51 protein-coding genes and 2 pseudogenes (1 of these 53 cut by a window edge) are annotated in these 57119 nt (G+C 70.2%); 27 read left to right on the top strand and 26 right to left on the bottom strand.

What is annotated here, in order from left to right; genetic code table 11:
• Both BKA18_RS00735 and BKA18_RS00730 read right to left on the bottom strand, forming a co-directional pair.
• Nucleotides 1–76, bottom strand: partial view of a universal stress protein gene (locus BKA18_RS00735; protein ID WP_366043622.1) — the 5' end (the start) only. It extends 782 nt beyond the left edge of the window; the window shows 76 of its 858 coding nt (coding positions 1–76); it begins with the start codon at nucleotides 74–76; its stop codon lies beyond the left edge, outside the window.
• Between the two features lie 397 nt (nucleotides 77–473).
• The gene (locus BKA18_RS00730; RefSeq protein WP_366043621.1) at nucleotides 474–1361 is read right to left on the bottom strand and encodes a universal stress protein; all 888 of its coding nucleotides are present in this window, start codon (nucleotides 1359–1361) and stop codon (nucleotides 474–476) included.
• Between the two features lie 242 nt (nucleotides 1362–1603).
• On the opposite strand from BKA18_RS00730, the gene BKA18_RS00725 reads away from it, so the two are divergent.
• Nucleotides 1604–2056, top strand: a complete 453-nt coding sequence (locus BKA18_RS00725) for a universal stress protein (protein WP_366043620.1) — start codon at nucleotides 1604–1606, stop codon at nucleotides 2054–2056.
• Between the two features lie 256 nt (nucleotides 2057–2312).
• On the top strand, nucleotides 2313–2774 hold the full coding sequence (locus BKA18_RS00720) for a Crp/Fnr family transcriptional regulator (RefSeq protein WP_366043619.1): 462 nt from the start codon (nucleotides 2313–2315) through the stop codon (nucleotides 2772–2774).
• Between the two features lie 327 nt (nucleotides 2775–3101).
• Here BKA18_RS00720 and BKA18_RS00715 read toward each other — a convergent pair whose 3' ends face one another.
• A complete protein-coding gene (locus BKA18_RS00715) occupies nucleotides 3102–3812 on the bottom strand; it encodes a helix-turn-helix domain-containing protein (RefSeq protein WP_366043618.1) in 711 nt (236 codons plus the stop codon).
• 131 nt (nucleotides 3813–3943) lie between these two features.
• Complete coding sequence (locus BKA18_RS00710; protein ID WP_366043617.1) at nucleotides 3944–4636, bottom strand: CBS domain-containing protein; 693 nt, start codon at nucleotides 4634–4636, stop codon at nucleotides 3944–3946.
• 229 nt (nucleotides 4637–4865) lie between these two features.
• Here BKA18_RS00710 and BKA18_RS00705 point away from each other — a divergent pair, with 229 nt between their 5' ends.
• From BKA18_RS00705 to BKA18_RS00665, 9 genes are all read left to right on the top strand, one after another.
• Nucleotides 4866–5855: an Acg family FMN-binding oxidoreductase gene (locus tag BKA18_RS00705; protein WP_429638081.1), complete on the top strand. Its 990-nt coding sequence runs from the start codon at nucleotides 4866–4868 to the stop codon at nucleotides 5853–5855.
• A gap of 250 nt (nucleotides 5856–6105) precedes the next feature.
• Nucleotides 6106–7899, top strand: a complete 1794-nt coding sequence (gene acsA, locus BKA18_RS00700) for an acetate--CoA ligase (protein WP_366043616.1) — start codon at nucleotides 6106–6108, stop codon at nucleotides 7897–7899.
• Nucleotides 7896–8999: a pyruvate dehydrogenase (acetyl-transferring) E1 component subunit alpha gene (gene pdhA / locus BKA18_RS00695; RefSeq protein WP_366043615.1), complete on the top strand. Its 1104-nt coding sequence runs from the start codon at nucleotides 7896–7898 to the stop codon at nucleotides 8997–8999. The genes acsA and pdhA overlap by 4 nt, the downstream gene beginning before the upstream one ends.
• A gap of 2 nt (nucleotides 9000–9001) precedes the next feature.
• A complete protein-coding gene (locus tag BKA18_RS00690; protein ID WP_366043614.1) occupies nucleotides 9002–9997 on the top strand; it encodes an alpha-ketoacid dehydrogenase subunit beta in 996 nt (331 codons plus the stop codon).
• A 2-nt stretch (nucleotides 9998–9999) separates the two neighbouring features.
• Nucleotides 10000–11400, top strand: coding sequence for a dihydrolipoamide acetyltransferase family protein (locus tag BKA18_RS00685; protein WP_366043613.1), 1401 nt, complete (start codon nucleotides 10000–10002; stop codon nucleotides 11398–11400).
• Nucleotides 11397–11747, top strand: a complete 351-nt coding sequence (locus BKA18_RS00680) for an acyl carrier protein (RefSeq protein ID WP_366043612.1) — start codon at nucleotides 11397–11399, stop codon at nucleotides 11745–11747. The genes BKA18_RS00685 and BKA18_RS00680 overlap by 4 nt, the downstream gene beginning before the upstream one ends.
• A complete protein-coding gene (locus tag BKA18_RS00675) occupies nucleotides 11744–14587 on the top strand; it encodes a cation-translocating P-type ATPase (protein ID WP_366043610.1) in 2844 nt (947 codons plus the stop codon). Before BKA18_RS00680 ends, BKA18_RS00675 begins: the two co-directional genes overlap by 4 nt.
• A complete protein-coding gene (locus tag BKA18_RS00670) occupies nucleotides 14578–15237 on the top strand; it encodes a potassium channel family protein (RefSeq protein ID WP_366043608.1) in 660 nt (219 codons plus the stop codon). The genes BKA18_RS00675 and BKA18_RS00670 overlap by 10 nt, the downstream gene beginning before the upstream one ends.
• The gene (locus BKA18_RS00665; protein WP_366043606.1) at nucleotides 15234–15890 is read left to right on the top strand and encodes a potassium channel family protein; all 657 of its coding nucleotides are present in this window, start codon (nucleotides 15234–15236) and stop codon (nucleotides 15888–15890) included. Before BKA18_RS00670 ends, BKA18_RS00665 begins: the two co-directional genes overlap by 4 nt.
• 13 nt (nucleotides 15891–15903) lie before the next feature.
• Here the strand turns inward: BKA18_RS00665 and BKA18_RS00660 are convergent, their stop codons facing one another.
• The 10 genes from BKA18_RS00660 to BKA18_RS00615 form a co-directional block, all read right to left on the bottom strand.
• On the bottom strand, nucleotides 15904–16542 hold the full coding sequence (locus BKA18_RS00660) for a V-type ATP synthase subunit D (RefSeq protein ID WP_366043604.1): 639 nt from the start codon (nucleotides 16540–16542) through the stop codon (nucleotides 15904–15906).
• On the bottom strand, nucleotides 16539–17954 hold the full coding sequence (locus BKA18_RS00655) for a V-type ATP synthase subunit B (RefSeq protein ID WP_366043602.1): 1416 nt from the start codon (nucleotides 17952–17954) through the stop codon (nucleotides 16539–16541). Before BKA18_RS00655 ends, BKA18_RS00660 begins: the two co-directional genes overlap by 4 nt.
• A gap of 67 nt (nucleotides 17955–18021) precedes the next feature.
• Nucleotides 18022–19818, bottom strand: a complete 1797-nt coding sequence (locus BKA18_RS00650; RefSeq protein ID WP_366043601.1) for a V-type ATP synthase subunit A — start codon at nucleotides 19816–19818, stop codon at nucleotides 18022–18024.
• Nucleotides 19806–20333, bottom strand: a complete 528-nt coding sequence (locus BKA18_RS00645; protein WP_366043600.1) for a hypothetical protein — start codon at nucleotides 20331–20333, stop codon at nucleotides 19806–19808. Before BKA18_RS00645 ends, BKA18_RS00650 begins: the two co-directional genes overlap by 13 nt.
• Nucleotides 20330–20551 (bottom strand): V-type ATP synthase subunit F, encoded by a 222-nt coding sequence (locus BKA18_RS00640; protein ID WP_254068494.1) that lies wholly within the window; start codon nucleotides 20549–20551, stop codon nucleotides 20330–20332. Before BKA18_RS00640 ends, BKA18_RS00645 begins: the two co-directional genes overlap by 4 nt.
• Before the next feature lie 2 nt (nucleotides 20552–20553).
• Nucleotides 20554–20976 (bottom strand): ATP synthase subunit C, encoded by a 423-nt coding sequence (locus BKA18_RS00635; protein ID WP_366043599.1) that lies wholly within the window; start codon nucleotides 20974–20976, stop codon nucleotides 20554–20556.
• Entirely contained in the window at nucleotides 20973–22379 is a 1407-nt protein-coding gene (locus BKA18_RS00630; protein ID WP_366043598.1) for a V-type ATPase 116kDa subunit family protein, read from the bottom strand. The genes BKA18_RS00635 and BKA18_RS00630 overlap by 4 nt, the downstream gene beginning before the upstream one ends.
• On the bottom strand, nucleotides 22366–23217 hold the full coding sequence (locus BKA18_RS00625) for a serine/threonine-protein kinase (protein WP_366043597.1): 852 nt from the start codon (nucleotides 23215–23217) through the stop codon (nucleotides 22366–22368). The genes BKA18_RS00630 and BKA18_RS00625 overlap by 14 nt, the downstream gene beginning before the upstream one ends.
• Before the next feature lie 62 nt (nucleotides 23218–23279).
• Entirely contained in the window at nucleotides 23280–23786 is a 507-nt protein-coding gene (locus BKA18_RS00620; RefSeq protein ID WP_366043596.1) for a hypothetical protein, read from the bottom strand.
• Between the two features lie 198 nt (nucleotides 23787–23984).
• Nucleotides 23985–26636, bottom strand: coding sequence for a cation-translocating P-type ATPase (locus tag BKA18_RS00615; protein ID WP_366043595.1), 2652 nt, complete (start codon nucleotides 26634–26636; stop codon nucleotides 23985–23987).
• A 510-nt stretch (nucleotides 26637–27146) separates the two neighbouring features.
• On the opposite strand from BKA18_RS00615, the gene BKA18_RS00610 reads away from it, so the two are divergent.
• On the top strand, nucleotides 27147–28019 hold the full coding sequence (locus BKA18_RS00610) for a universal stress protein (protein WP_366043593.1): 873 nt from the start codon (nucleotides 27147–27149) through the stop codon (nucleotides 28017–28019).
• A gap of 291 nt (nucleotides 28020–28310) precedes the next feature.
• The gene (locus BKA18_RS00605) at nucleotides 28311–28838 is read left to right on the top strand and encodes a DUF2231 domain-containing protein (protein WP_366043592.1); all 528 of its coding nucleotides are present in this window, start codon (nucleotides 28311–28313) and stop codon (nucleotides 28836–28838) included.
• 238 nt (nucleotides 28839–29076) lie between these two features.
• On the opposite strand, the gene BKA18_RS00600 is transcribed toward BKA18_RS00605, so the two are convergent.
• Both BKA18_RS00600 and BKA18_RS00595 read right to left on the bottom strand, forming a co-directional pair.
• Nucleotides 29077–30675, bottom strand: coding sequence for an MFS transporter (locus BKA18_RS00600; RefSeq protein WP_366043591.1), 1599 nt, complete (start codon nucleotides 30673–30675; stop codon nucleotides 29077–29079).
• A gap of 322 nt (nucleotides 30676–30997) precedes the next feature.
• Nucleotides 30998–31900 (bottom strand): universal stress protein, encoded by a 903-nt coding sequence (locus tag BKA18_RS00595; protein ID WP_366043590.1) that lies wholly within the window; start codon nucleotides 31898–31900, stop codon nucleotides 30998–31000.
• Nucleotides 31901–32125: 225 nt separating this feature from the next.
• On the opposite strand from BKA18_RS00595, the gene BKA18_RS00590 reads away from it, so the two are divergent.
• The 3 genes from BKA18_RS00590 to BKA18_RS00580 all read left to right on the top strand — a co-directional run bounded on the left by BKA18_RS00590 (nucleotide 32126) and on the right by BKA18_RS00580 (nucleotide 34370).
• Entirely contained in the window at nucleotides 32126–32518 is a 393-nt protein-coding gene (locus BKA18_RS00590; RefSeq protein ID WP_429638078.1) for an OsmC family protein, read from the top strand.
• Between the two features lie 198 nt (nucleotides 32519–32716).
• Nucleotides 32717–33163 (top strand): CBS domain-containing protein, encoded by a 447-nt coding sequence (locus BKA18_RS00585; protein WP_366043588.1) that lies wholly within the window; start codon nucleotides 32717–32719, stop codon nucleotides 33161–33163.
• A gap of 439 nt (nucleotides 33164–33602) precedes the next feature.
• Nucleotides 33603–34370, top strand: coding sequence for a SpoIIAA family protein (locus tag BKA18_RS00580; protein WP_366043587.1), 768 nt, complete (start codon nucleotides 33603–33605; stop codon nucleotides 34368–34370).
• Between the two features lie 679 nt (nucleotides 34371–35049).
• Here the strand turns inward: BKA18_RS00580 and BKA18_RS00575 are convergent.
• The 4 genes and pseudogenes from BKA18_RS00575 to BKA18_RS00560 all read right to left on the bottom strand — a co-directional run.
• Nucleotides 35050–38055 (bottom strand): CHAT domain-containing protein, encoded by a 3006-nt coding sequence (locus tag BKA18_RS00575; RefSeq protein ID WP_366043585.1) that lies wholly within the window; start codon nucleotides 38053–38055, stop codon nucleotides 35050–35052.
• A 24-nt stretch (nucleotides 38056–38079) separates the two neighbouring features.
• Nucleotides 38080–38928 (bottom strand): hypothetical protein, encoded by an 849-nt coding sequence (locus tag BKA18_RS00570; protein ID WP_366043584.1) that lies wholly within the window; start codon nucleotides 38926–38928, stop codon nucleotides 38080–38082.
• The gene (locus BKA18_RS00565; protein ID WP_366043583.1) at nucleotides 38925–39266 is read right to left on the bottom strand and encodes a hypothetical protein; all 342 of its coding nucleotides are present in this window, start codon (nucleotides 39264–39266) and stop codon (nucleotides 38925–38927) included. The genes BKA18_RS00570 and BKA18_RS00565 overlap by 4 nt, the downstream gene beginning before the upstream one ends.
• 213 nt (nucleotides 39267–39479) lie before the next feature.
• Nucleotides 39480–39900: pseudogene (locus tag BKA18_RS00560) on the bottom strand (lipid II flippase MurJ); the annotation flags it as partial.
• Between the two features lie 8 nt (nucleotides 39901–39908).
• Between BKA18_RS00560 and BKA18_RS00555 the strand changes: the two are divergent.
• From BKA18_RS00555 to BKA18_RS00545, 3 genes and pseudogenes are all read left to right on the top strand, one after another.
• Nucleotides 39909–40450, top strand: a pseudogene (locus BKA18_RS00555) (RHS repeat domain-containing protein); the annotation flags it as partial.
• Between the two features lie 155 nt (nucleotides 40451–40605).
• A complete protein-coding gene (locus tag BKA18_RS00550) occupies nucleotides 40606–41142 on the top strand; it encodes an SMI1/KNR4 family protein (RefSeq protein ID WP_366043582.1) in 537 nt (178 codons plus the stop codon).
• A 155-nt stretch (nucleotides 41143–41297) separates the two neighbouring features.
• The gene (locus BKA18_RS00545; RefSeq protein ID WP_429638075.1) at nucleotides 41298–41420 is read left to right on the top strand and encodes a hypothetical protein; all 123 of its coding nucleotides are present in this window, start codon (nucleotides 41298–41300) and stop codon (nucleotides 41418–41420) included.
• Nucleotides 41421–41665: 245 nt separating this feature from the next.
• Here the strand turns inward: BKA18_RS00545 and BKA18_RS00540 are convergent, their stop codons facing one another.
• Nucleotides 41666–42640 (bottom strand): LysR family transcriptional regulator, encoded by a 975-nt coding sequence (locus BKA18_RS00540; protein ID WP_366043581.1) that lies wholly within the window; start codon nucleotides 42638–42640, stop codon nucleotides 41666–41668.
• A 163-nt stretch (nucleotides 42641–42803) separates the two neighbouring features.
• On the opposite strand from BKA18_RS00540, the gene BKA18_RS00535 reads away from it, so the two are divergent.
• Nucleotides 42804–43934 (top strand): M6 family metalloprotease domain-containing protein, encoded by a 1131-nt coding sequence (locus tag BKA18_RS00535; protein ID WP_366043885.1) that lies wholly within the window; start codon nucleotides 42804–42806, stop codon nucleotides 43932–43934.
• 58 nt (nucleotides 43935–43992) lie between these two features.
• On the opposite strand, the gene BKA18_RS00530 is transcribed toward BKA18_RS00535, so the two are convergent.
• From BKA18_RS00530 to BKA18_RS00510, 5 genes are read right to left on the bottom strand one after another with little or no spacing between them, the layout of a single operon-like run.
• On the bottom strand, nucleotides 43993–44973 hold the full coding sequence (locus BKA18_RS00530; RefSeq protein ID WP_366043580.1) for an ABC transporter ATP-binding protein: 981 nt from the start codon (nucleotides 44971–44973) through the stop codon (nucleotides 43993–43995).
• Entirely contained in the window at nucleotides 44970–45974 is a 1005-nt protein-coding gene (locus BKA18_RS00525) for an ABC transporter ATP-binding protein (protein ID WP_366043579.1), read from the bottom strand. The genes BKA18_RS00530 and BKA18_RS00525 overlap by 4 nt, the downstream gene beginning before the upstream one ends.
• On the bottom strand, nucleotides 45974–46960 hold the full coding sequence (locus BKA18_RS00520) for an ABC transporter permease (protein WP_006608094.1): 987 nt from the start codon (nucleotides 46958–46960) through the stop codon (nucleotides 45974–45976). The genes BKA18_RS00525 and BKA18_RS00520 overlap by 1 nt, the downstream gene beginning before the upstream one ends.
• A complete protein-coding gene (locus tag BKA18_RS00515) occupies nucleotides 46957–47889 on the bottom strand; it encodes an ABC transporter permease (protein WP_366043577.1) in 933 nt (310 codons plus the stop codon). The genes BKA18_RS00520 and BKA18_RS00515 overlap by 4 nt, the downstream gene beginning before the upstream one ends.
• 14 nt (nucleotides 47890–47903) lie before the next feature.
• On the bottom strand, nucleotides 47904–49643 hold the full coding sequence (locus BKA18_RS00510) for an ABC transporter substrate-binding protein (RefSeq protein ID WP_366043576.1): 1740 nt from the start codon (nucleotides 49641–49643) through the stop codon (nucleotides 47904–47906).
• A 209-nt stretch (nucleotides 49644–49852) separates the two neighbouring features.
• Here BKA18_RS00510 and BKA18_RS00505 point away from each other — a divergent pair, with 209 nt between their 5' ends.
• The 7 genes from BKA18_RS00505 (at nucleotide 49853) to BKA18_RS00475 (ending at nucleotide 56958) form a co-directional block, all read left to right on the top strand.
• Nucleotides 49853–51007, top strand: a complete 1155-nt coding sequence (locus tag BKA18_RS00505; RefSeq protein WP_366043574.1) for an NAD(P)/FAD-dependent oxidoreductase — start codon at nucleotides 49853–49855, stop codon at nucleotides 51005–51007.
• 27 nt (nucleotides 51008–51034) lie between these two features.
• Nucleotides 51035–51349: a (2Fe-2S)-binding protein gene (locus BKA18_RS00500; RefSeq protein WP_366043572.1), complete on the top strand. Its 315-nt coding sequence runs from the start codon at nucleotides 51035–51037 to the stop codon at nucleotides 51347–51349.
• Nucleotides 51330–52796 (top strand): FAD/NAD(P)-dependent oxidoreductase, encoded by a 1467-nt coding sequence (locus BKA18_RS00495; protein ID WP_366043570.1) that lies wholly within the window; start codon nucleotides 51330–51332, stop codon nucleotides 52794–52796. Before BKA18_RS00500 ends, BKA18_RS00495 begins: the two co-directional genes overlap by 20 nt.
• 106 nt (nucleotides 52797–52902) lie before the next feature.
• The gene (locus BKA18_RS00490; protein WP_366043884.1) at nucleotides 52903–53811 is read left to right on the top strand and encodes a dihydrodipicolinate synthase family protein; all 909 of its coding nucleotides are present in this window, start codon (nucleotides 52903–52905) and stop codon (nucleotides 53809–53811) included.
• Nucleotides 53812–53840: 29 nt separating this feature from the next.
• Nucleotides 53841–54845 carry a proline racemase family protein gene (locus tag BKA18_RS00485; protein ID WP_366043569.1) on the top strand — a complete coding sequence of 335 codons (1005 nt, stop codon included), beginning with the start codon at nucleotides 53841–53843 and terminating at the stop codon, nucleotides 54843–54845.
• Nucleotides 54842–56224 (top strand): aldehyde dehydrogenase family protein, encoded by a 1383-nt coding sequence (locus tag BKA18_RS00480; protein WP_366043568.1) that lies wholly within the window; start codon nucleotides 54842–54844, stop codon nucleotides 56222–56224. Before BKA18_RS00485 ends, BKA18_RS00480 begins: the two co-directional genes overlap by 4 nt.
• A gap of 47 nt (nucleotides 56225–56271) precedes the next feature.
• Nucleotides 56272–56958, top strand: a complete 687-nt coding sequence (locus BKA18_RS00475) for a GntR family transcriptional regulator (RefSeq protein WP_366043567.1) — start codon at nucleotides 56272–56274, stop codon at nucleotides 56956–56958.
• Nucleotides 56959–57119 lie beyond the last annotated feature (161 nt).

The raw sequence follows: 57119 nt of genomic DNA, 5'->3' as shown, positions 1-57119 counted from the left end.
CCTCCTCGGCGCCCCAGTGGACTGCCGGCACGCTGTTCCCCGTTCCGTCCAGTCCTACGACGACAGAACCGCCCATGACGTACCTCCGCCACAGTCAGGGCTGCGGGTGCACTCTTGCTCGTATCCAGCATCGGGGCAGCGCTGACGCGGACCCATGGGCCGGTCGGGACCTACCAGGGGACATACGGCGCGCTGGGGTGCCGCGGACCCGGTCGTGGCCCTGCGGGGCGAGGCATCCGGGATGAAGCGCCCGAGAGGGGGCCGGGTGGCCCGGGCTGACATCAGGGCCGGTCGGCCCCTCGGCAGAGCCCGAACGGACCTCCTCCGAGCTGCCCGTGTGCGCTTTACTGAAGGTGACGAGGAGGACATGGAGACGCGGAGCAGCGGAGCGAAACCGTGCACCGCGCAATCAGGGCCCGCGAGAAGTGGGCAGCCCTCCTCGCCTCTGTGCGCTTCCCGCCAGGCGATGACGGTCAGCCGTCGCTGTCCTCGGAGGGAACGACCGCGACGGTACACGGCGCGTAGTGCAGCATCGCGTGGTTGACGAGTCCGAGCTGCAGTCCCAGCACGTTTCTTCGCCGTTGAGCCCCCACCACCAGCAGATCCGCCTGGGAAGCGGCCTGCAAGAGCGCCGGGCGCGCACGACTCTCGACGACGATGCGACGCACGGGCAGATCAGGATGCGCGGCCGTGAGAGGTGAGAGAACTTCGTCCAGCCACTGCTTCTCCCGCTGCTCGTGGAAAATCCTGGTCTCGTCGAACCGACCGCTGCGCGCGGTAGCGCGTTCCCGGAGAGGCCTCGTCCAGGCATGCACCACTTCGACTCCGCAACTGCGGAGAGCGGCTTCTGCGAAGGCGCACTCGAGGGCCGCAGCGGTGCTGCTCCCCGGCTCTCCCAGCCCGAGCACGACCCATCGGCGGCCACCGGCCGCCGAAGCACCCGCACGTTCCACGATGACGGGGCAGTGGGCACGAGCGGCGACCGTCAGGCTCACCGACCCGAGGAGGCTGCCGGACAGACCGTGCCCCCGGCTGCCGACAACGATCGCCGCGGCACGCTCGCTCGCATCGACCAGCGCGTAGACCGGGTCCTCGTCGCACTCGTCGGTGGTCACGGCCACTTCTGGGGACCGCAACCGTGCCCGCTCTTCAGCGGTGGCGGCTATGGTCCGGTCGGTGCGGACGGGACCGAGCTGCCGAAGCCCGTGGGCAGGGAATGCAGGCCCTTCGTAGGGCGACCATATCGATGCATACAGGAGACGCAGCGGGCATCCCCGGAGTGCGGCCTCATCGGCGGCCCAATCCACCGCGCGCAGGGCGTCAGCGGAGCCGTCGATTCCTACGACCAGAGGAGGCTCCATGCGGTCACCGCCTGACGGGGAGGAGTCCTGCTCGTCAGCTGCCATCGTGCGGCCGGGATGAACGGCGCAACAGGGGCTCAATGGCCCAACAACGGACTGGTCGGCCTCGGGCCGGGAGGGCAGGTGCTGTGGCCCTGTGTACACATGCGGGGTGCTCCTGCGGATCGGAAGCTGGTGGGAGAGGACGAGTGTGCACGGCGGTGCTGGGAGCGCCGGCCGGATGTCGCATCGCGGAGGTAGCCATGAGCAGCCAACCGAAGGAAAGCGGCCGCATCGTCGTCGGGGTCGACGGGTCGCAATCGTCCAAAGAGGCACTGCGCTGGGCAGTACGGCAGGCGGAACTGACCCATGACAGCGTCAATGCGGTGATCGCGTGGGAGTACCCGCCCCTTTATGGTTCGATCGGTTGGCTCGATGCGCCGCAGTCACTCGCGAGCGACATGAAGGTGTGGGCAGAGCAGACGCTCGACGACGCCATCAGGGAGGTCGTGGAAGAGGGCGGCACTTCGAGGGTCGAGCCGACTGTGGCGTACGGAACGGCGGCGGCCACGCTTCTTGAGGCGGCACGAGGTGCCTCACTTCTGGTGGTGGGCAGCCGCGGACTGGGCGGCTTCAGCGGGGCGCTCCTGGGATCGGTCAGTCAGCACTGCACCCAGCACGCCCCCTGCCCGGTTGTCGTCATACGGAGCCAGTGAGATCGAGCGGGTCAAGCCCGGCTGCCGCCGTCCTCTTGCCACGCCCCCGGTCGGCGAGAACCGTCCTGGCCTGTGCTTCCGGGACCGCCGCGGTACCCACCCCGACCGGTGAATGGCTCAGCCGTGGGGTCCATCGGCCCACCACACCGCGCCGAACAGCCCCTGTCTTGCATCTCGGTCGGGTGCGCACTCTGTGGGTGACCGGCAAGGCAAGGCCGATGGCGACACGTCGTCGGCCTGGAACCGGGAGAGTGCCATGACCACCGCACCATTGCTCCATGTGCTTCCACCGGAGGGACGCGCACGCCTGATGCAATTTGCTCGGGAGGTGACCTTTCCGGCAGGAACGCGGATCTTCGAAGAAGGGAAGCCCGCCGACCGGTTCTGGATCGTCCGCACAGGTTCGGTCAATCTCGATATCCACGAGGCAGGACGACCTCCGGTGGTCGTCGAGTCCCTGGGACATGGCGATCTGCTGGGATGGTCATGGCTCCTGCCGCCGTACGCCTGGCGGATGGGTGCGGAGGCATTCACCCCCGTGCGGGCGTATGAGTTCGACGCGACGGCGGTACGCGCTTTGTGCGAAGCGGACCCGGCCCTCAGCCTGGCCGTGACCCGTCGCGTCCTCGCCGTCGTCGCCCGCCGCCTTCAGGCCACGCGGCATCGTCTGATCGACATGTATGGCCCCGGGGCGAGCACCATGCCGGCCCCGCCGTGAAGCGGCAGGCACCTGCGACAGCGATGCTGTGCCGTGTCGGTGATTCGGCCCAAGGCTCGGAAACCCTCAGGTTCGCCTTCCGGGAGGCCGAAGCTCGCGGCTGGTGCGCGCCTGGCGTCGCCCCGCACGCGAGACCACCGACCATCCGATGCTCGCCGGAGAGTCGGAGCGTTACCACGAAGACCGGGCAGCGGCCGTGCTGGACGGGGTGCTCGCGGAGGAGGTCGGGGAACACGTCGGTGCGGCTCTGGGACCGCGAGCGTCACCTCTCTGCGTCGCCCGGCAGACGGGTCGCGGCGACCGACGTCGGACGCTGAATGCTCATCCTCACGGCGTCGCCTTCGAGGGTGTATGGGCACCCATGACACGAATCCGGCGGCCGGTGATCCGATTCGGCTGGATCGCGATCCACTGGTGGCGTCCGTCTCCTATCCACGGGCCGGTATGCGCGTGTTCCTCCAACCGACGGGTCTCGTGGGAGTCGGTGACCACATGGGCGGGGCCCACGACCAGGACGCTCCAGCCCTGACTGAAGGCGTCATCGATGTGGTCGACCTCCAGCGCGACGTCTTGGCCGGCTGCCGCAGCCGGGCCGGCTTCCGGCGCGGTGCGGTAGGCGATCAACTCGTCGGCGACGGTGTAGTTCACGGGGAAGATGGCGGGTGCGTCATCGATGGTTACCGCAATTCTGCCGACGCCGTGCGTGGAGAGCCGCTCGCGGCACTCGGCGGCGCTGAGCACCAGAACCTCGGGATGCGCCGCGGCCTTGCCGAAGCCCGCGGGCAGTTCCGTCGTCCTTCCCACAAGCTCGGCCACCGTGGTCTCCAGTGCACTGGCGAGGCGCAGCACGAATCCGATGTCCGGGTCGGCAGTATGTTCTTCCACGTACTGGAGGTACCCGGGCGAGGCAGCGGCCCGGGCTGCGACCTCCTCGCGAGTCAGGCCCAACTCCTGCCTGCGCAGGGCGGCCCGCCGTCCCAGGTCACTGCGCGTCCGGGAGACCGCTGAGGCGGAGCCCGTCTCGGGGTTCGTCATCATGTACACATCCCTTTGTCGTCCCGGTATGCCCGGGGGCGGGGACCTCGTCAAAAGCGGTCGGGCCCGGGCCCGGGCCCGTGGTGGACGCGCGTTCAAGGCGCCTGTTGCCGTCCAGACCGACGGTGATGAGGTCATTCATGACCGAGCTGGGCCCCTTCGAAGGAGTCGGCAGGGCCGGCAGTCATGGTGGGCTTCAGGTCCTCGGCGACCGAGACGACGCCGTCGACACCGGTGCACATGCGTACCAGAACCGGAATGAGGAGGGGGTCCTCCACCGAACCGTGCAATGCCACCTCCCCCTGCATCACCTCAGCGGTCACACCACCGGCCCCGATACGCGCCGTGCGCCCGATGACCTCCCGCGTGATCTCCTCCTGTATCGCCTTGTCCTTGCGCAAGAAGACGCGCAGCAGGTCGCTCCGGCTGACAATGCCCAACAGAGCCTCTGTCTCATCGACCACCGGGAGGCGCTTCACGTGCTGCACCTCCATCAGACGTGCAGCCTCGACAACGGTCCACTCCGGATGCGCGCACACCGCAGGAGCCGACATGAGCTCGGAGGCGGTGCGCCCCTCGGCCCGTGCCCGTTCCCACGCCTCAAGATGCGGCAACGGCGTCCTGCCGGAGAGATCGGACTGGTCGGCTGCCTTCCGGAGCAGATCGGCCTCCGAGACGACCCCGACCGGTCTGCCGAGGCTGTCTAGTACCGGCACTGCGCTCACCGCGCTGTCGGCGAGTTTCTGCGCGATGTCCTTGAACGGTGTATCGAGCTGGACGCTCGCGACCTGCCTGGTCATGAGCTCACTTATCGTGCGGTGCTCCATCTCCGGCTCCTTTCGCCAGGGCGCCCGGCGCCTTGCCCCGCATCTCAAGGGTGATCGGAGCGACGGCTGTCCCGGCATGGGCCACTCGGCCCCATCGGACGGTCGGCAGGACCGAAGGGGGCCCGGTCGGCCTGCGTCAGGGACCTATGGCCCCTGACGCAGGAGGAACCGCTCCCACCACGCTGAGGGCATCCATTGATCCGCTTCCGCCCCGCCCGGGAGGCTCCCGGTGTTCATCCAGGCCCTCGACGACACGTTGGTCACACACCTGGTCGCCGACGCCGTCACCGCGCCGTCCATGCACAACGCCCAGCCTTGGTATTTCGACTACGCCCGACACAGCCGCACCTTCACGCTCTCCCTGGACCTCGAACGCGCCATGCCGCGCGCCGACCCCACGACCCGGGGCATGCACCTGGGTTGTGGAGCCGCACTGCTGAACCTGCGCGTCGCCGCTGCGCATGCCGGGCATCAGACGAGGACGACCCTCCTGCCAGACCCCCATGCTCCGGCGCTCCTGGCGGTCATGCGGCTTGATGATTCGCACGGGCACATGGACGAGTCCCTCCCCGGTCTCTATCCCGCAATGCACGACCGGCACACCAGCCGGTTCCCGTTCTCGGAGCGCCAGATCCCGGAGAACGTCCGTGCGGCTCTGACCGCGGCCGCCGCCGGGGAGGGAGCACAGCTGACCTTTCTCACCACCCCGCACCGCGAGACCGTGCTCGACCTGATCATGCATGCCGAGGGCTACAACCGCATGGACACCGCCCGCGAGGAGGAACAGCGTCGCTGGACCCGCGACACCTTTTCCGAGGAGCCCACCGCCGGCGTCCCCGACTACGCCTTCGGTCCCGTGAAACGCGGCGGCTCGGCCCCTACCCGGGATTTCGCCGGCCGGCGCACTGTGCCCGGTCGCGCGTACGCGGACTTCGAACGCTGCCCCCAGCTGGCGTCACTCAGCACCACGAGCGACGGACCGGCCGACTGGCTCCGCGCGGGCCAGGCGTTGGAACGCGTCCTGCTCCTTGGCACGCTCCAGGGGCTTGCGAGCTCCTTCGCGACGCAGGCCGTCGAATGGCCGGACCTGCGCTGGATCCTGCGCGACCCGGTCTCCGGGACCGGTCATGTGCACATGATCCTGCGCTTGGGATACGGCCCGCGGGGGCCTCGCACACCGCGTCGGCCAGTTGATCAGGTGCTGACGATCAAGCCGTGAGCCCAGCAGCGCTCGTGACCCCTTCGCCGGCACGTGGGATTCACCGGCTGTGAAAGGCGGATGCCGCGTCACGGGGATGCCATGGCCACCCGCGCGATCCGCCCCCAGAGGCGTCTCGGCCCATCTGCCCGAGCGCCGCGCAGACGCGGCGGGCCGACCGCCCGGCCTCCTCCCCGGGCCCTTCGGCCCATGCGAGCCGGGCCGGGGTCCGCGACTCTGGAATCAGCGGCAGGCTCCGGAAGGAATCGCCATGACCTGGGAGACGATCCGTAAGGACGCCACACCGGGCGTCACGCCGAATCTCGTCGACTACGAACGGACCCGCGCCGATTTCACCTGGTCGCGGGCGCGTGCCGCGCTGGCCGGGCTGCCTGGTGGCAGCGGGCTGAACATGGCGTACGAGGCTGTCGACCGACACGCGGGCGCCGATCAGGGCGGCAAGGTGGCACTGCGCTGCGTCGGGCGGGACGACACCGTCTCGACCGTCACCTATGCCGAGCTGGCCCGTCGTACGGCCCGCTTCGCGAACGTGCTGCGGTCGCTGGGCGTCGGTCGGGGCGATGTGGTGTTCACCCTGCTCGGACGGTGTCCGGAGCTCTACACGGCAGTGCTGGGCACGCTGAAGAACGCGAGCGTGCTCTGTCCGCTGTTCTCTGCTTTCGGCCCCGACCCCGTCGAGCAGCGCCTCAGGCTCGGCGACGCCAGGGTGCTGGTCACCACAGCGTCCCTCTACCGCCGCAAGGTCGCGGACCGCAGGCCGTCGCTCCCCGGTCTCGCGCACGTCCTCATCGTCGGACCCGGTTCCGGGGAACTGCCCGGCACCCTCTCGTTCGACGCGCTGACCGCTGCGGCCCCCGAGCAGTTCACCATCCCGCCGACCTCTCCCGAGGACATGGCGCTGCTGCACTTCACGAGCGGTACCACCGGTGCTCCCAAGGGCGCGATCCACGTGCACGAAGCGGTCGTCGCTCACCACGCCACGGCGGCATACGCCCTCGATCTGCACTCCGAGGACGTGTACTGGTGCACCGCCGACCCCGGCTGGGTCACCGGCATGTCGTACGGCATCATCGCGCCGCTCGTCCATGGCGTGACGCTCGTGGTCGACGAGGGCGACTACGATGCCCGGCGCTGGTACCGGATCCTCGGCGAGCAGCGTGTCAGTGTCTGGTACACCGCGCCCACGGCCCTGCGCATGCTCATGCGTACCACTCCGCGGCAAGGACGCCACGACCTGCCTGTCACCGATGACCTCTCGGCACTGCGCTTCGTCGCGTCCGTCGGCGAACCCCTCAACCCCGAGGCCGTGGTCTGGGGCCAGGAGGTGCTGGGCCTACCCGTCCACGACAACTGGTGGCAGACCGAGACGGGTTGCATCATGGTCGCGAACTTTGCCGCCTGCGAGATCCGGCCCGGCTCGATGGGGCGGCCGCTGCCGGGCGTCGAGGCGGCCGTGCTGGAGCGCGGCGAGGACGGACGGGCGCTGATCACCGAAGGCAAGGTGACGGTGCTGGAAAGGCCCGGTGTCGAGGGCGAGTTGGCGCTGCGACCCGGCTGGCCGTCCATGTTCCGCGGCTATCTGAACGACAAGGAGCGTTACGAGGCAGCGTTCGCCGACGGCTGGTACCTGACCGGGGACCTGGCCAGGCGGGACGAGGACGGCTGGTTCTGGTTCGTCGGGCGTGCCGACGACGTCATCAAGTCGGCGGGGCACCTGGTCGGCCCCTTCGAAGTGGAGAGCGCCCTGATGGAACACCCGGCGGTCGCCGAGGCCGGGGTGATAGGACGGCCCGATCCCGTCGCCGGGAACATCGTCAAGGCGTTCGTCTCACTGCGCCCCGGCACCGAACCGACGCCGGCGATGGAGCGGGAGCTGCTGGCTTTCGCCCGCCGCCGGCTGGGCCCTGCCGTCGCACCGCGGGAGATCGCCTTCGATCAGAACTTGCCCAGGACCCGCAGCGGAAAGGTCATGCGCCGGCTGTTGCGCGCCCGCGAACTCGGGTTGCCCACCGGCGACCTGTCCACCTTGGAGGGATCGGCATGAGCCCCGCCCGCGGTACCCGCAAGCGGAAGACCGCACCCTCCGCGCAGCGGGCCAGCACGGCGAGCACGGGCCGGACCACCGTGACGTCGGCTGCGGCGGCGTCCGAAGGGGAGCCTGTCGCCGGCCGGCCGAGGACCGAGCACCGCCGCGAGTTGCTGTACGCCATGCTGCGCATCCGGCGCTTCGAGGAGCGCTGCGTCGAGCTGTACAGCGCCGCGAAGATCCGCGGCTTCGTCCATCTCTACATCGGGGAGGAAGCCGTCGCCGTCGGCGTCAACGAAGCACTGACATCAAAGGACGCGGTGGTCGCCACGTACCGCGAGCACGGACACGCGCTCGCCCGCGGTATCCCGGCCGAGGCCGTGATGGCCGAGATGTACGGCAAGACGACCGGGTGCAGCGGGGGCCGTGGCGGATCCATGCACCTCTTCGATGCCGGCCGCCGCTTCTACGGCGGCAACGCGATCGTCGCCGGCGGGCTCCCGCTGGCCGCCGGGCTCGCGCTCGCCGATCGCATGCGCGGCCAACCCCGTGTCACCTGCTGTTTCTTCGGCGACGGTGCCTACGCGGAAGGGGAGTTCCACGAGACGGCGAATCTGGCTGCCCTGTGGGACCTGCCGCTGCTGCTCGTTTGCGAGAACAACCTGTACGCCATGGGCACCGCCATCGAACGCCATGAGGCGCAGACCGACCTGGCCCTGCGCGCCGCCTCGTACGGCATGGCGGCATGGGCGGTGGACGGCATGGATGTCGAGGCCGTGGAGCGTGCCGCCCGCCGGGCCGCTGAGAGTATTCGGGGCGGCGGGGGACCGCGCTTCCTCGAAATGCGCACCTACCGCTTCCGAGCCCACTCCATGTACGACCCGGACCGCTACCGCGACAAGGCGGAGGTGGAGCAGTGGAAGGCCCGGGATCCGGTCACGCGGCTCATGGACCGTACCCGTGAGGACGGTGAGCCGGGCGAGAAGGAGCTCGCCGGGATCGAGCGCCGGATCACCGAGGAGATCGACGCCGCCGTGGAGGCTGCCGAGCAGGCACCTGAGGAGTCGGCCGAGGACCTGCTGCGCCACGTCACCAGCCGTTCGGTGGAGGTGACCTGACCATGGGCACCGGCCGGCCGGACGAGCGGAAGACGACATACCGGGAAGCGATGCGCGAGGCGATGCGCGAGGCGCTTCGTGCCGACGACCGGGTCTTTCTGATGGGTGAGGACGTGGGCCGGTATGGCGGCTGCTTCGGCGTGAGCCTCGGCCTGCTGGAGGAGTTCGGGCCGGAGCGGATCCGCGACGCGCCACTGTCGGAGTCCGCGTTCGTGGGCGCGGGCATAGGCGCGGCACTGTCCGGGCTCCGGCCGATCGTCGAGATCATGACCGTCAACTTCAGCCTGCTCGCCCTCGACCAGATCCTCAACAACGCCGCCACGCTGCTGCACATGTCGGGCGGCCAACTGCCCGTTCCACTCGTGATCCGGATGACGACGGGCGCGGGCCGGCAGCTCGCCGCCCAGCACTCCCACAGCCTTGAAGGCTGGTACGCGCACATCCCCGGCATCCGGGTGCTCGCTCCGGCGACCATCGGGGACGCCCGCCACATGCTGGCTCCGGCGCTCGCCGACCCCGACCCGGTACTGATCTTCGAACACGGCAGTCTCTACAACACCGCAGGTGAACTGGCCCCGCTCAGCTCCCCGGTAGACCTGGATCGCGCTGCGGTCCGCAGGCGCGGCACCGACATCTCCCTGATCACATACGGCGGTTCGCTGCCGAAGGCGCTCGCGGCGGCGGACGAACTGGCGGCCGACGACATCAGTGCCGAGGTCGTCGACCTGCGTACGCTGCGGCCACTCGATGACCAGACCATCGACGCCTCGGTGGCGCGGACACACCGCGCAGTGATCGTCGACGAGGCGTGGCGCTCCGGCAGCCTGGCCGCCGAGGTATCGGCGCGGATCGCCGAACGCTCGCTCTACGAGCTGGACGCGCCGGTGGAGCGGGTGTGCAGCGCGGAAGTGCCGATCCCGTACGCGCGTCTGCTGGAACAGGCGGCGCTGCCGCAGACCGCCGGTATCGTCGCAGCCGCGCACCGGGCGGTGGACTGACGATGGCCGAGTTCACGATGCCGTCGCTGGGTGCCGACATGGACGAGGGCACGTTGCAGGAGTGGTTGGTGCGCGCCGGCGACCGGGTGCGCAAAGGGGATGCGGTCGCGGTCGTCGAGACGGCGAAGTCCACGATCGAGGTGGAGTGCTTCGAGACGGGGACGGTGGGGAAGCTCCTCGTCGACCCGGGGACGACGGTCCCGGTGGGCGCCGCGCTCGCGCTGATCGAGCCGGCGGGGGAGCCTGGGGTGCCGAAAGAGCGGGAGAAGCCTGGCAAACCCAAGAAGCGCCGGAGGGGTGACGAGGCGCGTTCGGAGGAAGGGGAGGCCCTGGAGCGGGGACCGGCCGCCCAGCCGGCGCCGGGCCCCGCGACGGAGCAGGTCCCGGCTCCGGCTGGCGTCAACGGCGGCGTCCGCGGCGACGAGGGCCCCTTGATCCGGCATCTGGCGGAGCAGGCCGGAGTCGACCTGGACGCCGTCCACGGATCCGGGCCCGGAAGGCGTGTCACCCGTGCCGACGTCGAGCGGGCGGCTGCGGCACGGCGGTTGCCCGCCCGCATCACCCCCCTGGCCCGACGACTGGCCGGTGAGCTGGGCGTCGACCTCGCCGGAGTGACCGGTACCGGCAGGGACGGCGCCGTCCGCGCGGCGGACGTTCGCCAGGCAGCCCCCGGCCCGGCAGCGCCTGCCGCGCAGGAGAGCGGCGGTACGGCTGCTGCCCGTCCCTCTGCGGAGCACCGGCCGGCAGGGATGCGCGAGGCCATCGCAGGCTTGATGGCCCGTGCAAACCGCGAGATCCCGCACTACTACCTGTCCACGACCGTCGACCTGGCCGCCGCAATGGACTGGATGCACGAGTACAACCGTCACTGTCCACTCGGTGCACGGCTGCTTCCCGCGGCCCTGTTGCTCAAGGCCGCGGCCCGGGCGGCGGGAGAGGTCCCCGCACTGAACGGCTTCTGGACCGATGACGGATTCAGCGCGGGCCGGGGAGTACACCTGGGCGTGGCTGTGTCCCTGCGCGGCGGTGGACTCGTCGCCCCCGCCCTGCACGACGCCGACACCCTCGAACTCCCACAGCTGATGGCCGGCTTGAAGGACGTGGTCAACCGTGCCCGTACGGGCAGACTGCGGGGCTCCGAGGTATCCGACGCCACCATCACGGTCACCAACCTGGGCGACCAGGGGGTGGAATCCGTTCTTGGTGTGATCTACCCGCCACAGGTGGCTCTGGTGGGCTTCGGAAGGGTCGTCGAACGGCCCTGGGCGGTCGATGGCCTCCTCGGGGTGCGGCCGGTGGTCACGGCCACCCTGTCGGCGGATCACCGGGCCACTGACGGGGCTGTCGGAGCCCGCTATCTCACTGCGGTTGACCGCTTCTTGCAGAGCCCGGAGGAGCTATGAAGCGCGACGAAGCACTGGACATGGTGAAGGAATCGCTGGCCGAGATCGTCCCGGACGCCGATTTCACGGCCCTGGGGCCCGATGACACGTTCCGGGATGCTCTCGAAATCGACTCGCTCGACTTCCTGAGCTTCATCGAGATCCTGGGCCGACGCACCGGATTCCGGATCGAGGACGAGGACGCCCCGTATCTCACCACGCTGGCGGACAGCGCAGACTTTCTCGTCGCTCGCACGGCGGTGACCCGGCGTACGGACGACCCCGTGCTCGAATCGGCCGACCGGCTCGCACGTCACCCCGAGGACGCCGACCCCGGACGGGCTGAACCCGGACCACGCACAGCATGACCCAGCTGCTGACACCCGGTGACGGCAGAGAAGGGCCGGCGACCGTCACCGGAGCCGCGGCCACCCCGGTGCAGACCGAGCCGCCCGGGGACGTCTTCGTCGCGCTGGACACTTCGCCGCGGGGGCTCACGGCGGCAGACGCCGTGGCGCGGCGGGGCCGGTACGGTCCCAACGAGCTGCCGCGCGCACGAAGCCGCGGCCTGTCGAGGCAGCTGGCCGCGCAGTTCACCGACCTGTTCGCGGTCGTCCTGCTCGTTGCCTCGGCGATCACCTTCCTGGCCTACGCGCTGCAACCGTCCCAGGACGTCGGTACGTTCCGGCTGGCCGTGGCCATCCTCGGCGTCGTCGTGCTGAACGCGTCCATCGGTTTCGCGCAGGAGTACTCCGCCGAGCGGACCGCACAGTCTTTGCAGGCGATGGTGCCGCACACCTGCCGAGTGCTGCGCGACGGGGAGCGGCAGGACCTGCCCGCGCACGAACTGGTGCCCGGCGACGTAGTGGTGTTGGAGGCCGGGGACGCGGTGTCGGCGGACTGCCGTCTCGTCGAGGCGCACGAGGTCTCGGTGAACAACGCGGCCCTGACGGGGGAGAGCGACGCGGTCGGCCGTACCGGCGAACCGGTGGCGGCCGGGCCACTGCTGGAGGCGCGCAACTGCGTGTTCATGGGCACGGACGTCGTCGCCGGGTCCGCGAAGGCCGTGGTGTTCGCCACCGGCGCGGCGACCGAGTTCGGACGGATCTTCCGGCTCGCGGCCGCCGCGCCACGGCAGAAGACCCCGTTGCAGCTCCAGGTGTCCTCCATGGCCCGCCGGGTGGCAGGGGTGGCTCTGGCCATCGGGGCGGCCCTGTTCGCGGTGCGCGTGCCGACCGGTCAGCCGTTCGTGGAAACCTTCGTGTTCGCGCTCGGGGTGATGGTCGCCCTGGTGCCAGAGGGCCTGCCCGCGACGCTGTCCGTGTCGCTGGCGATCGGCGTACGGCGCATGGCCCGCCGGCACGCGCTGGTCAAGAAGCTGCTGGCAGTGGAGGCACTGGGTTCCACCACCGTCGTGTGCACGGACAAGACCGGGACACTGACGCAGGCCGAGATGACCATTACGCACGTCTGGGCCGGCGGTGCGTCGCACCCGGTCTCGGGGGTCGGCTACGCGCCGGTCGGGGAGGTCACCGACGCAGCGCCCGTGCGCGAACTGCTGAGAGTGGCGGCGCTCTGCTGCAACGCCCGGCTGGTCCCCCCGGCCGACATGGGGAGATTCCCCCGGTCCGGGCGCGAAGGATGGCGGGTGCTGGGCGACAGCACCGAGGGGGCGCTGCTGGTCGTGGCGGAGAAGGGCGGGATCGATCCGGCTGCCGAGGAGGCCCGCGCACCGCGTGTGGCGGAGTACCCGTTCGACTCGGTCCGCAAGCTGATGAGCACTGTGCACGGGGCCACGGATGGCGACAGCTACCGTGCCTACGTCAAAGGCGCCCCGCAAGAACTGCTCGCCCGCTGCACCGACATCGACTGGAACGGCGAGCGACGGCCACTGACGGACGAGTTGCGCGCCGAAGTCATCGAGACGAACGACGCACTGGCCTCCCAGGGGCTGCGCGTGCTGGCGGTGGGGTGGAGGCCGGTGTCGGGCCCGTACCCCACTCAGGACGGGGCGGAGTCCGGGCTGACCCTGTTGGGACTCGTCGGCATGCTCGACCCGCCGCGGGCGGAGGTGAGCGACGCGGTCGATGCCTGCCGGCGAGCCGGGATCCGCATCGTCATGGTCACCGGCGACCACCCGCTGACCGCTGAGGCTGTTGCCCGTCGAGTGGGCATCGTGCGGCAGGCGGCGCCCGCCGTCGTGACGGGTGCGTCCCTCGACGCCATGAACGACGACGCCCTGGACGGCCTGCTCGCCGAGCCGGCGGAGCTGCTGCTGTGCCGGGTCAGCCCCGAGCACAAGATGCGGGTGGTCACCGCCCTCCAGCGTCGCGGCGAGGTGGTTGCGGTCACCGGCGACGGTGCCAACGACGCCCCCGCTCTCAAGCACGCGGACATCGGCGTGGCGATGGGTGCCTCGGGGACGGACGTCGCCAGGGAATCGGCGGTCATGGTGCTGCTGGACGACTCGTTCGCCTCCATCGCCACGGCAGTGCGACTCGGCCGTTCGGTCTACCAGAACATCCGCAAGTTCCTGATCTACCTCTTCAGCCACAACATCGCCGAACTCGTCCCGATCCTCGCCGCGACCTTCGCCGGCTTCCCGCTCGTGCCGATCACCGCTGTGCAGATCCTCGCGATCGACCTCGGCTCGGATGTCCTGCCCGCCCTGGCACTGGGCGCCGAGCCGCCCGAACCCGACGTCATGGACCGCCCGCCACGCTCCCGCCGGGATCGGCTGTTCTCGGCCGCCGTGATGGGGCGCATCCTCTTCCTGGGCGGCATCCAGGCGCTCGGCGTGTGTGCGGTCTTCTTCTGGCACATCCACGCCTCAGGGATCCCCTACTCCCACTTCACCGAGGACAACGCCGTCTACCGGGAGGCGATCACCATGGTTCAGGCCGGGATCGTGGTCAGCCAGTTCTTCAACGCTCTGGCGGTGCGCACCGACCGCCAGAGCGTGTTCCGGATCGGGCTGCTGTCCAACCCCTGGCTGCTGGCCGCGGGGTGTTTCGGCATCGGCCTGATGGCGGCGATCAGCTACCTTCCCGCGCTGCGGGCCGTCTTCAACACCGCTCCGCTGGCTGCCGCCGACTGGGCGGTCCTGGCGGGTTTCGGAGTGCTGCTGCTGGCCGCCGAGGAATCCCGCAAGTGGTGGCTGCGGCGCCACCGCTCCGGGAACGGGAGAGGAGGAGTCCGATGCGAGTGATCATCGCGGGGTGCGGGCGGGTGGGATCGGCCCTCGCGGTCCAGCTGGCCTCAGAGAGCCACGACGTACGCATCGTCGACCGTCGGTCCAAGACACGCAGGTTGTTGCCGGCGGCCTTCGCCGACCGCTTCCATGAAGGAAACGCCTTCAGCCGTACGGTACTTGAGGCGGCAGGGATCGAGCACGCTGATGCCTTCGTCGCCGTCACCTCCGGGGACAACAGCAACATCGTCAGCGCGCGGACGGCGAAGGAGACCTACCGGGTCCCCACCGTCCTCGCCCGGGTCCACGATCCGAGTCGCGCCGACCTCTACCGCGAACTCGGCATCCCGACCATCGGCGGTGTCCGATGGACGGTGCTGCAGCTCCACCAGATGCTGCTGCACCGCCATCTCACGCCCGAACTCACCTTCGGCAACGGTGAAACCCTGCTGGTCCGCTCCGAACTGCCCGCCTATCTCACCGGGCGGCGGCTGACCGAGTTCGACGTCGACAGTGAGATCCGCGTCGTGGAGGTCACCCGGGCGGGCCGCTCGATCGTGCCCGCGCACAGCACCGCCGCCGAACCCGGCGATCTGGTCACCTTCGCCGTCGCGGTCACCGCCCTCGGGCGGCTGCGCGGTTTCCTCGACAAGGAGCTCGGGACGTGAAAGCCCTCGTCGCCGGCGCGGGCCGGCTGGGCACCCAGATCGCCCAGGTGCTTGCGGCCGCTCAGAACGACGTCACCCTCGTCGACCTCGATGAGGACCGGATCGCCGAGCTCGAAGGCGGCCTCGCGGTGCGCCTCCTCGTGGGAGACGCCTGTGGGCCTGCCTTCCTTGAGCACGCCGGTGCTCTCACCACCGACCTCCTCGTCGCCGCCACCGGCAAGGATGAGGACAACCTCGTCATCAGCCTGCTCGCCAAGCGCCGGTTCGCCGTTCCACGCGTTGCCGCCCGGGTCAACGACGCGGAGAACAGCTGGCTGTTCGGCCACCGCTGGGGCGTCGATATCGCCGTCCCGGCCGCGACCCCGCTGATCTCCCTCATCGAGGAGGCCACCGGTGCCACCGACACCGTTGCGTTGCTCCGCCTCAGCAAGGCAGGCGTCAACGTCATCGAAACCGCCATCACCTCGCTGTCCCGTGCCGCCGGACGGGCTCTCGCCGACATTGCGCTGCCCGCCGGTACCGTCATCGCCACCGTCATCCGTGACGGACAACCCACCGTCCCTACCCCCGAGGTGCGGCTCAGGCCCGGCGACGAGCTTCTCCTCGTCTCCCACACCGCCACGGAACAGGAGATCCACGCCGCCTTCCAATGACGGGGCGTGGTGCTCACCCCCGGGTGGTCCCGCGTTCTCCGGCCTGCCGTGCGGCCCACCGGCGTCGTACCGCATCCTCGTGCTCACTCTGTTCCAGTGCGAGACCCACTCGGACGAGCGCGGTTTCCAGGCGGGGGATCCAGTGGCGTCGCAGGGCGCGGACCCGCTGACGGGTGCTCAGCAATTCCGCGCCGACGATCCGGGCCGCGGCTTGCGCGGCGGCGTACTCGGCGGCCGCCCGCACCGCCTCACGGTAGGCCGCCTCGGCGTGTACCAGGGCTGTGTTGCTCGGTGCGGCCGAGGCGGGAGCCCGGTCCGGGACCGTACAGGAGGCCCCGGACGGATGCCGCAGTCCCACGGTGGACGTCTCGTGGACGGTGATGTCCGCGATGCCGGCACCCGCTGCCGCTGTCGCCAGGGCCTGTTCACCGCCCAGGACAACTGCTCTCAGCAGCCAGGTTTCCGCCTGCCTCGCCTGGTCGTGCCAACGTCCGGCACAGGTCTGCTCGGCTTCGCGGAGCAGCTGGTGCCGTATACGCAGGATGCGCAGCTTTTGTTCGAGGAGGTCGGCTCCGCGCAGGGCGACGTCCAGGCTGTGCCGAAGGCGCAGGCGGCCGGCCCGGGAGGGCGGGGTACGGGCCACGGAGGTCATCCTCCCGTCCCTCGCTCGACGTTCCCCGCTCCTGTCTCCTGCGCCCCGTGTGCGTCGAGCAGACCGGCCGGCAGCATGGAGAGCTGGCTGCGAGGGAGCGTGAGCAGCACCTGCCAGGCGCCCTCCAACGTCTCATCCAGTGTGCGCAGTTCGTTGCTGCGCTGATTCATGAAGCGCCGCAGGAACGCCTCGTCGAAGTCGAGGTAGCGGCGGTCGGTCGCACTGAGCCCCGACTGTCCCACCAGGTCGGCGAGTTCCCGTACCTGCCGTGCCCGGGCGAGGGCGGCGAGCAGCTGCGCCGCGACGTCCAGATGATCGAGGCGGGTGCGGCCGGGGCCAGCGCCCTTGCGCATCAGGCGGGACAGCGAGGAAAGAGCGTCCACGGGCGGGTACACGCCCCGGGCGTGCGTCTCGTGCGACAGCACGATCTGGCCCTCGGTGATGTAGCCGGTCAGGTCCGGGACCGGATGGGTGATATCGCCCGCGGGCATGGTCAGCACAGGCATGACGGTGACGGAACCAGGGAGGCCGCGGATCTTCCCGCAGCGTTCGTAGAGCGAGGCGAGGTCGCTGTAGAGGTAGCCGGGATAGGCGCGGCGCGCCGGGATCTCGCCGCGGGCGGCGGAGACCTCACGCAGCGCCTCGGCGTAGCTGGTCATGTCATTCATCACCACGAGCACATGGCGCCCGCCGGTGAACGCGAGGTGCTCGGCGACGGTCAGCGCGACGCGTGGGGTGAGGATCCGTTCGATGACCGGGTCGTCGGCGGTGTTGAGGAGCAGTACCAGTTCGCCTGCCGCCGAGCGCTCCTCCAGAGCGTCACGTACGAAGGCGGCATCGGGATGTGTGAGGCCCATCCCGGCGAAGACCACGCTGAACGCCTCGCCACCCGCGGTGGCCTGGGCGGCGATCTGGGCAGCGAGCTCAAGATGAGGCAGCCCGGCCACGGAGAACACCGGCAGCTTCTGCCCCCGCACCAGGGTGGTCAGCCCGTCGACGGCACCGACGCCGGTGAGCACCGGTTCGGACGGTGGTTCGCGCCGCACCGGATTGATCGGGCTGCCGCCCACCGCCGCGTAGGTCTTCCCGAAGACCGGCGGCCCGCCGTCGACAGGCTCGCCGCGTCCGTTGCAGATCCGCCCCAGCCACCCTGGCCCGACCGGAATGCGCAGTGGTGCTCCGGTGAAGAGCACCCGGAGGCCGGCCGGGTCCATACCGGTGGTGTCTTCCAGGACCTGTACGACGGCGAGCCCCCGGTCCACTTCCAGGACGAGGCCGTGCCGCTGCTCGCCCGAATCCGAGGTGATCCGGACGAACTCGTCCCAGCCGACCCCTGACACTCCTTCGACCACAGCGAGCGGACCGCGCAGCTCGCGCACCGCCGTGTACTCGATCTCGCCCCAGATGGTCACCGCCGGTCTCCTCCTCCCGCACGGCCGAGCACCGAAAGGCGCCGGCGGTCCGGCGCGCCGTGGCCGTTCACCGCACCTCCCGGAGCCTGGCGAGCACGGCGTCCCGCCGAGCCGCCACTCCCGCGGCGTCATCCGGGCCGACCTCCTCGCGTGCGCGCAGCACCGGCCCGAAGTCCACCTCTTCGACAGCGGCCGCAGGCACGCCCGCATCGACCAGCTCACGGCAGCGGTCGATGACCGCGAACACCGCATCGACCAGGGCCGCGGTCTTCTCCGCGGCGCAGTATGCGTCCTGGGAGGACAGCGCACTCTGCTGGAGCACCGCCTCGCGCACCAGCCGCCCCGCGAGGACGCTGATGCGCTCCTGAGCAGGCAACGCGGTGATGCCGATCAGGTCGACGAGATCGGACAGCCGGTCCGCCTCGTCCAACAGAGCGGCGACGCGGTCGCGCCGCGTGAGCCAGTCCGGATCCCCCGTGGCTGCCTGCCCGGCGCCGAGCGCCGCCGCGTCACGGGAGAAGGAACCCGACCAGGAGACGGCGGGGTAGTGGCGGGCATAGGCGAGATCGCGGTCCAGCGACCACAGGCAGCGCACGAACCGTTCGGTGTGCGCGGTGACCGGCTCGGTCAGGTCGCCACCGGGCGGGGACACCGCGCCGATCACGGTGACCGAGCCCCGGCCGCCGCCCAGCGTGGTCACGGCTCCCGCCCGCTCGTAGAACGCGGCGATTGCCGAAGCGAGGCCCGCGGGATACCCCTCCTCCGCGGGGAGCGCGCCGGTGCGGGAGGCGAACTCCCGCAGAGCCTCGGCCCACCGCGATGTCGAGTCGGCGATGACGACGACGTCGAGCCCCATGTCCCGGAAGTACTCGGCGACCGTGGCGCCCGTGTAGATGCTGGCCTCGCGCGCCATCATCGGCATGTTGGAGGTGTTGGCGACGGTCACCGTCCGGTCCGCGAGCCGTCCGCCGGTGCGGGGGTCCTCCAGCGCGGAGAGTTCGGTGATGACGTCGGCCATCTCGTTGCCCCGTTCCCCACAGCCGACGTAGACGATCACGTCGGCGTCGCACCACTTGGCGATCTGCTGCAACAGCACGGTCTTCCCGGTGCCGAAACCGCCCGGCACGGCGACCGTGCTGCCCCGGGCGACCGGAAAGAGCAGGTCGATCACGCGCTGCCCGGTGTTCAGCGGTTCCTGGTCGCGGCTGCGCTCGCGTACCGGTCGCGGCAGCCGGACGGGCCATGAGGTGCCGGTCCCTACCTCGGTGCCGCCCACCACGGCCACCACTGCGTCCTGCGGAACGGAGCCCTCTGCAGAGATCTGTTCCACCAACCCACCGGAGCCCGGTGGCACGAGGACCTGTACCCGTACCGGCCCCGTCCCCCGGAGTTCGCCCAGGACTTCGCCCTCCGAGATCCGTGCTCCCGTGCCTGTCTTCGGGATGAACGACCAGGCGCGCTCACTGTCCCCGTCCCGGGCGGCGCCCGGGAGGAGCCGTTCCCCGCCGCCGGGCAGCGGGCGCAGCAAACCGTCGAAGATTCCGCCGAGCAACTGAGGACCGAGCCGAGCCGAGAGCGGGCTTCCGTGCGGGAACGCGGTATCGCCGGGAGCAAGTCCTCCCGTGTACTCGTATGCCTGGACGGTGACGGTGCCGCTGCTGATCGCCACCACCTCGCCGGGCAGCCCGGCCTCGCCGAGCGAGACCAGGTCATACATCGCGGTCCCGTCCGCGTACTCCATCTCCACCAGGGGGCCGGCGACGCGCAGGATGCGGCAGGACTGCCCGGACGACTCGTGCCGCAGAGCCGTCTCGGGCGACCGTGCCCCGAGAGCCGTTTCGGTTGACGCCCCTACGGCGCCCACAGCGTCTCCGCCTCGGGACCGATCCGGTCCAGTGCATGCGCGGCTAGGGCATCCAGTGTGCAGTCCACGCTCCGCCCCGCGGCATGAGCGACCACACCGCCGTCGGGGTGCTCGGTGACGTCCGCGTCCGGTCCGAGAAGCAGGTGGGCGCGCCGGGTCAGCCGGTCGAGCACAGCGTCGTAGCCGGCCGTGTCCCGCAACGCCCGGACGCGTTCGGTGGCGCGCAGACGAAGCTGCTCGTATGCCTCTCTGCGCCCACCCAGCTCGCGGGCCCTGGCAGTACGACGGGCTTGGACGAGGAGCGCACGCCCAGCGGACTGTCCCTCCTCCTCGCCCTGCCGACGGGATGCGTCCACGATCGCCTCTCCTTCGGCCCGGGCGGCGTCCAGCAGGTCCGCAGCCTCACGTTCCGCCGCGGCGAGGAGAGCCTGGGCCTCGGCGTGGGCAGCCCGGAGAAGTTCGGCACGCACCGGTTCGAGCGCGGCACCGGCTTCGCCGGGGACCGGCGTCCTCATGGCGGCAGCACCGCGGTGAGCGGCGGGATGCGATCGAGCACCGCCGGGCCCAGGGCGTCGGCCGCCGCAGGTGTGAGAATCACCAGGCCGGCCTCCTCCCGCACGTCCCGCCATGCCGCGCGGACCACGTCGGGCTCCTCGGCGACGAGGACGGTGACTCCGGCCAGGGCCAGCCCCGCCACCCGTACCTGCTCGCCGATCGCGGCCACGCGTCCCATGGTCAGGCCTTTCCGATGAGAATGATCGCGACGGCCAGGCCGTAAATGGCGATTCCCTCCGCGAGTCCGACGATGACCATGGCCCGGCCGAAGAGTTCGGGCCGTTCGCTGAGCGCCGCCAGCGCCGCGGCTCCGGTATAGGCGACGGCGATCGACGCCCCGATCGATGCCCCCGCCACCGAGATCGCGGCACCGATCAGGGCGGCTGAGCCGGAGCCGGAGTTCTGAGCGGCCGTCGCGGTGGTGGCGGCCTGCGCGGGCCCGTCACTGAGCGCCACGGCCAGCAGTGCGGCCGCGCCCACGAGCAGGAGCGCATCGGCGGCGACCACCCAGCGCAGGGCCGTCCGGCCGGAGCGGCGCAGCAGCAGCCGGGTGACGGCGAAGACCACCGCGACGACGGGGAGAGCGATGAGCCACGTGATCACTGCGACACCTCCGTGTGCTGTACGGGCAGGTGCCAGGGACGGAACGGACGGCCCTGGCTCTCGAAGACGCGCGAGAACAGTTCGTAGAATTCGAGACGCAACGCCTGAACGCCGGCGACCAGCGCCTCCAACGCGAAGGCGAGGGCGTTGCCCACGACGAAGACGACGAGGGCCGCGACCAGCGCCGCACCCCTCATTCCCGCCAGCCCCGTAGTGCCTTCCCACACGATCGAGCCGAGCGCGGCATGGGTGAGCCCGAAGGCCGCCAGCCGCGCGAACGAGATGACATTCGATCCCAGCCGCACCACCACGTCGAAGAGCTGGACACCGGTCTGGGCGGCGCCGCCCACGCCCCCGGCAGTCGTCGCGTACAGGCCGTACCCGGCCAGGAGGAGACCCACGAGCGCGACCGCCGCCCCTGTGAGCGCGAAGCCGGTGCGGCCCAGAGAGAGCGCGCCGACGGTCAGGGCGAGTCCGAGAAAGAGCGCCGACCCCGCGATGCCGGAGGCCGCGTACAGAGCACCCGCCGCCCCGTGCTCCCGCCAGCGGTTGATGATCCCGGCCCCGTAGGCCAGCACGAGCAGCACGGCACCGAGACCGACCGCTGAGGCGAGTAGCCGTACGGGCTCGTCCAGGGGGTTCAGCCAGAGCACCGGCAGCACCCCGGTCGGGCCGAAGAATTCGCCGTAGGCGACACCCGCCAGCATGCTGGCCAGCCCGGCTCCGGCGATGAACGGCCAGAGCGCGCGGAGCGACGCCACGCGGCGGGGGCGGCCGAGACGCAGCAGCAGCCCGGCGAGCAGCAGCAGTGCGCCGTGCCCGGCGTCGCCGAACATCACGCCGAACATCAGCACGTAGACGAGGCCGGCGGGCAGGGTGGGATCGAGGTCGGCGTAGGGCACGGTCCCGTACGTCCGGACCAGGGGCGCGAAGGAACGGCGCACGGCGCCGGCGCTGCGCAGCATGGTCGGCGGGTCGATTCCGCGCGGCGCCCGCAGCGGCACCAGTGCGCCCCCGGCTCCGGCGATGCGCTCGGCCGTCGCGGGGACCTCGGCGGCGGGGCACCATCCGGCGAGTGCCGCGACGGCCCCGTGCCGGACCGTGCCGGCGAGGCGCTCCTCCAGCTGTGCCTCGCCCGCCAGCAGATCCGTACGCCCCGCGTGCTCCAGTGCGTCGAGGTCCGGCGGGACGGGGCTGAGGACGGGGCTCTTCACCTCGGTCAGGGAACGCTGCATCCGTCGGGTGGCCGATCCCGGCGCTCCGGGCGTGCCCTCGTCGATCCGGTCGATCTCGACGCAGCCCGCTTCGGCGATCTCGACGAGGGTTTCCCGCAAGACCTCACGTGGGGCGACGATCGCCACGCGCTGCATGCGGACGGGCGTCACGGCCTCAGGCAGGAGCATCGAACACCCCTGTCGGTCTGCCGCCGCGGGCGGCGAGTTCCAGCGCACCCCGCACCCGCCAGGCATCCGCGGACAGCACCGCGACGGCACCGACCACCGGCCCGGAGCCCCAGCGGGATCCGCGCAACAGCTCGGACCCGTCCTGTTCCAGCCGGTCCCACCAGCGTGCCTCTGCCCGCCACAGGTCCGCCGCCTCGTCGATCCCGTCCAGCGCCCAGCGCGCCGTGGCCGGCAGATGCTGCCGGAAGTTGGCGAACGAGGCCGCGCGTACCGCCGCCGAGCCGAGCAGCCGGCTCGCACGCCGGGCAGCTGGCTCTGCCATGCGGCGGCCGACGACGAATACTTCGCGGCCGACCAGCAGCGCCATGCGGCCCGCTGCCCAGCGCGCGGCCTCCGGCAGGGCGCCCGCCGTCCGCACGGCGGCGGAGGCCCGCATTCCGGTGGCCACCGCCGCCGGCGACTCGGCTCCCGGGTCGCCCCACACGGAAGCGGCGAGCGCGGTCCGCAACTCCGGAGGTGAGGCCGTCCGGGCAAGCCGTGGCCAGGCGGTCGCCAGCGTGCCGAGCTGGTAGGGCCGGGCGGGCCGGGGGAGTCCGGCTCCCCCCACCGCGCGGAGGTGCTCCTCCGTGTTGGCGATTTCGAACCCGGCGGCGAGCAGACGGACGGCTTCTGCACCGCTCCGGGGCTGCCAGCCTGCCAGCACCCGCAGATGCCACAACAGGGTTGCTCCGACCGCCCGTTGAGCGTCGGCCAGTGACATATCGGGCCGGAGGTCGTGCCGATAGGCCGTGGCTCCCAGGTAGCGGACGGCATCGTCGAGCGTGGGCCCCGCAGCCACGTCCCGGGCACCGCCGGCTCCAAGGCACCGGGACAGCATGGCCCTGGCTCTGGTGACACCGGCTACCCACCCGCCGCCCATCGCGGGCCCCCTTCCTCCGGCGCACCGCGCACCTCGGGCGCCTTGTGATCACCCGTCCCCGTATTTTCGAGTTCCTCGGTCACGAGCGCCGACACACGGTCGAGCAGGACAGGCATCCGCGCGTCGGCCCGCCGGCGCACCACAGCCGCCTCACGCTCCGCCGATGCGAGCAGCTCCGCCGCCTCCGCCTCGGCAGCACGGCGCACCCGGTCGGCGCTCTCCGCCCGTATGCCGTGTGCGCGAGCGTGTGCTCGTGCAACGATCTCCGCGGCCTCTCGCTCGGCTCCGCGTCGAGTCTCGGCAGCCCTGCGCGCGGCCTGCTCACGTATGGTCCGCGCCGCTGTTTCGGTCCGCTCCAGCAAGGCGAGCGACGGCTCCAGTTCGGCCGAGAGCTCGGCGGAGCGGTCCGCGGGCACACCCCCGGGCGCCGCCCGGCCGGGCGAGCCGGCCGGGCGGAACCGCATCAGGAAATCCCGGAATCCGGCCACGAGCTCTCCTCAAGGTCAGCCCCTGATACGAGTCTCCATGCTGGGAACGGCAGTGTCGCGCCGGGTTGGTCCGTCCCCGGGCATGGCGCTGGACGGCACGGCGGTGCGCCCGTGGTGTGGTGAGTCCCGGTGCCGTGGCCGTTCTGCTGGAGACGGTGGGTTTGCCGACCTCCTCGGCGAGCGCCACCGCTCACGGGCTCACCTGCTCAGCCACTTCACGGGACCGGTGCGCGACACCGCGCGCACACGGTCGGCCGGGGCGGTGCCAGGTGGGTGCTCCGGGCACAGCCATCGCTGCAGGCGCATCACGACATGGCCGAGGCCGGAAAGTCCGGCGGCGATCGCGAGGTCGATGAGCGGCAGTGGCTCCGTGCCCAGCAGGGCTTGCAGCGGTGGCAGATAGACGCCCGCTGCCTGCAGGCAGAGGGCTGCGGCCACGGCGACCAGCAGGAAGGGATTGGCCAGGCTGCCCGGTCGGGCACGAGAGCCGATGGCGACACCCAGTTGGGTCGCGCCGAGGACCAGAAAGACCATGGACTGCCAGGGACGGCCGGTCTCCCGTGCCCAGACCCCGGCCACCAGGGTGACCGCGGTGACGAAGGCCCCCATGGCCAGGATGCGTGGCCACAGGCCGGCGCCCAGCACGCTCTCCTCCGGTGGGCGCGGCGGGTGGTGCATCACCCCCGGGTCGACGGGTTCCGCCCCGAGGGCGACACCGGGCAGGCCGTGGGTGAGCAGGTTGATCCAGAGGATCTGGGCGGGCAGCAGGGGCAGCGGCATCCCCAGGAACGGACCGAGGAGCATGACGAGGATCTCCGCGGTGCCTCCGGCAAGGGCGTAGAGCAGGAACCGGCGCACATTGGCGTAGACGCGGCGCCCCTCCTCGACCGCGGAGACGACGGTGGCCAGATTGTCGTCGGCGAGGACGAGGTCGGCCGCCTGGCGTGCCACTTCGGTGCCGCGCTGTCCCATCGCAATGCCGATGTCGGCTCTGCGCAGAGCCGGCCCGTCGTTGACCCCGTCTCCGGTCATCGCCACCACGTGCCCGGTCCCGCGCCATGCTTGGACGATGTCGAGTTTCTGCTCGGGCGTGGTCCGAGCGAAGACCCGCATGCCGGTCAGCTCGCCCGCTGTGCCCTGCCGTATCTGCTCGCCGGTGGTGACCGTCCCGCCTCCCGAAGCGATGCCGAGACGCTCGGCGAGTGCCCGGGCGGTGAGGGGGTGGTCGCCGGTGATGAGTACGGGGGCGATACCGGCTTGTGCACAGGCGGCGATGGTGGCGGCAGAGGTGCCCCGGGGCGGATCCAGGATGCCGATCAGCCCGAGCAGAGAGAGCCGTGTCTCCCAGGTCTCGGGACGCTCTGACCGCGCCTCAAGGTCGCGCGTGGCGACGGCGAGCACCCGGTGGCCGCCGCGCGCCAGCTCCTCGGCGTGTGCGGCCGCCCGCGCGAGCAGGTCCGGCCCGTCAGCCAGGACTTCGGGCCGGAGCATCGACTCCGGAGCCCCCTTGCACACGATGTGCAGTCCACCGTCCGGCCGGTGGTGCACCGTCGTCATCCGCTTGCGACCCGGCTCGAAGGGGACCTCGTCCACCCGAGGCAGCTCGCGGTCCAGCGCCGCCCGGTCCAGCCCCAATCTGGCCCCCGCCGCGAGCAGAGCGGCCTCGGTGGGGTCCCCCAGTGCCTGCCACTCCGTCCTGCCGTCCGAGGGGGGCTCCAGAGCGGCGTCGTTGCAGAGCAGCGCGGCACTCACCAGTGCGGCGAGGTCGGGTGCGCCGCTCGCCGTGACCGCCTGGCCGGCGCGCAGAACGCGACCCTCGGGTGCGTAGCCCGTCCCCGCGACCGTGGCTTCTCCGCGCGGTGTCCAGAGCTGCTCGGCGGCCATCCGGCCCTCGGTCAGTGTGCCCGTCTTGTCGGTGGCGAGCACGGTGATGGACCCCAGCGTCTCCACGGCGGGCAGCCGGCGGACGATGGCGTGCCGCTCGGCCATACGCCGTGCTCCGAGGGCAAGGGCGAGCGTGACCACAGCGGGCAGCGACTCCGGAACGGCGGCAACGGCGAGGCTGATCGCCGCGACGATCATCAGCTCCACCGGTTGCCCGCGGATCAGCCCCAGGGCGAGGACCACGGCGCACAGCGCCACGGTGACGACCGCCAGTGTGCGACCGAACCCCACCAGTCGGCGCTGCAGTGGCGTCAGAACGGGCGCGGTGCCCAGAAGCGATGCGATCCGGCCCAGGGCGCTCCGAGTGCCGGTGGCGGTGACCACGACGCGGCCGTGGCCCCGGACGACGACCGTGCCCGCTGACACCGTGCCACGCGACAGTTCGCTGCCGGGAGCCTTCTCCACCGGCACGGACTCGCCGGTCAACGACGACTCGTCCAGCAGCAGCGCTGCCGCATCCAGTACGTCACCGTCCGCCGGTGCAATGTCGCCCTCGGCCAGCAGGACCAGGTCTCCCGGCACCACCTCGGCCGCCGCCACGGATCGCTCCGCGCCGTCCCGTACGACCCTGGCGACGGGCGCACTCATCGCCGACAACGCCGCTACGGCCTCCTCCGCCCGCACTTCCTGGACGACGCCGACCACGGTGTTCACGGTGATCACGAACAGGACGACGGCCGCATCGCGGAAGTCGCCGGTGGCGATCGTCAGAGCGGCGGCCACCAGGAGCACCACGATCAGGGGGTCTCGCAACTGTTGCAGCACGCGCCTCCACACCGGAGTGCGCGGCTGTGCGGGCAGAGCATTGGGACCGATGTCCTTCAGCCGCCGCGCAGCCTCGTGCCCTGACAGGCCCCCCGAGGCAGCGGCGCTCCTGGACTCCTCGACGCCCACTCTGGCCTCCATCTCGGACGCTCCGGCGGTTCGTACCTGTCACCGACGCTACGCGCGCACGGGCTACCGGGCAGGCGGCCTCTGCTCCCGCGCGCCCGCACCCGCTGCTCCTCGACGACCTTCCGGTCGACCGGGTCGGCGGCGAGGCGAGGGGCGCATCGACTGCGGGCCTCCTGGTCCACCGGAGGCGCTGCTCGGCCCGGCTACGTCCGACAGAGCCCACTCGGCTTTGCCGGGTGCCACCCGGCCCTACCTGCGGAGCATCGGGGCGAGGCAGGCTCGTGAGCACAGGGCTCCCTCACGGGCGGCCGAGTACCGCCCAAACCCTTGTGTCGAGCCCTGTGGCGGTGGCCCGCCCCGAGTGGAGCGCTTCGTCCGGGCGGCCAGGACGAGGGAAGAAGGTCGAGCAGCTGCCCGTGGTCGACGGCTCCGGGCGTGTCACGACGACACTGCCACGCAGTGGCAGAGGCAGCAGGAACAGGCCCGACGCGCCTGGTAACTGCCTCCGGAAGGAGAGGGACCATGAGCAGCTACGACGTGCGTGCCCCGGTGGTAGTGGGAGTTTCCCGCTCGGCGAAGAGTCATGGAGCGGTCGACTGGGCTGCGGATGCCGCGACCAGGCGAGGGCGGTCGCTGTGCTTGGTACACGCTCAGGAGTGGCCCGCCGGTGCAGCTCCGAAAGACCGGCACGACTCGCCCGACCAGGTGTGGGCTTCGCACTTCCGCGCTACCGGGCAGTCGCTGCTGGACGACCTCCGAGAAGCCACAGCGAAGCGGGTGCCGGGGCTGGAGATCACCACCCGACTGCTCGACGGCCGCCCGACGGCAGTTCTGCGTGACGTTGCCGAGGAAGCCTCTCTGCTGGTGGTCGGTGCCCACCGGGTATCCGGGCCGGGAGAGGCCGTCACCTTCGGACGGATCGGCCCGGCCCTCGTGGGGCACCCTCCGTGCCCGGTTGTACTCGCGCTGGAGCCGACACGCGAGGAGGCCCGGTCCGGTCCCGTCATGGTGGGAGTGGACGGTTCCGCGGCTTCGGTCCCCGCGGTCTCGTTCGCCTTCGAGGAGGCTGCTGCGTGGGGCACGGAACTGCTGGCGGTACAGGTTCGGCGCCCACGCCACGGCGATCGGCCTCAGGACCTTCAGGAGTCCCTCCCTGACGTCTCGGAGGCACTTGCCGACTGCCGGGAGAAGTTTCCGCAGGTCGTGGTGCGAGAGGAGGTAGTCGTGGGGAACCCACCGGTCAAGCTGGCCGAGACCGCCGCGGAAGCACGCTGTCTGGTGGTGGGGTCACGCGGGGTGGGCGGATTCCGGGGCATGATACTCGGCTCGACCAGCCGCACCCTCTCGCACATGGCACCCTGCCCTCTGGTGGTCGTCCCACGAGAGGCCGAGTGACGGCAGACTGCGACGAGCACGCTCCGGGTGCATCCGCCAGAAGGTGACGGCGGTGCCGTCGGGGTTCGCGGCCTCGGCGCCGGTGTGGGACAGGACGAGTGCCGCCGCTCGTGCAGTTGGCCGGCCTAATCGGCGAAGGTCACGACGATCGGATGCACTGCTGTCAAGTCTGGACGCGGGTTCAGAAGAAGTTGAGAGCTTCCTGTGTCAGGCTGACGCGCCCTACTGGCCGGCGCTGGGAGACCGCGCGCGAGCCGACGCCTCACGGTCGCTTTCTGGAGGAACACCTCGATGAGCCTCAACGTTGTCAACGGTCTGCCCGCACACGTCTTGGTCGTGCACTTCGTCGTCGTGCTCGTTCCGTTGAGCGCACTGGCGGTCGTGGTCGGCGCGATGTGGCCGACTGCCGCCCGGCGCATGGGGATGGTGCTGCCGCTGCTGGCCCTGGTGACGCTGGCGAGCGTGCCTCTGGCCACGCAGGCCGGGGAGTGGCTGGAGAAGCGCGTCGACAGCAACGCCCTGGTACGCAGGCACACCGAACTCGGCGACGGGATGCTCCCCTGGGCTGCGGGCCTGTTCGTACTGGCGATGGTGATCTGGTGGACGAACCGCAGGCCGGCCGCGGCGGAGACCGCCCCCGGGGAACGGACCCGGCCCGCCTCCTCCCGGTCCGCACTGGTCGTCCGCATCGTGGCAGCGGTGCTGGCCGTAGGTGTGGCCTCGGGCGCTGTCGTGGACGTGTACCGGATCGGCGACTCCGGGGCGAAGGCCGCCTGGCATGACGGCTTCTCCAAGACCGCCACGGGCGACACCGACTGACACCATCGACTCAGTCGCCGCAGCGGACCCGCAGGGGCCGGCCCGGCGCCGAAAACTGACCATCGCGGCTTCCGCAACTGCCCCGAGACAGCCGATGTGCCCCGGGCCTGCAACTGGGGTTGGTGGTCGGGCAGCCGACTCAGCCCGGTCGGCTCGGGGACCTGCGGGGGCATCTCGGCAGTGTTCAGCGGCAGTTCGGCACGGGCCGTTCCCTCACACGCCACGCTGCGCATCGGCACTACTGAGCCGACCGCCGTGACGTGCCGGACGGGCCTGCCCCGGCGGCCCGGCCAGGATCGGCGGCGCCCTTCCTGCGTCGTGGCCACAGGAAGTAAACGACCACCGTCGCGGCCAGGGCCAGAAAGGCCGTGATGGCCATGGTGTCGGCGACGCCGGACGAGAACGCCTCGATCGCCGCCTGCATGACGGTGTGCCGGAGATCGGTCGGGAGTGACGCGATCGCTTCCCGGAAGGACGAGGAGTTCACCAGCGCCTGCCGGACCTGTGAGATCTGCGCCTGCGTCAGCCCCGACGCCTCGACGACGCCCGCGGCCTCCTGCGTGGTGAACGCCCTGGCGATCGCGGTGAGGACGGCGACTCCGAGCGCGCCGCCGAGCATGCTGGACATCTTGAACACACCTGCGGCGGCGCCCGCGAGCTCGATCGGGACTTCACCGACGGCCGTGTTGGCGACGGGGGTGCTCACCAGCCCCAGACCGAGCCCGATGACAATGAGCGCGACGGCAAGGTACGCCGTCGAACTGCGCGTACCGAGAAAGCCCAGGATGAACAGGCCCGCGCTGGCCACCACGAGCCCCACGACCGAGGGCAGCCGCCCACCCCACCGGTTGTCGAGCCGGCCCCCGAGCGGAATGCACAGGAAGACCCCGACGGTGGCCGGCAGCATGAGCACCCCGGCCTCCACCGCGCTGTAGCCGCGGGCGTTCTCCAGCCAGAGCACCAGCAGGAAGCTGAGACCGGCGAAGGTGAAGTTCATCGTGAGGTTGGCTGTGAGGGCACCGTTGTAGGCCCGGATCCGGAACAGCCGGAGGTCCACGAGCGGCTCGGCCGCCCGCCGTTCGATGAACCACCACCCGACCGAGAGCGCCACGGTCGCCACGAACAACGCCACGATCAGCGGATCTCCCCAGCCCACGCTCGGCCCTTCGGTGAGCGCGTACAGCAGGGCGAAGGCCGCCAGGACGATGGCCACCAGCCCCAGCCAGTCGATCGTGCGCGTGGCTTTCTCGTCGCGGGACTCCGGGGTCGTGGCCTGAACGACCACGAACGTGAGCGCAGCGAGCGGCAGGTTGATCCAGAACAGCCAGCGCCAGCCGAGGCCGACGGTGATCACTCCGCTGAGCGCAGGCCCGATGGACAGCCCGCCCCAGGCCACCGCCTGCCAGACCCCGAATGCGACGGTCTCCGCCTTCCCGGAGAACTCGGGCGGAATGAGGGCGAGCGAGGCCGGCAGAATCAGCGCGGCACCGACCCCCATGAGCGCACGCCCGATGACCAGCCACCCGACGTCCGGCGCGAGCGCGGCCGGCACGGAGAACAGGGCCAGCAGCAGGACGCCCAGCTGCAACATCCGGCGGCGGCCGAAGAGGTCGCCGAACTTGCCCAGGGCGATCACGAGCGCACCGGTGACGAGGCTGAAGGCGTTGTTCACCCACTGCAGGTTCGACAGGCTGGTGCTGTACTCGTTCGCGATCTGGGGGATCGCCACGCCGAGATCGCCGAAGGCGAGCCAGACCATCCCCGCGGCGGTGCAGATCGCGGCCAGCGAAACCCACCGGTGCGCGGCGACGGGACTGTTGGAGGGTGGTTCGGTCATCACGAGCCTGGCCTTTGCCGTCCCGGTGGCGGTCTGCGTTCTCCGAACGCGCTCGGAGCGTAACGACCGGTCGGCCGGCTCCCCTTCTCCCACGCTCGGCGCCCTTCGCGATTCACCCCGTCCGAACCAATCGGCCCCCCCATGTTGTCGGCCCGCGGGGCACCCGCACGTGTCGCGTCCAGGGCCTGTCGCGCGGATCTTGGCTGACGGTCATCAGCGGGTGTGTGACCAGGGGGTTTGGTTCGTCACCCTGATTCCAGGACCCCACTGGGAGGTCGAACCGGTGTCACATCGTGTGCTCGCGAGGTCAGTTGTCCCGAGGTCAGTCGTGCGGGACGACAGCGACCGGGGCCGGGCAGTGGTGCAGGACGGCGTGGGCGATGTGCCCGATGCGGGCCGGACCGGCCGCGAGGCGGTTGGCCCGCCTGCCGATGACGACGAGCCCGGCGTCGGCACCGGCGTCCACCAGGTGGTGCGCGGGCTGTCCGATGACGGATTGCTCGATCACGTCGGTGTCGGGGTATTTCTCCTGCCACCGCCGCAGTGCGATCCGCAGCGCATCGGTTTCCTGGGCCGCCATGTCAGCCCGCAGGCTCGGTTCGACGCCGAGGCCATAGGTGAAGTAGGCCGGTGGGTTCCACCCGTGGATCACCTGCAGCGGGGCCGCCCGCAGCGAGGCGGTCTCGAAGGCGAACCGGATCACGTCAAGGCAGGGCCGGCTCAGATCCAGGCCGAGGACCACCGGGCGGTAGGGCATCGCCCGCAGCTGCCGTCCGTCGGTGGCCGGCCTGTGCTCGTCGACGGCGGTCGTTCCGGCCCGTACGAGCACGACCGGCCGCTCGATGTGCGCGACCGTGGACATCGCGACGGAACCGAGGAAAAACCCGGCCAACCTGCCCAGGCCCCCGCTGCCGAGGGCCAGCAGCTCGGACTCCCCGGCCACATCGCACAGCACCTCCGGGGGCGGGCCCGTGAGATGGTCCGCGGTGATCTCCAGCTCCGGGTAGCGATGGCGCAATTCCGCGGCGGCCTCACGGGGTATGCGCTCGGACCACAGCCGGGGTGCGTCGGTTCCCACGAGCGGTGCGTGGGTGTAGGGCTGCCACTCCCAGGCGTGGACGAGCCGCAGCGGCAGGTCCCGGCGCAGTGCCTCACGGGCAGCCCAGTCCGCGGCGGCGAGACTGGCAGGGGAGCCGTCCAGGCCGACGGCCACGGGGCGGGTCATGGTGCGCCTCCAACGCGAGCTGTTCAACGATTCGCTTCCACGGTGGCCCGGCAGGGACGGTCCCGGTGAGGGGCTGCAGGGCCTTTTCGCGGGCCGACCGGCCCCTGTCCCGGGGCGTCGGGGGGAATCCTGGGGGCCGGTCGGTCCCCACGCGGGTCATATCGGCCCCGTCTGCCCGGACGCCTTGGATGCCACCGTAGGAGGCAGAGCAACAGCGAAGTCGAAGTGTCGTTCACCGGTGGGGAGTCGTACCACATCCGAGTGGGCGGGCACGAGCTGGTCGTCGACCAGCCGGCCGATACGGGCGGCAGTGACCGCGGGCCCACACCGGTCGAGCTGTTCGTTGCCTCGCTCGCCTCGTGCGTGGCGTTCTATGCGGGGCGTTTCCTGGATCGGCAGGGGCTGCCGCGCGGCGGCCTCGGCGCCGCAGCGGACTTCGAGATGGCGGACGACGGGCCTGCGAGGGTCGCCCGGGTGCGCATACGTCTCCGCGCGCCGACTTCCGAGCCCCTCGCCCAGGCCCCTAAGGAGGCGCTGCGCACGGTGGTGCACCATTGCACGGTCCACCACTCGCTGCTGCGGCCGCCCGAGGTGTCGATCGATGTGGACGTGACCTGACGTGCGGCGCGTAGCTCACCGGCACGACGACCGAACCGCCCATACGGTCAGGGACCACTGGCCCTACCTCCGGTTCGGGCGGCGCGCGCACGGTGAGGTCATGGACCGACATGACGGCTTTCGGGAGCGGGACCGGCACGAGTGCCTGCGACTCCTGTCGCTGGTGTCCATCGCCGAAACCGGGAGAGGAGCCGGCCGATGAACATCTCGAAGGTGATGAGTGCTCCGGCGGTGGCCGTCCCGCTCGGGACGCAACTGCGGGAGGTGGCCCGCCGGATGGAGGAGTACGGGGTCGGTTGCGTGGTGGTCACGGACCGCGGGGCGTTGCTGGGCATCGTCACCGACCGCGACCTCGCGGTGCGCATGCTGGCCGGGGGCCTGGGCACGGAGGCCCAGGTGGATGCGGTGATGACCCGGCCCGTGATCACGGTGGACGTGACCGACGAAATCCATGTGGCATACCGGACCTTCCGCAACTCCGGGGTTCGCCGCCTGCCTGTGTTGGAAGGGCACCGGCCCGTGGGCATGCTGGCCGTGGACGACCTGCTCCTGGATGTCTTCCAGCGGTTGGGTGACCTGCTGGGCCCGGTTTCCTGGAGCATGCTGGAGGGATCCTCCGGGGCGTGCACCACGGATCAGGGCTGAGTGGCCGGTCACCGGATGCGGCGTCCCGCGGTCGCCGTGACCATGGCGGCATACGACCGATCGTGATCGGCATCGACCCCGATCCGGGCACACTCAGGGCGCTCGCATGGTCAGGGGGTACTGCATCACACACGCTGTCCGGTCATCACCGTCCCGCATGAGCACGAACAGTAGCCGGCGGTTCACCGAATGGAGTTCCTCATGTCGGCACGGGGGCACGCCGACACCGGGGGAGCCGGGGGACCGGGGCAGCGGTGATCGCGGTGGTGACGGCGTCAAGCCGGTTCCATGTGACTGCCCAAGTCACCGATGCCATAATGGTGGTGAATATCGCTATACATGCATTTCTGTACAGCAGTGCCGCTGGGGGCGTCGGACTGTGCGCCCCTCCGCGGCCCCGTTGGGCTGCATGTCGCTCAGGCACCGCGAAAGGACCGGCATGCTTGAGAGAATCCAGGACGTTCCGGCCGGAGTCGATGCGGTGAAGGCTGTCGGAACCGTGTCGAAGAGCGACTACGAGACGGTGATCGAGCCCCTCATCGACGCGGCGCGCAGAGAAGGACGCCGCATCCGGATCCTGTACGAGGTCGGCCCGGATTTCCGGTCGTACACCCCGGGAGCCGGGTGGGAGGACCTCAAGGTGGGACTCGGCGCCCTGCGGTTGTTCGAGGGCTGCGCCGTCGTCACGGACATCCGCTGGCTCCGCGAGTCGACCCGGCTTGCGAGCTTTCTGGCGCCCTGCCCTGTACGGGTCTTCGACATGCGGCAGCGCGAGGCAGCGAGCCAGTGGCTGGCCTCACTGCCCGAAGGTCCCGGTGTTTCCCCCCGCCTCCTGACCGAATCCCAAGTTCTCGTGGTCGAGGTCGAACAACCCCTGCGCGCACAGGACTTCGACGCCTTGGCGGTCACCGTGGACAGCTGGCTCGAAACCCACGACGCGCTGTCCGGTGTCGTCGTGCACGCTCGCGAGTTTCCCGGCTGGGAGAACCTCGGAAGCCTGCTGCGGCACGTGCGTTTCGTACGTGACCACCACCGGAAGGTCCGAAAGGCGGCACTGGCGGCGGACAGCAAGCTCGCCGGTCTGGTTCCCCATCTCGCCAACCACTTCGTCCAGGCCGAAGTGCGGCGGTTCGGATACGACGAACTGGACGATGCCGTCCAGTGGGCGGCGCACCCTCAAGGACAGCACACGGCTGAAGCGGGTTGACGGAGCGGGGCCGGCCGATCGGCACCACCGTGCGGGCCCATCAGCATGCGGCCGGAGCCCGAAAAAGGGGCCGCCTAGGACTCGGACCGTAGCGAGGCACAGTTCTGGCGCTCGCTGGACGAGTTGCTCCCCCTCTTCGAACGGGAGGGCATCACGCTGACGTTGGAGCCCCACCCGGACGATTTCATCGAGAACGGATACGACGCGGTCAACTGATCCGGGGCATCAACCACCCCAACGTCAGCTTCCTCTACTGCGCGCCGCACACGTTCCACATCGGCAACGACGCTCCCGGCATCATCGAGTACGCGGGCGACCTGCTCACCCACGTCCACCTAGCCGACGCCCTCGACCACACGGCGTCCTCCGGCAACCGGTACATCCTCAACCCGCCCCCGGCACACCGGCCCGCATCCACCAGCACCTGAACATAGGCGGGGGGAGCCGACTTCGGGGAACTCTTCCGCGAACTCCACACCAACGGGTTCGACAGCACCCTCAATGCCTGCGTGTTCGCCGCGTCACCGCGCTGCCAGGTCAAAGCGGGCTTTCCTCCGCCTCGATGCGCCGGGCCTGCGCAACGACGCCGGACGGGCTGTACTGGGCCTTGAACTGCTGCCGGACGAGTCCCGCCGCACCCACTCCCGGCTGACCGTGCCCGGCCGGCCCCTGACCGAAGTCAGGGGCCCACGTGGAGGTGGGATGCCCAGAGGTCGGGCCTGCTGGGGTGAGTTTGCCGGATTTCTGCGATGGCCGTGTGGAGAGCTTGGGGAGCGTAGTCGGCGCCGTGCGCCGCTATGAGGGTGTAGAAGTGGTCGGCGATGTCTGATGCGACTTGGTCGTTGACGGGCCAGAGGGTACCGATGACGTGACGGAAGCCGGCCAAGTGGAAGGCAGCGGTGATATGCATCGCTTCGTCGGCGGCCAGGAAAATGACGTCACTGGTGGCGCAGGCCGATAGGTAGGCGAGGTCGGCGTTGAGATGACCCGGCAGGTCTCTCGGGGTGAGTGGCCGGTCATGGAGAAGCAGGCGACTGAGAGTGGGCTCGCGCGTGTCGGCCTGCGCATGGCAGGCGAAGTGCACGATCCGGGCATTGGGTAGGGCGGACAGAATGGCGTCGCGGGTGGCTCGCTCGTTGTGTAGGACCGTGGCATCGAGCAGGCGAGTGAGGCTGTTTGCCTCGGAAGCGGCACCCGGCAATGAGACTTGGCCGGGGGTTCGGCTCATTGCGACCACGAGAGCGTTTCCTGGTGGAGCTTGGGCGGTGTGGTCGGCAGGCATGGCGCGGACAGTGGGGAGGTAGGACGACACGGTTCTGGCCATGACTCCGTCGTGGCCGTCGCCTGCGGCGTGCAGGGGGAAGAGAGACAGGATGCCGACCGGGCACCACCATAGGCGGGAGCCGTTCCAGCCTGTGGCGGTCAGCGCCTCGATCACAGGACGGCCGACTGTGTGCCAGATCCAGGCGAGGACGCCGAGGACGTCGTCGTACTCCTGTGAGCCGAGGGCCTTCTGGAGGGTTTTGTGCTGGGCCCTGGCCTCAGCGAGGGTTAGGCCCGGCAAGGAGACGGGGCGGACACCCGAGGGGGTTACGAGAAGAGCCAGCCCACCTGTTTCGACAGCACTGACGGTGACGATTGGGCCGCGATCGGCCCTGCGGCAGAGGTCGCGGGCCGAGTACTCGGGAGCGTCGCGCCAGGTGTCCGCCAGAATTCCGCGTGCCTTTTCCAAGAGTTCCAGGGCGCGGTCGGGGCGGTCGGCCGCGACTGCGGCATCGGCTGCTTTCGCGCCCAGGCCGGAGTGCACGCCCAGCATGAATGCACGGTCTTCGTAATACTTGCTGCGCATCGCGACCTCGGCGAGAAGTCCGACGGCTGCCTCAAGAGCCCGCAGCCGTTCAGCCGGATCCGCGTGGGAAAGTGAAGCCAGTTCGGCCTGTTCAAGTCTGATCTGCATCCGTGTTCTCGCCGGCAGATCCTGGAGGCCGAGGGCCTCGGTGACCGCTGTTTTCGACCGGTGGAGATCGATCGCATCTTTGGTGCGGCCATAACGCAGTCGGAGTGCGGTGCTCAAGTCCAGGAGGATATCTGCACGTGGGCGGGCAGGGGCGAGCTCCAAAGCGCGTTCACCTGCGGCGACGGACTCGTCGAGGGAAGCGTTGTCACCCGTCAGTTCGTACGCTTGCCAAAGGGTTGTGGCGAGCATGGCGTGCAAGTGGTAGCGATCGGGTGCGCTTGCGATGGCGCATCGGAACAGGCGTATCGCCTCGGGCACGGCGTCGCGCTCACGGCGATGTGCAAAGCGCGTGTAGTAGACCTCGCCCAGCCCGCCCAGGAATTGGGAGCGACGCCTGTCGGTCGCCGCCAGCAGGTCAGCGGCCATTCGGCCGTTGGCAGTGGCTTTGTCCAGATCCTCGATCGAGCCCGTCCGCCGGTACCAGTGCATCTGGACCTGGCTGAGGTCGTAGAGGGCCTCGGCCCGCCGGAAGTCGTCATCGCCGGGAAGTTTTCGCACCACACGTTCCCGCCGCAGGAGGGCCCTGGAGAGGCGCTCGCTGTCTCCCGTACGCTGATAGTAGGCAAAATCGATATCGGAGCTGAGAGCGGTGAGCTGGAGCTCGCGCGGAAGAGCCATACCGGCCTCGATCACCGCCGCGTCGGCCTTGTCGAGGTCGTCGGCGAAGCCTGCTTGCCGGTAGCGCTGGAAGTACAGCATGGCGAGATGCCACTCAAGGAGCGGGTAGTTCTCGTGGGTTCGCTGGATCAGAACCGCGGCCTGCTGAGCTGTGGCGATCGCCTCGTTCATGACGTCGGGGTCTTTGACGGCAGCCGACCAGGCGGATAGAGCGCGCGAGAGGACCAGCAGCCGGGCCGGCTGCTCAGGGTCGGGGAACGAGACCGACTCCTGCAGGTATCCGATGGCGCGGCGCAAATCCGGAGCGTTGGGATCACTAAGGAACCGCTGATAGATTTTCTCGCCGCATGAGAACAATAGGTGACGACCGGTGGGATCCCCTGCGGAAGCGGATACGGCCAATTCCTCGGCGCACCCGAGTGCGGCCTCGTGGTCCGCTGTGTCACCGGTCGCTTCGTAGCGTTCCTCCAATGCCAAGAAAAGCTCATGCAGAGTGCCGAGGCGTTTACGGCGGCCTTGCGGCGCGAGACGTTTTCGCGCCACCGCGACGGCCTGGTCGACTTGCGCGGTGTCCCCGCGCCGTGCGGCGAGCAGCCGGAGCGCCCTCAGCAGGGCGATCTCACGCTCCTCGTGCTTCGGGTGGTCGTCATCGGTGGCCACGACGATGCGCTGCCAGGCGAACGCCGCACGCTCGGCCAGCACCGGATCGAGCGAGTCACGGGCGTCTTGACGCAGTAGTTCCGCCTCACAGACGCCGAAGTCCGCGAGGAAGGAGAGGATGTCCGGCGGCAACGCCATGTCGCCGTACAGCAGGCAGGGAGTGAGCGCCATGACCGCCGAGCGCATATCGGTCGGCGCCTCCGCCGCCAGATAGCGATAGAAGAAGAAGACCCCGAGCGTCAGGGACGACTCTGTGGCTTCGCCATCCCACGCCCTCCACGCTTCGACGAGGTGGTCATACATGCTGTCTGCGAGTGTGTGCTCCACATCGCCGGTTGAGTGCACCCGCTCGATGCAGGCTGCGAGTTCCTGCAGCGCACGAGAATCCATCGGATCGTCTCCACTGAGGTCTGGTCACGTGCCGAGTGCACGTTGGCGGCGGATGGCGGCCACGAATGCCCGGCCTCCGACGAAGAACGCGGGTGCCAGGACGATCGCGACGAACAGCTGAGGTACAGGGACGAACAGGGAGATCTCACCAAGCCCCAGGCTCACGCCTGAGGTGACCGATGTGGAGGTGACCGAGTGGTGCAGGACGAGGGGCAGGAGACACAGGAGCAGGCATACCGCACTCACCCCGATCACCGGCCAACCGTGCCATATGCCGGGGGCCGTCGCCGCAACTGCGATAGCGAGCAGGACAGCCGCGTCGGATGCGGCCTGGCGACGAATGCCGCGATCGAGAAAGAGCGCCCTGAACAGCCAGCCGAACTCGCCCGCGACGCCAGCCGCACACACGGCCAGGACCGTCCAGCGGGCGCCGGTGAGATGTCCGCGCGGCACGCAGGCGACGAGCAGTCCGGTAAGCAGGGCGACGATCCCGGCGTGGTAGAAGCCGCGCGCCGCGTTCGCCCAGCGCTGGGCCTGCTGCAGATGGCTTCGCTGCATCCCGAGCAGGAACTGGGTAGGAGCACCTTCCGTCTGTTGGCCGGGGAACCACTGCAGAAGGTCCGCCGGCGTGCACATGTAGCGCCGGGTCCACGCCGTCGCCTGGACAGTTGCGATCTGCAGCAGGCCGGCCGCGACGAACAACGCCAGCGACGCGTCCGGCCACCGGCTGACGGCTGCGGGGCCTGGGACGGACGACTGCAGTGCCAACACTGCCAGGGTGAAGCTGCCTCCGGCGAGCAACGGGGCAGCCACCCCTCCGACCGCCTGAATGCTCTCCAGATAGCCCATCGGCACGGGCGGCCGCCAGCTCATGTTCCCGCCCTCGGGCATTCTTCGGTGTGATCACTGTCGACCCCGCCGCAGGAACAGTAGTATCCGCGCCCGGCAACGCCTCGTTCAGCGGCAGCGCCCCGCTCGAAGGTGATCCGAGGTGACGGAAGGACCAGAGCTTCCGCAACCGCGTCCCCGACGGCGATCAGGTCGGCCGTCTCGGGGATCGCAACCAGCAACCGGATGTCGCCGGGGTCAACGCCGATCACGTCGTCCAGCTCTGCACCGAACGGTGCGAGCGCGGCACCGATCAGCGCTGCATCGGGTTGTTCAGTGGGTTGCCATGCCCCGCGTAACCGCAATATCAGCTCTTCACGCACAGGGTCATCATGCCCACCCTTCGTCCGCCCCATTGCCGGTTCCGGCCATCCGGACGGGCGCCCTCGCCGCGGCTCCCGGGTCTGGGGCTCCATGCGATCATCACGTTCGCTGTGGTCCACACAACGGCAGTGTTCAGAGCCGGCCCAGTCGTGCGACAAGGAGCGCGGCGTCGTCCGCGGAGCTGGCCGGACGTACCGCCGTCATCGCGTCACAGATCTCGTCGCCGCCCAGTCGCTTGCGCAGTCGACGCCAGGCAACTCCCACACCAACCGCGTAAGCCAGACCGTAAGAGGCGGCCATACCAGCAACGGCCCAGCGAGGGCTGAGAACAGCGAAGCACAGTCCTGAGACGGCGGCGTTGACCATCGCGACGATGACGGTGTTGAAGAAGGGTGTGCGCGTGTCCTCGTAGGCGTAGAAGCCGCGCAGTACGACGTATTGCACCGAGTAGGGAATGAGTGCCAGGCCGAAGGCCATCAGGACGTAGCCGATGCCGCGGGCGCCCTCGGCACCGGAGCCGGCGTAGAGCAGCGTGGCTATCGGTACGCCCAGCGCCAGGAAGGCGAAGGCGCAAGGCACGATGGTGACGGCTGAGGTTCGCAGGCCGTAGGAGATGTCGTCTACGACGAATCCGGAAACCAGCCGTCCTGGAAGAAACACGGTTCGCCTGGGACGGCAGCACCCTCACCGAACAGAGCACCCGGACCCTCAACGCATCCGAGGCCCTCACCCTGACCTGGGATCACGACGGCCTGACACCGATAGCCCAGACCGAGCGCAAGATCCTTCCCGAGACGCCGCAGGACGTTATTGACGAGCGGTTCTTCGCCATCGTCACCGACCTTGTCGGAACCCCCACCGAGCTCGTCGACGACGCCGGCCACATCGCCTGGCACGCCCGGGCGACGCTGTGGAGCACCACGAGCTTGACCCACTCGTCAACCGCCTGCACGCCCCTCCGGTTCCCCGGCCAGTGCTTCGACCCGGAGACCCAGCTCCACTACAACTACTTCCGCCACTACGACCCCGAGGCCGCCCGCTACCTGCCCCTCGACCCCCTCGGCCTGGCCCGGTGCCCAACCCCGCCACCTACGTACCCAACCCCCACACCGAGACCGACCCCCTCGGCCTTGCGCCCTGTAATGAACCCTCAGACATCACCTGGGGCGGACGGGTGCGCTACGGGGAGCCGGACGAGCACGGCCGGCTCACCGCCATGCACGAAACACCGCATTCATACCCAACAAAAAGAGAGGAACCTGAGGCAGGCACGTTCGGAAGCATCAGCCAATCCAGAACGCAGATCAGCCGAAACCAGCGCCACAGTAAGGACATTCGATGAATCCCTCCCTCGCTCGCCTCACCCAACTGCTCCCGCCCCCACCAGAGCCCAGGGAGAAGGACTGGAGTCCCGCAGAACAGGCCCTTCGCGTGGACGAGCTGCCGCCGGACTACAAGGAGCTCATCCATACATACGGCGGGAGCAACTGGGACGACTACCTCTACCTACTCGAGCCTGGCTGCCCCAACGACAACTACGACCTCATCGAGTGGGAAGACCAGCAGACTAAGGCACTGGACGGCCTCTGGGAATTCGAGAAGAAGCCCGCTGAACTCGAGGATGAAGCCACGCGTGTCATCCCCTGGGCCACCACCGATAACGGAGAATGCCTCTACTGGCTCGTCCGCCCTGGGCAAGCGGCGGACCAGTGGACCATCATGCTGAACGAATCAAGCGGCGACCGCTGGGAGCACTTCCCCGTATCCTGCACACAGTTCCTGGCATCCGCTCTCACTGGAGACCTGAAGTCCACCATCCTCTCGTCCCGATTCCCCCTGGCCGTCCACGAGTTCCGGCAACTCAAGGCGGTATAGAGACTTTCCCGGTCGCATGCGAGCCGGCGCTGCAATGGGGAAGATGAACGGCGCTCTGGCCCCGTTCCAGTGCTCCCGCAGTGTCCTGCAGTGCATTCCGCAGACATTTCGCCGCACGCCACGCCCCCGGTACGTCGACGAACATCTACGATCCGGTGGCATCGATCGCCGCCGCAATCGGGTACGTCCGCAAGAGGTACGGCGGCGCCGCGGACGGTTCCCATCTCGCCTCGAAGGTCCGGCAGTTCGACCCCAACCGGCGGGGCGGGGGCTACTGATAGTGAGGAATCCTGACCGATGGGCGCCCACCGCCAGCACTCGGACTGGTCGCCCGTCAGGTCAGCGGTCGATCTGAGTCGCACCGATCTTCAACCATGGGGGTTCCGGGCTGGTGACTGCTCATATGGTGTTCGTCGTGTCTTAGTCATGAGGTATCTCGACGGTGGCGGGCTGGCTGCTGAGGAACGGGCCCGACGCGAACAAGTCCGGTTTGCAGCAGCTGATTTGACCGAGGCCGGCCCCGTCACCCTCTGGCGTCCGTCAACCTGGCCGCATGCGGATGCCGTTCCCGCCAGCGTGCGTACACAGGGCTGGCGGCGCACGTGTCCAGATAGCCGTCGGCGACTCTGCGGTGGATTGCGGCACCGTGTGCGGCGAGCGGGCCGTCGCGGTGCCAGGCCAGAACATGCCGGTACCACAGAGGGTTTCCGGCCAGGGGACGGACAGTGACGCCCGGTGCCTCGATGAAGGTGGCCTGGCAGAGGCTGACGGCCAGGCCGGCCCGTACGATCTCGATCAACTGCCGGCCCTCGGCCTCGTACGGGGTGAACGGACGGCGATCCACCTGAGCGCAGACGGACGACCAGTATTCGCTCGTGCGGTCGCTGTCGGGGCGGGGGACCGCCCAGTCCTCGTCCATGAGCTGAGCCAGAGAGACCTCCTCCTGCGCCGCCAGCGGGTGGGCCGTCGGTAGGAGGGCGAAGACGGGCTCGGTGACGATCGGGTTGAGGACCACGCCCTCACGCGGCGGTAGCTCCTGGGCGGGATGGTCGCCGAGCACCGTCGCTTCCAGGCGGCCCGCCGCAAGGTCGTCGAGCAGAGTGGCGGGGGAGTACTGACAGCGTGAGGTCACCTCGGAGTGCGGCAGGAGCTCCTTTACGGCCAGGAGGAGATGGCCGAGCAAGGGGGCGCCGACCGACCCGATGCGGACGCGGTCAGGAGCCGTCGTCCGGAGGGCGGCCCGGGCGGTGTCGGCGAGGAGGCCGTCGATGCCCGGCAGGATGGCGCGGGCCCGGCTCAGTACCAGCTCCCCGAAGGCCGTGGGGACGGCGCCGGCCTGCCTCCGGTCGAACAGCACTCCGCCCAGCGTGGCTTCGATGCGGCGCAGCTGGGCGCTGATTCCCGGTTGGGTCATGCACAGGGCGGCGGCGGCACGAGTGAGGCTGCCCGCCTCGGCGATCGCGCAGACCACCCTCAGATGCCGTACCTCCAGATCCATGGCGTGGATGTTATGGAGCAACGACAGCTTTCGGACAGAGTCGTGCATCCGCAGTCTTATGTGAAATGTCACACGCCATACATCGAGAGGTAGTGATCCGGTGAGACTGCCCCACGCTTTGACGCCGGCGCGCACGGTGCTCCTGCCTGCGCTGCTCGCCGCCATGCTCCTGCTGCTCCTCGGCACGCCGCCCGCCAAGGCGGACACAGCCGACCCCTCAGCCTGCGCCCTGCGCGGTACCACCGGCTGGACGGACGAAGGCCACGACACCGACTACTCCGTCTTCCAGCGCCCTGCCGGCACCATCAAAGTCGGCATGATCTTCGTGGACTTCCCGGACGCCCCGGCCACCGAGTCCCCGGCCGACGACGCCGCGCAGCTCACGCCCGGCGCGGACTGGGTGTGGAACGCCTCGCACGGCAAGGCGTGGCTCGCCATCACCCAGCAGCAGCGCTGGGTACGGATGCCGCACAACTCCACCGACTACGGCTTCGCACGCGGTCTCGGCCACGAGGCACACGAGGCCTACCTCAGGGATGCCGTGACGGCCGCCGACCCGCAGGTGGACTTCTCGCAGTACGACATGGTGTACGTCGTCGCGACGAGGAACGCGTCGGCGATCTCCTTCACCCCCACGTACGTGTACGACCCCGGCACGGCGGGTGTCGTCGCCGACGGCACCAGGATCAAGTGGGCGGTGACCTTCGGCCAGGACATGTGGCACTGGGGTCCGAAGCTGGTCGGCCACGAGACCGCCCACAGCTTCGGACTGCCGGACCTGTACGCCTTTGACACGGGCAGCGATGGCCACCGGTTCGTCGGTGGCTGGGACGTGATGGGGCTGGTCGGCGGGAAGGCGCCGCAGTATTTCGGCTGGGAGTCGTGGAAGCTCGGCTGGACCGATGACAGCCAGGTCCACTGCCAGGCCTCGGCGGGCAGCAGCACGGTGTATCTCACCGCGGTCGAGTACGGCAGCGGCACCAAAATCGCCGTGGTGCCCACCGGTCCGACGACCGCGTACGTCGTCGAATCCCGGCGGTCGGTCCAGGCGGACACGGCGGCCTGTTCGACCGGCGCGCTGGTCTACAAGGTCGATACGTCCGTGCGGACCGGCTACGGACCGATCCAGGTCATGGACGCCAAACCCGCCGCCACTCCGGCAAGCGGATGCCGCCCGCTGGACGACGCCCCGTACTGGGCCGGTGAGTCCTTCACGGACTCCGCGGCCGGCGTACGGATCGACGTGCTGAGCGCCGACGGCTACGGAGAGACGGTGCGCGTCAGCAAGTCGTAGTGAAGAACAGCTAGTTGTGCCCCGGATTCCATTGTGTGGATCCGGGGCACAACCGCTTTCAGGCCGCCTCGGGGAAGTGGCAGGCGACCTCCCGCCGCTCTCCCGCTGCCGCGATCCGCAGCAGCGGTGCCTCGGTTCGGCAGACGGCGCGGGCTTTGGGGCAGCGCGGGTGGAAGGTGCAGCCGGGCGGGGGCGCCGCCGGGCTGGGCGGGTCGCCGAGGAGCGTGATGCGCTCGCGGGACCGTTCGGCTGCGGGGTCGGGCACGGGCACGGCGGAGAGCAGTGCGCGGGTGTAGGGGTGGGCGGGGGAGGTGTACACCCGTTCCTTGTCGCCGATTTCGACGATCCGGCCGAGGTACATGACGGCCACGCGGTCGCAGACCCGCTTCACCACCGAGAGGTCGTGGGCGATGAAGAGGTAGGCGAGCCCCAGCTCCTGCTGGAGCTGCTCCATGAGGTTGACGATCTGGGCCTGTACGGAGACATCGAGGGCGGAGACGGGTTCGTCGGCGACGACCAGCCGGGGGTTGGTGGCGAGCGAGCGGGCGATGCCGATGCGCTGGGCCTGGCCGCCGGAGAACTCGTGCGGATAGCGGTCGATGTGCTCGGGGATGAGACCGACCAGGTCCATCAGCTCGGCCGCGCGCCGGCGCGCAACCGCCGCCGGACTCCCCTGCACCAGAAGGGGATCGGAGATGATCCTGGCCACGGTCTGGCGGGGGTTGAGGGAGGAGTGCGGGTCCTGGAAGACCATCTGGAGCTCACGCCGCAGGGGTTTGAGCTCACGCTGGGAGAGATGGCTGATGTCGCGGCCGTCATAGGTGATCGAGCCGGTGGTGGGTTCGAGAAGCCGTACGATCATGCGGCCGGTGGTGGACTTGCCGCAGCCGGACTCCCCGACCAGGCCCAGCGTTTCCCCGGGCGCCACATCGAAGCTGATGCCGTCCACGGCCCGCACCGGAGCCGTACCGCCACGCCTTCCGGGGAAGGCCATCGTCACCTCCCGCACGCTGAGGAGTGGCTGAGCTGTACCGGTCATGAGGCGACGCCTTCGTATGCGGGGAAGTGGCAGGCGGCCGGATGGCCGGCCGGTCCGGAGAGCAGCGGACGTTCGGTCTCGCAGCGCAGCCGGTCGCTCGGGGAGGCGCCGGCTGCCCGGGCACAGCGGGGCGCGAACGCGCAGCCGGGGGCGGGGGCCAGCAGGGACGGCGGGCTGCCGGGGATCGCCCGCAGCGGTACGTCGTCGGCGTCGTCGAGACGAGGGAGGGAGTCGAGCAGGCCCCTGGTGTAGGGGTGGGCGGGGGAGGCGAACAGGGTGTCCACCGGCGCCTGTTCGGCGGCGCGCCCGCCGTACATCACCAGGACCTCGTGGGCGACCCGGGCCACCACGCCCAGATCGTGGGTGATCATGACGACGGCGAGCCCGTGCTCCTCCTGCAGCCGGGCGATCAGCTCCAGGATCTGGGCCTGGACGGTGACATCGAGGGCGGTGGTCGGCTCGTCCGCGATGAGCAGCTCGGGCTCGCAGGCGAGCGCCATCGCGATCATCACGCGCTGCCGCATGCCGCCGGAGAAATGGTGCGGATACTCCCCGGCGCGGCGCTCGGGCTCGGGGATTCCGACCTCGGCGAGCATCTCCACGGCCCGTTTGCGGGCCACCGAGCGGCGGGAGTGGAAGTGGACCCGGTGGTGTTCGGCGATCTGCTCGCCGACCGTGTAGTACGGGTGGAGGCTGGAGAGCGGGTCCTGGAAGATCATCGCCATCCGGCAGCCGCGCAGGCGGTTGACATCCCGTTCCGGCATCCCTACCAGCTCCTGCCCGTCGAGGCTGATCGAACCGGTGACTTCGGCACCGGTGTGCAGTCCGAGCACGGCCATGGAGGTCACCGACTTGCCGGAGCCCGACTCGCCGACGATACCGAGCGTGCGGCCCCGGTGGACGTCGAAGCTGAGCGAGTCCACCGCCCGCACCGGCCCCTGCTTCGTTGCGAACGTCACACTCAAGTCCCGTACGGAGAGCAATATCTGATGCTCTGTCATCAGAACCTCACCCTCGGGTCGACGACGGCGTACAGCAGGTCGACGGCCAGGTTGGCGACGACGATGAAGGTGGCGGCGAGCAGCGTCACGCCGAGGATGACCGGCTGGTCGCCGGTCGTCAGCGCGCCGTGGAAGAGTCGCCCGATGCCCGGCAGCCCGAAGATGGACTCGGTGATGACGGCACCCGCGAGCAGCCCGCCCAGGTCCATGCCGAAGAGGGTCAGGATCGGGGTCATACCGGCCCGCAGCCCGTGCTTGACGACGACGGTGCGGCGCGGCAGGCCCTTGGCGCGGGCAGTGCGGATGAAGGGCTCCGCCATCGTCTCGATCATCGAGCTCCGGCTCTGGCGCGCGTACATGGCCGCGTACAGGATGGCGAGCGCCAGCCACGGCAGCAGCAGATTGCTCGCCCAGTGCAGCGGATCGGTGCCGAAGGCCACGTACTGCGGATAGGGGAGCAGCCCCGCGACCCGAATCAGTCCGTAGATCAGCATCATCGAGGTGAAGTACACCGGCAGCGAGGCGGCGCCGACCGCGCCGACCATCAGGGCCCGGTCGACGAGGGTGTCCTTGCGCAAGGCCGCGGTGACCCCGGCGGACAGGCCGAGCAGCAGCCACAGCACCGCCGCGCCGCACGCGAGCGAGGCGGAGACCGGAAGCCGGTCCATCAGCAGGTCCCAGACGGACTCGCTGTTCTCGTACGAGTAGCCCAGGCACGGGAAGCCGCAGTGCAGCGCGTACTGGCCGCTGCCCAGGGTGCGGCCGGTGAAGATGCCGCTGAGGAAGTCCCAGAACTGCTGCCAGATCGGCTGGTCGAGGCCCATGTGCGCGCGGATCGCCGCCAGGCGTTCGGCGCTGCACGACTTGCCGCAGGCCGCGGCGGCCGGGTCGGAGGGCAGGACGTAGAAGATGGTGAAGGTGACGGCGGCGATCGCGACCAGTACGCCGATCACGCCGATCAGCCGGCGGCTGAGATAGCGGGTCATCCGCGGCTTCCCCTCGGGTCGAGGATGTCCCGCAGCGCGTCGCCGAGGAGGGTGAACGCGAGCACGGTCAGGAAGAGGCAGATGCTCGGGATGACGAAGTACATGGGATCCGTGTCGTAGAAGGCGACGCTCTCGGCGATCATCTGGCCCCAGGAGGGGGTGGGCGGGCGGACGCCGACGCCCAGGTAGCTCAGGGCCGCCTCGGTGGCGATCATGCCCGGGACGATCAGGGTGGTGTAGGCGATGACCGGGCCGGCGACGCCCGGAAGGATGTCGCGGCTGAGGATCCGCCAGGGCCCCGATCCGCTCACCCGCGCGGCGTCGACGTACTCGCGGTGCTTGAGTGAGAGCGTCTGGCCGCGGACCACACGGGCGATGCCGGGCCAGCCGAACAGGCCGATGACGGCGATCATCAGGACGATCCGGTTGACGTCCTTGGCCACCGACATCATCGCGATCATGAAGATGAGGGAGGGGAAGGACATGGTCAGGTCCATGAGCCGGGTGAGGACCGCGTCGGTGCGGCCGCCGAAGTAGCCGGCCGCGATCCCGGCCGCGGTGCCCGCGACCACGACGATCGCGGTCGCGGTGAAGGCGATCAGCAGGGAGACCTGGGCGCCCTGCACGACACGGGCGAACAGGTCGCGGCCGGTGACCGGTTCGACGCCCAGCCAGTGGTCGGCAGAGATCCCGCCGAGCGGACCGATCGGCGCTCCGCCCAGGTAGGGGTCGACGGCGGTCTTGTCGAACTCATCGGGAGACCAGCCGCCGAGCCCGCTGAGCAGCGGGGCGCCGGCGGCCATGAGGGCGAAGAGCACGACGATGAGGAGGGAGACCTTGACGGAGGTGCGGCGGCGCAGTTCCGCGCGGGCCAGCTGCCAGGGGCCCCTGCCGGCCAAAACCTCCGCTGGTGCGGTTGCCGTGATCATGATCTGATGGTCCCTCAGCCTTGGCCCTTGGAGGCGGCCTTGAGGCCGACCGTGGCGTAGTCGAGCTGGCCGCCGAAGGAGGTCTGGCCGTAGGCGCCGGCGATGTTGGTGCCGAGGACCAGTGGCCAACGGCGGACCAGGACCGGGACGGCCGGCGCCTTGGCGAGGATCTCGCCGTCCAGCTTCCGCCAGGCGGCGTTGGCCTGCTTGGCATCGGTCATCGCGGCGATGTCGTCCATCCGCTTCATGGTCGGCTTGTCGCGGAAGAGCGAGTGGTTGCCGGAGTTGCCCTTCTCCTTGATGAAGCGGCCGTCGAAGACGAAGGGAAGGAAGGTCGATCCCGACGGGTAATCGGGACACCAGCCCGTGTACACCATGTCGGTACGGTTCTTGGTGTCGCCGATCGTCGCGTAGAACGCCGACGGGTCGACGGTCTCGATGGTGACCTTGATCCCGGCCTTGCCCAGCGACTGCTGGATCGCCTCGGCCCGCCCCTTGTCCCCGGTCGAGACGGTCATCTTGGTCTCGATCCCGTCCGGCTTGCCCGCCTCCTTCAGCAGCTGCTTCGCCTTCTCGACGTCACCGGTCGCAGGGATCTTCAGGGTGTCGGGCTGCTTGCCGTCGAACAGGGTGGCGGGCATGTAGGCGGTGGACAGGTCATTGAACGCGGGTCCGCCGGAGGCGGTGAGCACCGAGTCCTTGTCGAGCGCGTACTGCACGGCCTGACGGACCTTCACCTCATCGAACGGGGCCTTCCCGGTGTGCATTTGGACCATGTCCGTGCAGTTGGTGGACTCGGCGATCAGCCGCTTTCGCACCTCCGCGTTCGGCAGCACCTTGGCCGCGCTCTCCGGCCGCAGCGCCCCCCAGGAGACGGCGGAGGCGTCCGGGCCCTGGCTGGCGATCAGCCGGTCGTCGATCTGGTTGGCCTTCAGCCCCATCACCACCACCAGCTTGTCCGGGTACGCCTTGCGCACCGTGTCGGTCGAGGCGGCCCAGTGGGTGTTGCGCACCAGCACCAGCTTCTTGCCGCGCTCGTACGACTCGATCTTGTACGGGCCGGAGGAGAACGGACGGTTGTCGTACTGCGGTCCCTTGTCCTTCTCCTTGGGCGTCGGGGCGAAGTTCGGCATCACCGTGACATTGGGGAACTCCGCGAAGGGCTTGCGGAGTTCGAAGACGATGGTGTGGTCGTCGGGTGTCTTGATGGAGTCGAGGTGCTTGCCCTGGGCCGGGCCCTGGTAGCCCTCGGCGCCGGCGAGGTAACGGGCCGCGTAGTCGGAGCCGCCCGGCAGGTCGGGGGAGAAGGACCGCTCCACGTTGTACTTGATGTCCTGCGCGGTGACCGGCGACCCGTCCTCGTACGTGATTCCCTTCTTGAGGTGGAAGGTCCAGGTCTTGGTGCCGTTGGACGGAGTGCCGAGGTCGGTTGCCAGGTCCGGGGCCAGCTCACCGCCCGCCGTGCCGGGGGCCGCCTTGTAGGTCACGAGGGTGCGGTAGAGCAGCCGGGTCCCGAAATCCATGTCGCTCATGACCCAGTTGCGGGCCGGGTCGAGGTGGGTGAAGTCCTGATTGGACAGGACCGTGAGGGTGCCGCCCTTCTGCGGAGTGCCGCCCACTACGGCGCCTTGGTTGGCGGTCGCCGGGTTCTTCCCGCCGGAGCCATGGCCCTTGGAGCCGGAACAGCCGGCCGCGCCGAATGCGGTGGTCGCCGCCAGGGCGGTGGCGAGGGCGATAAGGGTGCGCTTTTTCATCAGTGGTCACTCCGAGAACAGTCGGCCAGCCAGAGGGAAGGAGTACTGGAATGTGACCGGTAACATAGTAATGTGAAATTGCACTGGCAAGGCGTTGGGATGCCCGTTACTCACTCGTGTCCGAGGTTGCCGCCCTCGCGGATGAGGTAGTCACCTGAAACCCCGTGAAACGCTTGGCAGCGAGCAGTGCAATGTGAAATATTACTGTCGTGCCCACGAGAAACGCTTCGGACGTCATCGTCGTCGGTGCCGGCGTGGTCGGCGCCGCCTGTGCCTACTACGCAGCCCGCGCCGGCCTCTCCGTCACCGTGATCGACCGCGGCCCCGTCGCGGGCGGCACCACGGGCGCCGGTGAGGGCAACCTCCTGGTCTCCGACAAAGAGCCCGGACCCGAGCTCGCTCTCGCGCTGCTGTCCACCGGGTTGTGGCGGGAGCTGGCCGAACTGCTCCCGTCACAGATCGAGTACGAACCCAAGGGCGGCCTCGTCGTCGCCTCCGGTGAGGCCGGGATGCGCGCCCTGCGCGACTTCGCGGCCGGACAGGAGGAGGCCGGTGTGCGGGCGGAGGAAGTCCCGGGGGACCGGTTGCAGGACCTGGAGCCCCATCTGGCTCCCGGTCTGGCAGGCGGCTTCCTCTACCGCCAGGATGCGCAGGTCATGCCGGCCCTGGCCGCCGCGTATCTGCTGCGCGCGGGCGGTGACCGGGTGCGCCTCAGGCTCGGGGAGGAGGTCACCGGCCTGCTGACCAGGGCGGACGGATCGGTGCGCGGGGTGCGTACGGTGGCCGGCGAAGTGCATGCCTCGTACGTGGTCAATGCGGCCGGCACCTGGGGCGGTGAGGTCGCCCGGCTCGCCGGCGTCGAGCTTCCTGTGCTGCCGCGCCGCGGTTTCGTTCTCGTCACGGAACCGCTGCCGCGTGTGGTGCGGCGCAAGGTGTACGCGGCCGACTATGTTGCCGATGTCGCCAGCGGCTCGGCGGCGCTCCAGACCTCGGCCGTGGTCGAGGGCACCGCGGCGGGCCCGGTCCTGATCGGTGCCAGCCGAGAACGGGTCGGCTTCGACCGTACGCTGTCGACCGAGGTGCTGCGCCGCCTGGCGGCCCAGGCCACCGCACTGTTCCCGTTCCTGGCCGGGGTCCGGGCGATCCGGACGTATGCCGGGTTCCGCCCGTATCTGCCCGACCATCTGCCGGCCATCGGCCCCGATCCACGGGTGCCCGGCCTGCTGCACGCCTGCGGTCACGAGGGCGCGGGGGTCGGTCTCGCCCCGGCCACCGGGCTGCTCATCGCGCGGGCCCTGAGCGAGGGCGAACCGCCCCTGGACATGAGCCCGTTCAGCCCCGCCCGCTTCGAAGCCGCCGTCTGATCCGTCCACCGAGAGAGGAGGCCCGCAGTGGCCCGTACCCCCGCCGAACTGGTAGGGGCGAACCCCGGCTCGTCCTTCGAGATCACGATGGACGGCCGTCCGGTTACCGCCCTGCCCGGGCAATCCGTCGCCGCAGCCCTGTGGTCAGTGGGCATCCTCGCCTGGCGCACCACTCGCCGCACCGGCCGCCCGAGGGGTGCCTTCTGCGGCATCGGGCAGTGCTACGACTGTCTCGCCACCATCAACGGAGAGCCCAACCGCAGGGCATGTCTGGTGCCCGCCCGCCCCGGCGACGTGATCACCACCCAGGAGGGCGACGGCCATGCCCGCCTCAGCGTCTGACGCGTACGACCTCGCGGTGATCGGAGCGGGCTCCGCCGGTCTCGCGGGCGCCGTCACGGCAGCAGAACTCGGCCTCTCCGTGGTCCTGCTGGACGCCTCACCCCAGACCGGAGGGCAGTTCTACCGGCACCCTGCGCGGGCCCTCGGCGCGGCGCGGCCCGAGGCCCTGCACCATGACTGGCGGGCCTTCGCGGAGCTGCGCCGGCGCCTGGCGGAGAGCGACGTCAGCCATCTCGCCGGACACCATGTCTGGGCGGTCACGAAGGAGGACAGTGGCCCATGGGCGGTGCATGCCGTCACCGGGGCCGACGGCACCACGGAGCGGTCGGTGCGGGTGCGGGCCCGTACGGTCCTGCTCGCGACCGGCGCGTACGAACGCCAACTTCCCTTCCCCGGCTGGACCTTGCCGGGTGTCGTGGGCGCCGGGGGAGCGCAGGCCATGCTCAAGTCCGGTCTGGTGCTGCCTGGGAAGCGTGTGGTCGTGGCGGGCAGCGGGCCCCTGCTGCTCGCGGTCGCCTCCTCACTCGCCACCGCCGGCGCACAGGTCCCGGCCGTGATCGAGGCGTCCGGCTATCTGGGATACGCCCGGCACCCCCGCGCGCTCGCGGCCAACCCGCACAAACTTCTGGAGGCGGCGGCCCACGGTGCCGCGCTGCTGCGGCACCGGGTACGGCTGCGCACCCGCAGCGCGGTCACCGAGGTGCACGGCACCGACCGGGTGGAGGCCGTCACCGTCACCCGGCTCGACCGCGACTGGCGGCCCGTACGGGGGACGGGCAGGCGGATCGAGTGTGACGCGCTCGCGGTGGGGCACGGCCTCGCCCCGCAGATCGAGCTGGCCATCACACTCGGCTGCGCCACCCGCCCCGTGGCCGACGGGACCTCCGCCCTGGCTCTGAACGACCTTCAGGAGACCTCGGTGCGTGGCCTGTGGGCGGCGGGGGAGACCGGGGGAGTCGGTGGCGCGCAGCTCGCCCGCTCGGAAGGGGAATTGGCCGGGCTCGCGGCAGCCGCCAGACTGTCCGGGCGCCCCGTGCACGAAGGCCGCGTTCGCGAGCTGCAACGCCGCCGGGACCGGATGCGCGCCTTCGCCGAGGCGATGGCTCTCCGTCATGCCCCGGCAGCGGGCTGGGCGGGCTGGCTGACCGACGACACCGACGTGTGCCGCTGCGAGGAAGTGACCGCCAAAAGTATCCGCGAAGCCGTCACCGGCCTCGGGGCCCGCGACGCGCGCACCGTCAAACTCCTCACCAGGGCCGGCATGGGCTGGTGCCAGGGGCGGATGTGCGGAGCGGCCGTGGCGTGCCTGGCGGCACGCGAAGCGGCCGTGGAACCACCTGCCGAACGCCGCCCGTTCGCCGTGCCCGTGCCGCTCTCGGCACTCGCTTCGCTCGACGCGCTCGACGAACCCGCCGGGATGCGGCCCGACGCCTCCCCCGGGCTCTGAAGGAGCAGGGGGACCCCACCGGGCGTCGACGACCGACCCGCGGTCCGCCCTTGTGGGCGCCGCAAGCATTAATAAAATGTCACACGCTATCGAAGGGTTCACCGGCATGACCGCCACCACCTGGAACAGCACCCGCCCCTGGCGCGGAATCATGGTCGCCACCGCGCTGCCCCTGCACGACGATCTATCCGTCGACCACGAAGCGTACGCCGAGCATGTCCGCTGGCTGCTCGACAACGGCTGCGACGGCGTCGTCCCGAACGGCTCGCTCGGCGAGTACCAGACCCTCACCGACGAGGAGCGGGCCCGCGTGGTGCGCACCGCGGTCGAAGCGGCGGGCGACGGCGCGCGGGTCATGCCCGGAGTCGCGGCCTACGGCAGCGCCGAGGCCCGGCGCTGGGCGGAGCAGGCGGGCGAAGCCGGCTGCGGCTCGGTCCTCCTGCTGCCCCCGAACGCCTACCGGGCCGACGAGCAGGCCGTCGTCGCCCACTACGCCGAGGCCGCCAAGGCGGGGGTGCCGGTCGTCGCGTACAACAACCCCCTCGACACCAAGGTGGACCTGACGCCCGGGCTGCTGGCCCAGCTGCACCAGGACGGCAGCATCGTCGCCGTCAAGGAATTCACCGGCGACGTACGGCGCGCCTACGAGATCGCCGAACTCGCCCCGGAACTCGACCTGTTGATCGGTGCGGATGACGTCCTGCTCGAACTCGCCGTGGCCGGTGCGGTGGGCTGGATCGCCGGATACCCCAACGCCTTCCCCGCCACCTGCGCCGAGCTGTACCACGCCGCCGTCGCCGGTGACCTGGCCACCGCCCTGCCGCTCTACAAGTCCCTGCACTCGCTGCTGCGCTGGGATTCGAAGACCGAGTTCGTCCAGTCGATCAAGCTGTCCATGGACATCGTCGGCCGCCGCGGCGGCCCCACCCGCCCGCCGCGCTTCCCTCTCACAGGGGAGATCGAGGCCGGAGTCCGGGCCGCCACCGAGAAGGCCGTCGCCGACGGTCACCGCTGACCCCCCGCGCTGCTGCGAAAGGACACCTCGTGCGTACGCGCCACATCTTCCACGCCGTCGATTCGCACACCGAGGGCATGCCCACGCGCGTGATCACGGGTGGCGTCGGGGTGATCCCCGGCGCCACCATGGCCGAGCGCAGGCTCCACTTCATCGAGCACCTCGACCACATCCGGACGCTCCTGATGTACGAGCCGCGCGGACACTCCGCCATGAGCGGCGCCATCCTCCAGCCGCCCACCCGCGCCGACGCCGACTACGGCGTCCTCTACATCGAGGTCTCCGGGCTGCTGCCGATGTGCGGGCACGGCACCATCGGAGTCGCCACCGTCCTCGTCGAGACGGGCATGGTGCCGGTGAGCGAACCGGTGACCCAGGTGCGGCTGGACACCCCGGCCGGCCTGGTCACCGTCGACGTACACGTCCAAGACCGGGCGGCGAAGTCGGTCACGCTCACCAACGTACCCGCGTTCTGTGCCGGCCTGGACCGCAAGGTGGACGTCCCGGGGTACGGGACGGTCACCTACGATCTCGCCTTCGGCGGCAACTTCTACGCCTTCGTCGAACTCGACGCGCTGGGGCTGCCGTTCGACCGCGCCCGCAAGGACGACCTGCTGGCCGCCGGGCTCGCCGTCATGGACGCGATCAACGCCTCGCCGGACCGGCCCGTCCACCCCGAGCAACCGGAGATCGCCGGGGTCAAGCATGTCTACCTGGCCGCTCCCGGCTCGGACGCCCACCACTCGCGGCACGCGATGGCGATTCACCCGGGCTGGTTCGACCGCTCGCCCTGCGGTACCGGCACCTCGGCGCGGATGGCACAGCTGCATGCCCGCGGCGCATTGCCCCTGGACCGTGACTTCGTCAACGAGTCCTTCATCGGGACCCGCTTCACCGGCCGGCTGGTCGCCGAGACGGAGGTCGGCGGGCTGCCCGCCGTCGTACCGACCGTCACCGGCCGCGCCTGGATCACCGGCACCGCCCAGTACTTCCTCGACCCGGACGACCCCTTCCCCGGAGGATTCCTCCTGTGACCGCCGCCGCACCCACCCTCACCTCCCGCAATCCCGCCGACCCTGCCGATGTGCTCGTGTCGATGCCGGCCCCCGGTGCCTTCGCCGCGGCGGATGCCGTCGAGCGGGCCCGTGCGGCCCAGCCCGGCTGGCTGACCGGCGGTGCTGCCGCCCGGTCGGCCGCCCTGGGCGCGGTCGCCGCCGCCGTCGAGGCCGCCGCCGACGAACTGGCCGCCCTCGCTGTCCGCGAGGTCGGCAAGCCGCTCGCCGAGGCGCGCGCCGAGGTCGCCAGGACCGTCGCGATCTGGCGGTACTACGCCCAGGCTCCCTACGAACCCAGCGGCGCCGTCCACGACCCCGCCGTCGGCCCGGGCCTGCTGCTGACCCGCCGCCGTCCGCATGGTGTCGCCGGACTCATCACCCCCTGGAACTTCCCGTTCGCCATTCCGAGCTGGAAGGCCGCCCCGGCGCTCGCCGCGGGCAACACGGTGGTCCTCAAACCCGCTCCCGAGGCGACGGCCTGCGCCAGGCGCCTCGCCTCGCTCGTCGAGCAGGCCCTGCCGGCCGACGTGTTCACCGTGCTGCCCGGCGGAGCGACCGAGGGCAACGCGCTCGTCTCCACCGCCGATGTCGTCTCTTTCACCGGCTCGACGACCGTCGGCCGGGCGGTCGCGCGCGCCACCGCGGACCGGGGCATTCCGGTCCAGGCCGAGATGGGCGGCCTGAACGCGGCCGTCGTCCTCCCGGACGCGGACATCGGGCAGGCCGCGGCCCACATCGCCGCCGCGATCGCCGGATACGCGGGCCAGAAGTGCACCGCCACCAGTCGCGTGATCGCGGTCGGCGCGGCGCTCGACCCCCTGCGCGAGGCGCTCGCGGAAGCCCTGCGGGCGGTGACGGTCGGCGATCCGGCCGACCCCTCCACCGTGTGCGGACCCCTCATCAATGAGCACGCCCGCGATCAGGTCAGCGCCGCCTGGGACGGGCTCTCGGTCCTCGCGGGCGGAACCGTGCCCGGCCTTCCCGGCTGGTACGCGGCCCCGACCCTGGTCGAGAAGGTGTCCCCGGGCCACCGGCTGCTGTGCGAGGAGGTCTTCGGCCCGATCGCGGCACTGCTGCCCGCCGACGACCTCGCCCACGCGGTCCGGATCACGAACTCGGTCCCGTACGGCCTGGTCACCTCGGTCCACTCCACCGGACTGGACACGGTCCTGCACGGGCTCGACCAGCTCGACACCGGAATGATCAGGGTCAACGCGCCGTCCACCGGCGTCGACTTCCATCTGCCGTTCGGCGGCGCGAAGGCATCCAGCCACGGACCGCGGGAACAGGGCCGCGCCGCCCTGGAGTTCTACACCTCCAGCCGCACGTACACCCTGTCACCTGCAAAAACAATGTGACATTGTATGCTGGGTGATCCACTCGGCATGAAGGGATCACCACCGCTATGGGGCACCTGAAGCACCGCGACCTCAACGCCACCCGGGAGCGGCTGCGCGACCAGGTCGCCCACGCCCTGCGGGCCGCCCTGATCTCCGGTGAGCTGCGGCCGGGTGTGGTGTACTCGGCCCCGGTCCTTGCCGAGGACTTCGGGATCTCCGCCACGCCCGTGCGCGAGGCGATGCTCGACCTGGCCCGCGAGGGCTTGGTCGAGCCCGTCCGCAACAAGGGCTTCCGCGTCACCGAAGTCAACGAGCGCGACCTCGACCAGTACACCGAGATCCGCGCGCTCATCGAGATCCCCATGGTCGGCCGGATCACCCGGTCCGCCGGCCGCGCGGAGCTGGAGGCGCTGCGGCCGGTCGCCGAGGAGATCGTACGAGCCGCGCGCGAGCACGATCTCATCGGCTACCTGGAGGCCGACCGGCAGTTCCATCTCTCGCTCCTCGCCCTCTCCGGCAACGAGCGGCTCGTCGAAACCGTCGGCGACCTGCGCAAGCGCTCACGCCTGTACGGGCTCAATGCCCTGGACGAGCGGGGCGAGCTGATCCCGTCGGCGCAGGAGCACCTGGCACTTCTCGATCTGATGCTGGCGGGCGACGCGAAGGGCGCGGAGAAGTGCATGGCCAAGCATCTGGGGCACGTCCGCTCGCTCTGGGCCAAGAGCGAAGCCGCGGCGAAGTCCGCCCGGTAGCGGCCCGTTCGGGGCAGAGGGGACTTTGAAGACGGGTTCTTGGCGGGACCGCCCCTCCATAACGTGGAGTTATGCGGACCTGAGGGCTCCCCGCCGGCAGCCGACCACACCATGCTGGCTGTGCAATGTCACACCCCACACTGCGGCTGTTGAGCTGTGAA

The sequence above is a fragment of the Streptomyces auratus genome, from assembly GCF_050433025.1.
GTDB lineage: Bacteria > Actinomycetota > Actinomycetes > Streptomycetales > Streptomycetaceae > Streptomyces > Streptomyces sioyaensis.
Note: the sequence above shows the minus strand (reverse complement) of the source record. Positions and strands in the feature narration are given on the sequence as shown.

Bases quoted from the DNA above. Each gene is read 5' to 3' on its own strand.
- pdhA (WP_366043615.1), top strand. From the start codon at position 7,896: ATGAGCCCCGCCCGCGGTACCCGCAAGCGGAAGACCGCACCCTCCGCG.
- BKA18_RS00530 (WP_366043580.1), bottom strand. From the start codon at position 44,973: ATGACCGGTACAGCTCAGCCACTCCTCAGCGTGCGGGAGGTGACGATG.
- BKA18_RS00520 (WP_006608094.1), bottom strand. From the start codon at position 46,960: ATGACCCGCTATCTCAGCCGCCGGCTGATCGGCGTGATCGGCGTACTG.
- BKA18_RS00710 (WP_366043617.1), bottom strand. From the start codon at position 4,636: ATGGAGCACCGCACGATAAGTGAGCTCATGACCAGGCAGGTCGCGAGC.
- BKA18_RS00540 (WP_366043581.1), bottom strand. From the start codon at position 42,640: ATGGATCTGGAGGTACGGCATCTGAGGGTGGTCTGCGCGATCGCCGAG.
- BKA18_RS00725 (WP_366043620.1), top strand. From the start codon at position 1,604: ATGAGCAGCCAACCGAAGGAAAGCGGCCGCATCGTCGTCGGGGTCGAC.
- BKA18_RS00475 (WP_366043567.1), top strand. From the start codon at position 56,272: ATGGGGCACCTGAAGCACCGCGACCTCAACGCCACCCGGGAGCGGCTG.
- BKA18_RS00715 (WP_366043618.1), bottom strand. From the start codon at position 3,812: ATGATGACGAACCCCGAGACGGGCTCCGCCTCAGCGGTCTCCCGGACG.
- BKA18_RS00575 (WP_366043585.1), bottom strand. From the start codon at position 38,055: ATGGATTCTCGTGCGCTGCAGGAACTCGCAGCCTGCATCGAGCGGGTG.
- BKA18_RS00660 (WP_366043604.1), bottom strand. From the start codon at position 16,542: ATGACCTCCGTGGCCCGTACCCCGCCCTCCCGGGCCGGCCGCCTGCGC.
- BKA18_RS00610 (WP_366043593.1), top strand. From the start codon at position 27,147: ATGAGCAGCTACGACGTGCGTGCCCCGGTGGTAGTGGGAGTTTCCCGC.
- BKA18_RS00495 (WP_366043570.1), top strand. From the start codon at position 51,330: ATGCCCGCCTCAGCGTCTGACGCGTACGACCTCGCGGTGATCGGAGCG.
- acsA (WP_366043616.1), top strand. From the start codon at position 6,106: ATGACCTGGGAGACGATCCGTAAGGACGCCACACCGGGCGTCACGCCG.
- BKA18_RS00580 (WP_366043587.1), top strand. From the start codon at position 33,603: ATGCTTGAGAGAATCCAGGACGTTCCGGCCGGAGTCGATGCGGTGAAG.
- BKA18_RS00615 (WP_366043595.1), bottom strand. From the start codon at position 26,636: ATGGAGGCCAGAGTGGGCGTCGAGGAGTCCAGGAGCGCCGCTGCCTCG.
- BKA18_RS00570 (WP_366043584.1), bottom strand. From the start codon at position 38,928: ATGAGCTGGCGGCCGCCCGTGCCGATGGGCTATCTGGAGAGCATTCAG.
- BKA18_RS00720 (WP_366043619.1), top strand. From the start codon at position 2,313: ATGACCACCGCACCATTGCTCCATGTGCTTCCACCGGAGGGACGCGCA.
- BKA18_RS00645 (WP_366043600.1), bottom strand. From the start codon at position 20,333: ATGAGGACGCCGGTCCCCGGCGAAGCCGGTGCCGCGCTCGAACCGGTG.
- BKA18_RS00675 (WP_366043610.1), top strand. From the start codon at position 11,744: ATGACCCAGCTGCTGACACCCGGTGACGGCAGAGAAGGGCCGGCGACC.
- BKA18_RS00525 (WP_366043579.1), bottom strand. From the start codon at position 45,974: ATGACAGAGCATCAGATATTGCTCTCCGTACGGGACTTGAGTGTGACG.
- BKA18_RS00630 (WP_366043598.1), bottom strand. From the start codon at position 22,379: ATGCTCCTGCCTGAGGCCGTGACGCCCGTCCGCATGCAGCGCGTGGCG.
- BKA18_RS00600 (WP_366043591.1), bottom strand. From the start codon at position 30,675: ATGACCGAACCACCCTCCAACAGTCCCGTCGCCGCGCACCGGTGGGTT.
- BKA18_RS00510 (WP_366043576.1), bottom strand. From the start codon at position 49,643: ATGAAAAAGCGCACCCTTATCGCCCTCGCCACCGCCCTGGCGGCGACC.
- BKA18_RS00730 (WP_366043621.1), bottom strand. From the start codon at position 1,361: ATGGAGCCTCCTCTGGTCGTAGGAATCGACGGCTCCGCTGACGCCCTG.
- BKA18_RS00670 (WP_366043608.1), top strand. From the start codon at position 14,578: ATGCGAGTGATCATCGCGGGGTGCGGGCGGGTGGGATCGGCCCTCGCG.
- BKA18_RS00550 (WP_366043582.1), top strand. From the start codon at position 40,606: ATGAATCCCTCCCTCGCTCGCCTCACCCAACTGCTCCCGCCCCCACCA.
- BKA18_RS00680 (WP_366043612.1), top strand. From the start codon at position 11,397: ATGAAGCGCGACGAAGCACTGGACATGGTGAAGGAATCGCTGGCCGAG.
- BKA18_RS00535 (WP_366043885.1), top strand. From the start codon at position 42,804: ATGCTCCTGCTGCTCCTCGGCACGCCGCCCGCCAAGGCGGACACAGCC.
- BKA18_RS00640 (WP_254068494.1), bottom strand. From the start codon at position 20,551: ATGGGACGCGTGGCCGCGATCGGCGAGCAGGTACGGGTGGCGGGGCTG.
- BKA18_RS00585 (WP_366043588.1), top strand. From the start codon at position 32,717: ATGAACATCTCGAAGGTGATGAGTGCTCCGGCGGTGGCCGTCCCGCTC.
- BKA18_RS00490 (WP_366043884.1), top strand. From the start codon at position 52,903: ATGACCGCCACCACCTGGAACAGCACCCGCCCCTGGCGCGGAATCATG.
- BKA18_RS00605 (WP_366043592.1), top strand. From the start codon at position 28,311: ATGAGCCTCAACGTTGTCAACGGTCTGCCCGCACACGTCTTGGTCGTG.
- BKA18_RS00690 (WP_366043614.1), top strand. From the start codon at position 9,002: ATGGGCACCGGCCGGCCGGACGAGCGGAAGACGACATACCGGGAAGCG.
- BKA18_RS00515 (WP_366043577.1), bottom strand. From the start codon at position 47,889: ATGATCACGGCAACCGCACCAGCGGAGGTTTTGGCCGGCAGGGGCCCC.
- BKA18_RS00685 (WP_366043613.1), top strand. From the start codon at position 10,000: ATGGCCGAGTTCACGATGCCGTCGCTGGGTGCCGACATGGACGAGGGC.
- BKA18_RS00595 (WP_366043590.1), bottom strand. From the start codon at position 31,900: ATGACCCGCCCCGTGGCCGTCGGCCTGGACGGCTCCCCTGCCAGTCTC.